Source organism: Streptomyces sp. NPDC028635, assembly GCF_040637635.1.
Classification (GTDB): domain Bacteria; phylum Actinomycetota; class Actinomycetes; order Streptomycetales; family Streptomycetaceae; genus Streptomyces.
The window spans coordinates 283,525-339,478 of record NZ_JBEZWX010000003.1; the positions used below are offsets into that span (position 1 = coordinate 283,525).

Annotated in this window: 50 protein-coding genes (2 of these 50 running past the window's edge); 19 read left to right on the forward strand and 31 right to left on the reverse strand. The window is 73.0% G+C overall.

Annotated elements, in window-relative coordinates; genetic code table 11:
* On the reverse strand, positions 1-367 hold the 5' portion of the coding sequence (locus AB0E88_RS05395) for an NADP-dependent oxidoreductase (protein WP_361624128.1). 557 nt of this gene lie to the left of the window's left edge; 367 of the gene's 924 nt are visible here — the first part of the coding sequence; its start codon is at positions 365-367; the stop codon falls past the left edge of the window.
* A 130-nt stretch (positions 368-497) separates the two neighbouring features.
* Here AB0E88_RS05395 and AB0E88_RS05400 point away from each other — a divergent pair, with 130 nt between their 5' ends.
* Positions 498-1,541 (forward strand): helix-turn-helix domain-containing protein, encoded by a 1,044-nt coding sequence (locus AB0E88_RS05400; protein ID WP_361624131.1) that lies wholly within the window; start codon positions 498-500, stop codon positions 1,539-1,541.
* A 48-nt stretch (positions 1,542-1,589) separates the two neighbouring features.
* On the opposite strand, the gene AB0E88_RS05405 is transcribed toward AB0E88_RS05400, so the two are convergent.
* Positions 1,590-2,195 carry a TetR family transcriptional regulator gene (locus tag AB0E88_RS05405; protein ID WP_361624134.1) on the reverse strand — a complete coding sequence of 202 codons (606 nt, stop codon included), beginning with the start codon at positions 2,193-2,195 and terminating at the stop codon, positions 1,590-1,592.
* 77 nt (positions 2,196-2,272) lie between these two features.
* On the opposite strand from AB0E88_RS05405, the gene AB0E88_RS05410 reads away from it, so the two are divergent.
* The 3 genes from AB0E88_RS05410 (at position 2,273) to AB0E88_RS05420 (ending at position 4,431) form a co-directional block, all read left to right on the forward strand.
* The gene (locus AB0E88_RS05410) at positions 2,273-2,965 is read left to right on the forward strand and encodes an NAD(P)H-binding protein (RefSeq protein WP_361624137.1); all 693 of its coding nucleotides are present in this window, start codon (positions 2,273-2,275) and stop codon (positions 2,963-2,965) included.
* Between the two features lie 83 nt (positions 2,966-3,048).
* Positions 3,049-3,870 (forward strand): SAM-dependent methyltransferase, encoded by an 822-nt coding sequence (locus AB0E88_RS05415; RefSeq protein ID WP_361624140.1) that lies wholly within the window; start codon positions 3,049-3,051, stop codon positions 3,868-3,870.
* 51 nt (positions 3,871-3,921) lie between these two features.
* Positions 3,922-4,431, forward strand: coding sequence for a molybdenum cofactor biosysynthesis protein (locus AB0E88_RS05420; RefSeq protein ID WP_361624143.1), 510 nt, complete (start codon positions 3,922-3,924; stop codon positions 4,429-4,431).
* 42 nt (positions 4,432-4,473) lie between these two features.
* Here AB0E88_RS05420 and AB0E88_RS05425 read toward each other — a convergent pair whose 3' ends face one another.
* Entirely contained in the window at positions 4,474-6,189 is a 1,716-nt protein-coding gene (locus tag AB0E88_RS05425; RefSeq protein WP_361624146.1) for a RecQ family ATP-dependent DNA helicase, read from the reverse strand.
* Positions 6,190-6,487: 298 nt separating this feature from the next.
* On the opposite strand from AB0E88_RS05425, the gene AB0E88_RS05430 reads away from it, so the two are divergent.
* The 4 genes from AB0E88_RS05430 to AB0E88_RS05445 all read left to right on the forward strand — a co-directional run bounded on the left by AB0E88_RS05430 (position 6,488) and on the right by AB0E88_RS05445 (position 9,711).
* The gene (locus tag AB0E88_RS05430; RefSeq protein WP_361624149.1) at positions 6,488-7,339 is read left to right on the forward strand and encodes an MBL fold metallo-hydrolase; all 852 of its coding nucleotides are present in this window, start codon (positions 6,488-6,490) and stop codon (positions 7,337-7,339) included.
* A gap of 298 nt (positions 7,340-7,637) precedes the next feature.
* The gene (locus AB0E88_RS05435; protein ID WP_361624152.1) at positions 7,638-8,204 is read left to right on the forward strand and encodes a hypothetical protein; all 567 of its coding nucleotides are present in this window, start codon (positions 7,638-7,640) and stop codon (positions 8,202-8,204) included.
* 144 nt (positions 8,205-8,348) lie between these two features.
* Positions 8,349-9,059, forward strand: a complete 711-nt coding sequence (locus tag AB0E88_RS05440) for a DUF2071 domain-containing protein (RefSeq protein ID WP_361624155.1) — start codon at positions 8,349-8,351, stop codon at positions 9,057-9,059.
* The gene (locus AB0E88_RS05445) at positions 9,025-9,711 is read left to right on the forward strand and encodes a hypothetical protein (RefSeq protein WP_361624158.1); all 687 of its coding nucleotides are present in this window, start codon (positions 9,025-9,027) and stop codon (positions 9,709-9,711) included. The genes AB0E88_RS05440 and AB0E88_RS05445 overlap by 35 nt, the downstream gene beginning before the upstream one ends.
* An 82-nt stretch (positions 9,712-9,793) precedes the next feature.
* On the opposite strand, the gene AB0E88_RS05450 is transcribed toward AB0E88_RS05445, so the two are convergent.
* A complete protein-coding gene (locus AB0E88_RS05450; protein ID WP_361624161.1) occupies positions 9,794-10,411 on the reverse strand; it encodes a TetR/AcrR family transcriptional regulator in 618 nt (205 codons plus the stop codon).
* Between the two features lie 237 nt (positions 10,412-10,648).
* On the opposite strand from AB0E88_RS05450, the gene AB0E88_RS05455 reads away from it, so the two are divergent.
* From AB0E88_RS05455 to AB0E88_RS05465, 3 genes are all read left to right on the forward strand, one after another.
* Positions 10,649-12,073: an APC family permease gene (locus tag AB0E88_RS05455; RefSeq protein ID WP_361624164.1), complete on the forward strand. Its 1,425-nt coding sequence runs from the start codon at positions 10,649-10,651 to the stop codon at positions 12,071-12,073.
* Positions 12,074-12,127: 54 nt separating this feature from the next.
* A complete protein-coding gene (locus AB0E88_RS05460; protein ID WP_361624167.1) occupies positions 12,128-13,774 on the forward strand; it encodes an amidohydrolase in 1,647 nt (548 codons plus the stop codon).
* Positions 13,775-13,857: 83 nt separating this feature from the next.
* Positions 13,858-14,631 (forward strand): SDR family oxidoreductase, encoded by a 774-nt coding sequence (locus AB0E88_RS05465; RefSeq protein WP_361624170.1) that lies wholly within the window; start codon positions 13,858-13,860, stop codon positions 14,629-14,631.
* 57 nt (positions 14,632-14,688) lie between these two features.
* Here the strand turns inward: AB0E88_RS05465 and AB0E88_RS05470 are convergent, their stop codons facing one another.
* Together AB0E88_RS05470 and AB0E88_RS05475 are read right to left on the reverse strand one after the other, a co-directional pair.
* Positions 14,689-15,525, reverse strand: coding sequence for an enoyl-CoA hydratase/isomerase family protein (locus AB0E88_RS05470; protein WP_361624173.1), 837 nt, complete (start codon positions 15,523-15,525; stop codon positions 14,689-14,691).
* A 57-nt stretch (positions 15,526-15,582) separates the two neighbouring features.
* Positions 15,583-16,887, reverse strand: coding sequence for a DUF3533 domain-containing protein (locus tag AB0E88_RS05475; RefSeq protein WP_361624176.1), 1,305 nt, complete (start codon positions 16,885-16,887; stop codon positions 15,583-15,585).
* A 207-nt stretch (positions 16,888-17,094) separates the two neighbouring features.
* On the opposite strand from AB0E88_RS05475, the gene AB0E88_RS05480 reads away from it, so the two are divergent.
* Positions 17,095-17,517, forward strand: a complete 423-nt coding sequence (locus AB0E88_RS05480; RefSeq protein ID WP_361624179.1) for a hypothetical protein — start codon at positions 17,095-17,097, stop codon at positions 17,515-17,517.
* A gap of 96 nt (positions 17,518-17,613) precedes the next feature.
* Here the strand turns inward: AB0E88_RS05480 and AB0E88_RS05485 are convergent, their stop codons facing one another.
* Positions 17,614-18,945, reverse strand: a complete 1,332-nt coding sequence (locus tag AB0E88_RS05485; protein ID WP_361624182.1) for a phosphatase PAP2 family protein — start codon at positions 18,943-18,945, stop codon at positions 17,614-17,616.
* Positions 18,946-19,125: 180 nt separating this feature from the next.
* The gene (locus tag AB0E88_RS05490) at positions 19,126-19,671 is read right to left on the reverse strand and encodes a helix-turn-helix domain-containing protein (protein ID WP_361624185.1); all 546 of its coding nucleotides are present in this window, start codon (positions 19,669-19,671) and stop codon (positions 19,126-19,128) included.
* Positions 19,672-19,789: 118 nt separating this feature from the next.
* Here AB0E88_RS05490 and AB0E88_RS05495 point away from each other — a divergent pair, with 118 nt between their 5' ends.
* Together AB0E88_RS05495 and AB0E88_RS05500 are read left to right on the forward strand one after the other, a co-directional pair.
* Entirely contained in the window at positions 19,790-21,061 is a 1,272-nt protein-coding gene (locus AB0E88_RS05495; protein ID WP_361624188.1) for a benzoate/H(+) symporter BenE family transporter, read from the forward strand.
* 25 nt (positions 21,062-21,086) lie between these two features.
* Positions 21,087-21,758: a 1,4-alpha-glucan branching protein gene (locus AB0E88_RS05500; protein ID WP_361624191.1), complete on the forward strand. Its 672-nt coding sequence runs from the start codon at positions 21,087-21,089 to the stop codon at positions 21,756-21,758.
* A 138-nt stretch (positions 21,759-21,896) separates the two neighbouring features.
* Here AB0E88_RS05500 and AB0E88_RS05505 read toward each other — a convergent pair whose 3' ends face one another.
* From AB0E88_RS05505 to AB0E88_RS05520, 4 genes are all read right to left on the reverse strand, one after another.
* Positions 21,897-23,003 (reverse strand): XdhC/CoxI family protein, encoded by a 1,107-nt coding sequence (locus AB0E88_RS05505; protein WP_361624194.1) that lies wholly within the window; start codon positions 23,001-23,003, stop codon positions 21,897-21,899.
* Positions 23,004-23,086: 83 nt separating this feature from the next.
* Positions 23,087-24,490, reverse strand: a complete 1,404-nt coding sequence (locus tag AB0E88_RS05510) for an MFS transporter (RefSeq protein WP_361624197.1) — start codon at positions 24,488-24,490, stop codon at positions 23,087-23,089.
* A gap of 93 nt (positions 24,491-24,583) precedes the next feature.
* On the reverse strand, positions 24,584-25,123 hold the full coding sequence (locus tag AB0E88_RS05515) for a hypothetical protein (RefSeq protein WP_361624200.1): 540 nt from the start codon (positions 25,121-25,123) through the stop codon (positions 24,584-24,586).
* Between the two features lie 170 nt (positions 25,124-25,293).
* Entirely contained in the window at positions 25,294-25,917 is a 624-nt protein-coding gene (locus AB0E88_RS05520; RefSeq protein WP_361624203.1) for a TetR family transcriptional regulator, read from the reverse strand.
* Between the two features lie 83 nt (positions 25,918-26,000).
* Between AB0E88_RS05520 and AB0E88_RS05525 the strand changes: the two genes are divergently transcribed.
* Positions 26,001-27,452, forward strand: a complete 1,452-nt coding sequence (locus tag AB0E88_RS05525) for an FAD-dependent oxidoreductase (RefSeq protein ID WP_361624206.1) — start codon at positions 26,001-26,003, stop codon at positions 27,450-27,452.
* Positions 27,453-27,478: 26 nt separating this feature from the next.
* On the opposite strand, the gene AB0E88_RS05530 is transcribed toward AB0E88_RS05525, so the two are convergent.
* From AB0E88_RS05530 to AB0E88_RS05540, 3 genes are all read right to left on the reverse strand, one after another.
* On the reverse strand, positions 27,479-28,216 hold the full coding sequence (locus tag AB0E88_RS05530; protein ID WP_361624376.1) for a hypothetical protein: 738 nt from the start codon (positions 28,214-28,216) through the stop codon (positions 27,479-27,481).
* Between the two features lie 89 nt (positions 28,217-28,305).
* Complete coding sequence (locus AB0E88_RS05535) at positions 28,306-28,680, reverse strand: TraR/DksA C4-type zinc finger protein (protein WP_361624209.1); 375 nt, start codon at positions 28,678-28,680, stop codon at positions 28,306-28,308.
* Positions 28,681-28,757: 77 nt separating this feature from the next.
* A complete protein-coding gene (locus AB0E88_RS05540; protein ID WP_361624212.1) occupies positions 28,758-29,072 on the reverse strand; it encodes a TraR/DksA C4-type zinc finger protein in 315 nt (104 codons plus the stop codon).
* A gap of 329 nt (positions 29,073-29,401) precedes the next feature.
* Here AB0E88_RS05540 and AB0E88_RS05545 point away from each other — a divergent pair, with 329 nt between their 5' ends.
* Together AB0E88_RS05545 and AB0E88_RS05550 are read left to right on the forward strand one after the other, a co-directional pair.
* Positions 29,402-30,391 carry a sensor histidine kinase gene (locus AB0E88_RS05545; RefSeq protein ID WP_361624215.1) on the forward strand — a complete coding sequence of 330 codons (990 nt, stop codon included), beginning with the start codon at positions 29,402-29,404 and terminating at the stop codon, positions 30,389-30,391.
* A 3-nt stretch (positions 30,392-30,394) separates the two neighbouring features.
* Entirely contained in the window at positions 30,395-31,078 is a 684-nt protein-coding gene (locus AB0E88_RS05550; protein ID WP_361624218.1) for a response regulator transcription factor, read from the forward strand.
* 147 nt (positions 31,079-31,225) lie between these two features.
* On the opposite strand, the gene AB0E88_RS05555 is transcribed toward AB0E88_RS05550, so the two are convergent.
* From AB0E88_RS05555 to AB0E88_RS05575, 5 genes are all read right to left on the reverse strand, one after another.
* On the reverse strand, positions 31,226-32,389 hold the full coding sequence (locus AB0E88_RS05555; RefSeq protein WP_361624379.1) for an enolase C-terminal domain-like protein: 1,164 nt from the start codon (positions 32,387-32,389) through the stop codon (positions 31,226-31,228).
* 127 nt (positions 32,390-32,516) lie between these two features.
* Entirely contained in the window at positions 32,517-33,425 is a 909-nt protein-coding gene (locus AB0E88_RS05560) for an alpha/beta fold hydrolase (protein ID WP_361624221.1), read from the reverse strand.
* 125 nt (positions 33,426-33,550) lie between these two features.
* A complete protein-coding gene (gene mshA, locus AB0E88_RS05565; RefSeq protein WP_361624224.1) occupies positions 33,551-34,864 on the reverse strand; it encodes a D-inositol-3-phosphate glycosyltransferase in 1,314 nt (437 codons plus the stop codon).
* Positions 34,858-36,240: an L-serine ammonia-lyase gene (locus tag AB0E88_RS05570; RefSeq protein WP_361624227.1), complete on the reverse strand. Its 1,383-nt coding sequence runs from the start codon at positions 36,238-36,240 to the stop codon at positions 34,858-34,860. The genes mshA and AB0E88_RS05570 overlap by 7 nt, the downstream gene beginning before the upstream one ends.
* 111 nt (positions 36,241-36,351) lie before the next feature.
* Entirely contained in the window at positions 36,352-37,530 is a 1,179-nt protein-coding gene (locus tag AB0E88_RS05575) for an FAD-dependent oxidoreductase (RefSeq protein ID WP_361624230.1), read from the reverse strand.
* Between the two features lie 501 nt (positions 37,531-38,031).
* Between AB0E88_RS05575 and purU the strand changes: the two genes are divergently transcribed.
* Both purU and AB0E88_RS05585 read left to right on the forward strand, forming a co-directional pair.
* The gene (purU, locus tag AB0E88_RS05580) at positions 38,032-38,904 is read left to right on the forward strand and encodes a formyltetrahydrofolate deformylase (RefSeq protein ID WP_361624233.1); all 873 of its coding nucleotides are present in this window, start codon (positions 38,032-38,034) and stop codon (positions 38,902-38,904) included.
* A 100-nt stretch (positions 38,905-39,004) separates the two neighbouring features.
* Complete coding sequence (locus AB0E88_RS05585; protein WP_361624235.1) at positions 39,005-39,802, forward strand: IclR family transcriptional regulator; 798 nt, start codon at positions 39,005-39,007, stop codon at positions 39,800-39,802.
* A 16-nt stretch (positions 39,803-39,818) separates the two neighbouring features.
* On the opposite strand, the gene AB0E88_RS05590 is transcribed toward AB0E88_RS05585, so the two are convergent.
* The 11 genes from AB0E88_RS05590 to AB0E88_RS05640 form a co-directional block, all read right to left on the reverse strand.
* Positions 39,819-41,081, reverse strand: coding sequence for a MalY/PatB family protein (locus AB0E88_RS05590; protein WP_361624238.1), 1,263 nt, complete (start codon positions 41,079-41,081; stop codon positions 39,819-39,821).
* A gap of 27 nt (positions 41,082-41,108) precedes the next feature.
* A complete protein-coding gene (gene folP, locus AB0E88_RS05595) occupies positions 41,109-41,975 on the reverse strand; it encodes a dihydropteroate synthase (RefSeq protein WP_361624382.1) in 867 nt (288 codons plus the stop codon).
* 130 nt (positions 41,976-42,105) lie between these two features.
* Entirely contained in the window at positions 42,106-42,708 is a 603-nt protein-coding gene (locus tag AB0E88_RS05600; RefSeq protein WP_361624241.1) for a sarcosine oxidase subunit gamma family protein, read from the reverse strand.
* Entirely contained in the window at positions 42,701-45,979 is a 3,279-nt protein-coding gene (locus AB0E88_RS05605; protein WP_361624244.1) for a sarcosine oxidase subunit delta family protein, read from the reverse strand. The genes AB0E88_RS05600 and AB0E88_RS05605 overlap by 8 nt, the downstream gene beginning before the upstream one ends.
* A 10-nt stretch (positions 45,980-45,989) precedes the next feature.
* The gene (locus AB0E88_RS05610; protein WP_361624247.1) at positions 45,990-47,222 is read right to left on the reverse strand and encodes a sarcosine oxidase subunit beta family protein; all 1,233 of its coding nucleotides are present in this window, start codon (positions 47,220-47,222) and stop codon (positions 45,990-45,992) included.
* Positions 47,219-48,502, reverse strand: a complete 1,284-nt coding sequence (gene glyA, locus AB0E88_RS05615; protein ID WP_361624250.1) for a serine hydroxymethyltransferase — start codon at positions 48,500-48,502, stop codon at positions 47,219-47,221. Before glyA ends, AB0E88_RS05610 begins: the two co-directional genes overlap by 4 nt.
* Positions 48,499-49,359 carry a bifunctional methylenetetrahydrofolate dehydrogenase/methenyltetrahydrofolate cyclohydrolase gene (locus AB0E88_RS05620; protein ID WP_361624253.1) on the reverse strand — a complete coding sequence of 287 codons (861 nt, stop codon included), beginning with the start codon at positions 49,357-49,359 and terminating at the stop codon, positions 48,499-48,501. The genes glyA and AB0E88_RS05620 overlap by 4 nt, the downstream gene beginning before the upstream one ends.
* 22 nt (positions 49,360-49,381) lie before the next feature.
* The gene (locus tag AB0E88_RS05625) at positions 49,382-51,820 is read right to left on the reverse strand and encodes an FAD-dependent oxidoreductase (RefSeq protein WP_361624256.1); all 2,439 of its coding nucleotides are present in this window, start codon (positions 51,818-51,820) and stop codon (positions 49,382-49,384) included.
* Positions 51,821-52,051: 231 nt separating this feature from the next.
* Complete coding sequence (locus tag AB0E88_RS05630) at positions 52,052-53,014, reverse strand: ABC transporter substrate-binding protein (RefSeq protein WP_361624259.1); 963 nt, start codon at positions 53,012-53,014, stop codon at positions 52,052-52,054.
* A gap of 13 nt (positions 53,015-53,027) precedes the next feature.
* Positions 53,028-55,004, reverse strand: coding sequence for an ABC transporter permease subunit (locus AB0E88_RS05635; RefSeq protein WP_361624262.1), 1,977 nt, complete (start codon positions 55,002-55,004; stop codon positions 53,028-53,030).
* A protein-coding gene (locus AB0E88_RS05640) for a glycine betaine/L-proline ABC transporter ATP-binding protein (protein ID WP_361624265.1) crosses the window boundary here: on the reverse strand, positions 55,004-55,954 show its 3' portion. 141 nt of this gene lie beyond the right edge of the window; only the last 951 of its 1,092 coding nucleotides appear in the window; its start codon lies off the right edge, out of view; its stop codon occupies positions 55,004-55,006. The genes AB0E88_RS05635 and AB0E88_RS05640 overlap by 1 nt, the downstream gene beginning before the upstream one ends.

Below are 55,954 nucleotides of genomic sequence, written 5' to 3' on the forward strand. Positions count from 1 at the left end.
CCGCCGCCTCCACGTGGGTGAGGCCCGCGGGCTTCGGGGCGAGGTGCCGGGCCGGCGCCACCACGTACTCGGCGTAGGCGCCCGCCTGGCGGGGGAACAGCGGCATGCCGAAGACCTCGTCACCGGGGCGGAAGATCCCCACACCGGGTCCGACGGCCTCGACGGTCCCGGACACGTCCCAGCCGACGGCCGGTACGGCGCCCCACTCGATGAGGCCCCCACTGGCCCGGGTCTTCCAGTCCACCGGGTTCACTCCGGCCGCACGCACCCGCACCAGGACCTCGTTCAGTCCGGGCTCCGGGCGCTCCAGCTCCCGCTCGACCAGGACCTCGGGACCGCCCCACTGCTCCACGACCACTGCACGCATGCTGTCCGTCTCTCTTCCGTACTCGATCAGCTCGCGCGCCGGGAGGTCCCCGGCGCGCCGCAGACAACGATGGGGCACGGGAGCCGGCCGCGGGATTGGCCGTCCGGCCACTATGTGACAGGATCTGGCCATGAGCACTTCGCAGGGGACGACGACCGAAGCCGAGCGGAACGGGGCGCGGGCGGTGCCACGGCCGCACCGCGTCGCCGTGCTCGCCCTCCCCGGGGTGCCGCCCTTCGAGCTCGGCATCCCCTCCCGTGTCTTCGGCAGCGTGCAGGACGCCGAGGGACGCCCGCTGTACGACGTCACCGTCTGCACCGCCGACGGCGCCCCGGTGCCCAGCGACGCCGGTTTCACCGTGCAGCCCGCGGCCGGACCCGAGGCCCTGGCCGCCGCGGACACCGTGATCGTCCCGCCCACCCACGCCATGCCCGAGCTGGGCCGCGGCGGCCCGCTGCCCCCCGAGGTCACCGCGGCCATCGCCGGCATCCGGCCCGGCACCCGGCTCGTGTCCATCTGCACCGGCTCCTACGTCCTCGCGGCGGCCGGTCTGCTCGACGGCCGCCCGGCGACCACCCACTGGAACCTGGCGCCGGAGTTCCGCCGGGCCTACCCCAGGGTGAAGGTGGACGAGGACGTCCTCTTCGTCGACGACGGCGACGTGCTGACGTCGGCGGGCGTGGCGGCGGGTGTCGACCTGTGTCTGCACCTGATCCGCCGGGACCACGGCGCGGCCACCGCCAACCGGGCCGCCCGTATGTGCGTCGTACCGCCGTGGCGGGACGGCGGACAGGCCCAGTACATCGACCGCCCGGTACCCGAGCCGACCCTGGCCAGCACCACGGCGACCCGCGCCTGGGCGCTGGAGCACCTCGGCGAGCCGCTCTCCCTCGACCGGCTCGCCGAGCACGCCCGGATGAGCCTGCGTTCCTTCACCCGGCGTTTTCGCGACGAGGTCGGCATGACCCCGGTGCAGTGGCTCACCGCCCAGCGCCTGGAGCTGGCCAAGCAGTTGCTGGAGACGACGGATCTGACGATCGACCTCGTCGCGCACCGGGCCGGTTTCGGCTCGGCGAACTCCCTGCGTGCGCACATGCGGGCGGCGTTCGGGGTCTCCCCCGCCGCCTACCGGCGCGCGTTCAGCCCCCAGGACGCGGCCGCGGCGCGAGGTTGAGCGGCGGGCCGGGCGGCAGGGGCCCAGGGCGGGACGCGCACGAACTCCTCATCGCGGACGCTTGCCCGGGTTGAGCGCCGCGTGCAGTGCGGGGGCGAGGACGCGGCGGATCTCGTCGGAGGTGAGGGCGGCGGCCGTGGGCAGGGGGTTGAGGTAGCGGGTGTAGATCAGCCCGCCGAGGACGGTGACGACCGCGGTGGCCCGCGCGGTGGCGGTCCGGCCCCCCAGAAATTCAACGAGGCGGGCCAGGAGCTCGGATTCCAGATAGTCGCGGACGGCTGCCGCGACCTCCTCTCCCTGACTGGTGAGCTTGCGGAAGTCGGGGTCCTCCCACAGCCCGGTCACCGTGTCGATGAGACGGTCGGGCAGGGTGGCCGGGTCGCCGGCCAGGACGCGGTCGACGGTGAGCGCGTTGGCGCAGTGGACCTGCATGACGTCGGCGAACAGGGCTTTCTTCGACCCGAAGTGGTACGCGATCGCAGCGGGGTCCACTCCGGCGGCCCGGGCGACGGCGCGCAGCGTGGTGGCGCGGTAGCCGCGCTCCACGAAGAGCGGACGGGCGGCGGAGACGATCGACGCGCGGGTGGGCGGGTTGCCTCGGGGACGGCCCCGCCCCCGGGGGCCGGCCGGCGCGAGGGGTGGCGGTTTATTCATCGGCGTTGAGCTTGCGCCGCCCGACCGGCAGGGTCAAGGGCGTTCCGCCGCCCGTACGAGGAAAAGGACCCGCCGTCATGCGCATCACCGTCTTCGGAGCCAATGGACCCACCGGCCGCCGGCTCGTCGACCAGGCTCTCGCGGCCGGTCACGAGGTCGTCGCCGTGACCCGGCGGCCCGGCTCGATCGCCGGGCGTCCGGGGCTCGCCGTGGCGGTCGCCGACGCGACCGATCCGGGCGGCGTCGACGCCGCGGTGGGCGGTACGGACGCCGTCCTGTCGGTACTGGGCACGCCGTACAGCAAGAAGGAGATCACCACCTACTCCGCGAGCGCCCGGACGATCACCGAGGCGATGGCCCGTCACGGGGTCAAACGTCTCCTCGCGGTGAGTTCGAGCATCGCGGACCCGCACTGGCGCCCCACCGGCGCACACTTCTTCAACCTGGTGCTCGACCCGCTGGTGAACCGGCGCCTCGGCCGCACCCTGCACGAGGACATGCGCCGCATGGAGGCCGTGATCCGTGAGACGGACCTCGACTGGACGCTCGTACGGCCCTCGGGGCTCTTCGAGCACCCCGTGGTGACGGACTATCACACGGCGGAGACCAGCGCGGACGGAGTGTTCACCGCTCGCTCCGACCTGGCCGCGAGCATGCTCCGCGAGGCGGCCGAGCGCCGGTACGTGCGCACGGCGATGGGGGTGATCACCACGGCGGTGAAGCCGAACATCGCCAAGCTGATCTGGAACGAGGGCGTGAAGAAGAAGTGAGTGCACCCGCCGGGGGCGCTGAAAAGACCTCGGCAAGCCAAAGTCGTGGTCAACGGGCGGGGTGGGAGGGGAAGATGGTCGCCATGACGCATGAAGGCTCCGCCATCGACTCCACCAAGCCCAGCATCGCCCGTGTGTACGACTACCTGCTCGGCGGCAAGGACAACTACGCCGTGGACCGGGAGATCGGTGACGTCTTCAAACGTGACCTTCCCGGTTCCGTGGCGATCGCCTTCGCCAACCGGGCGGCCCTCACACGCGCGGTGCGGGAGATCGCGACGACCACGGACGTACGGCAGTTCGTCGACCTCGGCAGTGGTCTGCCGACCGCGGACAACGTCCACCAGGTCGCGCAGCGGCACGCGCCGGAGTCCCGGGTCGTGTACGTCGACACCGACCCGCAGGTCCTGGTGCACGGGCGGGCGTTGCTGGAGGAGAACGACAACACCCGGGTCGTCCCGGCGGACGTGCGCGACCCCGAGGCCATCCGCAACCACCCGGACACCGTCGAGTTGATCGACTTCGACCGGCCGGTCGCCGTCATATTCAGCGCCATCCTCCACCACGTCAACGACGAGGAGGACCCCGCCGCCATCGTGCGGTACTGGCGCGAACAGGTGCCCGCCGGGAGCTACTTCTTCGTCAGCCACTTCCGCTCCGGCAACAACCCGGAGACGGAGGAGGCGGAGAAGGTGCTCCAGCAGACCTTCGGCCGGGGCCGGTGGCGCAGCGACGAAGAGATCGCCGCCCTGCTGGAGGGCCTGGAGATCCTCGAACCGGGTGTCGTCCCCGCCAGCCTGTGGCGTCCCGACGTGGTCGACAGCCGGTGGAACCGCGGCGGCGGGCAGCGGGAACTCACCGTCTGGGAGCACCTCATCTCCGCCGGGATGGCCCGGAAGGTGTAGCGGGCCGGCCGGCGGGTCCGGTCCGTTCACCTGTTCGTCTAGGGTGAGGTCATGACCGAGGTGGCGGTGCTGCAGCTGCTGGTGTCGCCGGCGCACCGGCTGTCCGGGCGGCCGGCGGACGGGCCCGCTCCAGGACCGGACGACGAGTCGGTGACACGGATCGAGGTGCGCCGCGGGCTGGGACTGGTCGGTGACCGCTACTACGGCAGGGCCGCCCACCGGGACGCCTCGGTGACACTGATGTCCGCGGAGAACCTTCCCCGGGACATCGACCCGGGCGCCGACCTGCGGCACACCCGGCGGAACGTCCTGCTCGGCGGTGTCGACATCGACGGCTTCGTCGGCGCGACGATCTCCCTGGACTGCGGCGCCGGGCCCGTCGTCCTCGCAGTGAACCGTCCCGCGCGGCCCTGCGCCTGGATGGACGTGACCATCGGTCCCGGTGCGCAGCGGGCCCTGCGGGGCAAGGGCGGCGTGCGGTGCACCCCCCTGAGCGACGGGGTGCTCACGCTGGGACCGGCGACGTTCCGGGTGCTGAGCGAGCCGGGCCCGACGCGGTGACGGACGGACCGGCTGCCGCGCCGGGCCGGTGACGGTGTCCGCTCAGCGGTCGGACGGCTCGCCGCCCGGCTCGCTCGCCGCCGTGAGCAGGTCGTCGCGGCCGGCCAGCGCTTCCAGGGAAAGCGTGCGGTAGCCGACGTCGTCGAAGAGCACGGTGATGCGGTCCCCGTCCTCGCTGAGCACGGTTCCCCTCCCCCATCGGCCGTGCCGCACGGCCGTACCGACCGGATAGGCGCCGGCGTCCGGATGCACCGCCTGACGCGCGTCGCGCGTGCCGGGGCCGCCCTCGGCCTCCCTGGCCTCACAGACGTCGCAGTTCCCGCACGGTGCCTCGTACTCCTCGCCGAAGTACCCCAGCAGGAACCGCCGCCGGCACCCGGTCGTCTCGGCGTAGGCCCGGGCCATGTCGACCCGGGAGCGGTCCATGCGCTGATGGGCCTCGGCGCTTTGCTCCGCCCGCCTGACCGCCCGGGACGGGGCGGTGTCCGGTTCCGGCCGGACGGCGCCCGAGGCGTCCGTCGCCACGGCCCCGGCCTCCTCCAGCAGGTTCACGGCGGTGGTGACCCTGGTGCGGGACAGACCGGTGTCCTGGCGCAGTTCGTCGAGCCCCGCCGGATCGTCCGCGTGCTCGTGGACGGCCCGTACGACCGCGCCGACGGTGTCCGCGCCGGGAGCACGACCGCTGAAGTACGCCTGCATGCCGGTGTCCTCGGGACGGAAGTGCAGTACGGCCACGGCCGGCCGCCCGTCCCGGCCGCAACGGCCGATCTCCTGGTAGTAGGCGTCCAGGGAGCCCGGCAGTGCGGCGTGCAGGACGAACCGCACGTCCTCCTTGTCGATGCCCATACCGAAGGCCGTGGTCGCGACCACCACGTCCGCCTCGCCCGCGAGGAACGCCTCGTGGATCCGCCGGCGTTCCGCGGCGCGCAGCCCCGCGTGGTAGGCCTCGGCGGAGAGTCCCAGCGAGGCCAGCTCCGCGGCGTAGTGCTCGGTGTCCTTGCGGGTCGCGGCGTAGACGATGCCGGGTTTGGGCTCGGCCGCCGCCTGCTCCACGACCAGGCGCCGGCGTTCGCCGTCCTGAAGGTGGCGGTGGACCTCGAGCCGGATCTCGGGGCGGTCGAACCCGGTGACCAGGTGCCGGGGCCGGTCCATGCCGAGCCGCTCGACGATGTCCTGCCGGACGGGCGGCGCGGCGGTCGCGGTCAGCGCGAGGACGGGGGGCCGGCCCAGGCGCCGTACGGCCTGGGCGAGGCGGAGGTAGTCGGGCCGGAAGTCATGCCCCCAGGACGACACGCACTGGGCCTCGTCCACCACGAACAGGGAGGGGCGGGCGTCGGCCAGCCGCTGCACCACCTCGTCCTTGGCCAGTTGCTCCGGGGACAGGTACACGTAGGTGATCGCGCCACTGCCCACCGCCTCCCAGGCCGCCTGCGTCTCGGCCGCGGAGAGGTCGGAGTTCACGGCGACGGCCCCCGGTCCGCCCCGGCCGCCGGGCAGGCCGGCGATCTGGTCCCGCTGCAGCGCGAGCAGCGGCGAGACGACCACCACGGGGCCGGGCAGCAGCAGGGCGGGGACCTGGTACACGGCGGACTTGCCGGCTCCGGTCGGCATGACGACGAGGGTGTCCCGTCCCTGAAGGACCCACTCCATCGCCGTGAGCTGCTCGGGTCGCAGCTCGTCCCAGCCGAACACCTCGGCGGCGGTCTCCCGCAGACGCCGGGTCCGCCGTGCGCCGGTACGGGGTCTGTCGCCGGTCATGGACACTCCTTTTCGCTCCGCCTGCGGGAAGCGGCGTGGTAACCAGCCCCGCACGGCTGTGCTGGGTACCCCCGGCTGCGGCCGTCACGCGCCGGGCCGGTCACGTGTCGAGTGCGGCCGCCACACACCGGGCCGGTGAGCCGTCGCCTGCGGCCGGCCGTTTTCGGGCGGCCGCGCCGGGGAACCCGCGGCGGATCGAACCGAGACGACCCCGACCGAGACGACCCCGACAGAGACGACCCGACGCGGTGGCGGCGTGTGGCAGGCGCCCCGCGACCCCGGCGAAGGGCGGGCGACCATGTCCCCGATCACGGACGACGCCCCCGACGACGCGCTCGACGTCCATTTCATCGGCAACGCGACCGTCCTGCTGCGCTACGGACCGCTCACCCTCCTGACCGATCCGAACTTCCTGCACCGGGGGCAGTACGCCTACCTCGGGTACGGGCTGCTGAGCCGGCGGCTGACCGAACCGGCCCTCGACGTGGACGAACTGCCCCGCCTCGACGGGATCGTGCTCTCCCATCTGCACGGGGACCACTGGGACCGGCGGGCGCGCCGGGGTCTGGACCGTACCGTTCCGGTGCTGACCACCCCGCACGCCGCGCGCCGGCTGAGGGTCGTGCACGGCTTTCCCCGTACGGCGGGACTGCGCAGCTGGCGGCACTTCACCCTCCGGCGCGGCGAGGCGCAGGTCAGGGTCACGGCTCTGCCGGGGCGGCACGCCGGTCACCCGGTGGTCCGCGGGCTGCTGCCGCCGGTGATGGGCAGCATGCTGGAGTTCGGCCCGCCGGGGCGGCCCGCGCGACTGCGGCTGTACGTCTCCGGCGACACCCTGCCGTACGACGGGCTGGCCGAGATCGCCACCCGCTTCCCGGCCGCCGATCTGGCCGTCCTGCACCTGGGCGGCACCCGCCTTCCCGGCGGGTTCGTGGTCACCATGGACGGTGCGCAGGGCGCGGAACTCGCCCGGCTTCTCGCTCCCCGGCGCATCCTGCCGGTCCACTACGGCGACTACACGGTGATGCGCTCGCCGCTGTCCGCGTTCCTCGCCGAGGCCGACCGGGCCGGTCTCGGCGACCGGGTCGTGGTCTGCGGCCACGGCGGACGGATGCGGCTCGCCCCCGGCGCGGCCCCGGCCCTGCTGTGAGCGAGCCCACCGCACGCGGCCCTGCCGGGAGCGGACCTTCCGGGGGCGGACCTCCCGTCGGCGGGCCTCCCATCGGCGGACCAACCGTGGGCGGTCCTCCTGTGGGCGGACTCCCTGCGGGCGGACCCGCCGTGAGCGGACCCGTCGTACGCGGCCCGGCTGCGAGCCGCCGTGATGGGAGCGGCCCTGCCGCGAGCGGCCCGCACTCCGGGCCCCTCGAGAGGCCCGTACCGCGCCCGGCGAGTGTGACACTGGGAGACAGGAGCCGCCTGTCGACGACATGCGGGAGGAGTTCGAAATGAGCCAGGTCGGAAGTCGTCCGTCGGGTCTTCTCCAGCCGCTCGGGGCCGTCGCCTCGGGGCTCCGGCGCCTGCCGGGGGCCGAGCAGGTGGGCAGGTTCGCCGACGATGCGCTGGACCGGATCGGAGCGATCTCCCCACGCGGCCGCCGGTTGGCCGTCTACACCGGGGCCGGCGTGCTGGGCGTCGCCGGGGTGGTGGAGTGGCCCGTGGCGCTCGCGGGCGCCGCCGTCGCCTGGCTCACCCAGCCGCGCCCCGAACGCGGTGCCCGGGAGGGCGCGGACACCGAGAGTTTCCGGGGCGCATCGGGCGAGGGCGACGGGGCGGGGACCGCTGCGGGCGGGGCCGAGGGGCCCGGGCCGGTGCCCGTGCACGCCGACGGCACCGCCGCGGAGGAGCAGGGCGCGGGCGACCGGCTGGCACCGTCCCGCTTCCACCGCGGCGGCCCGGAGGAGCATGTGCACGAGGAGCCCGCCAAGGTCGGCGACCCGGCTACGGCGTCGGCGCTCAAGCAGGTCGCGGAGGCCACGGCGCACCACCACGGACCGGATCAGCGGAACCACTGACCGGGCCGCGTCCGGCGGACGGCCGGCCCGGCGACCGCGCCCGGGCCCAGCGCCCGCCGCCCGCGCCGGCCACCGTGCCCGAGGGCGCCGGCCGCCCGGCGCGGCACGGCGTTTTGCCGGTGGGCGGTGGGGAACGCAGGGTTGGTGGTCGCGTATGGAGCGGAGCAGCGGGTACGCATCCCCGCGCTCAGGACCGGCTGGCTGCGGCAGACGTTCGTGCACTGGCCGTTTCCGCCGCGGGCCGTGCAGGCCCTGCTGCCGCCGGAACTCGTCGTCGACGAGTACGACGGCGCGGCCTGGGTGAGTCTGACGCCCTTCGTCATGGCCGATGTCCGCCCGCCCGGTGTGCCTGCCGCGCTGCCGGGCCTGCCGACGTTCGCGGAGACCAACCTGCGCACCTATGCCCGGCACCGGGACTCCGGGCGGGACGGGCTGTGGTTCCTGACCATCGAGGTCACCTTTCCCCTGATGCTGGCGGCGCGGGCCGTGGGCGTGCCGTACCACCGGGGCGCCCTGCGGGTCTCCATGGACGGGGACGTCGTGACGTACTCGGGCTCCCGGCGGGGCGGCGCCATCGCCTACCGGCTCGTCGTCCGCCCCGGTGATCCGATCAGGCCGACGGAGCGGGACGTGTGGCTGACGTCGCGGTGGCGGGCGTACACCCGCCGGTACGGCCTGCTGTGGCAGACGCCGGTCGAGCACGAGCCCTGGCCGCTGCGGGCCGCCTCCCTCGAGGTGGTCGAGGAGACCCTGACCCGCGGGGCCGGTCTCCCGGCTCCCGCCGGCGAGCCCGTGGTGCACTTCTCGGAAGGGGTCAGGCATGTCCGGCTCGGGCCTTCCCGTCCGTGCCGCTGAGGGCGCCGGGGCGCCCGACGCGAGCCTTGTGTCCCCCGGGGGCAGGAGAGCGCGTCTGCGCTTCGACGGCTGGATCGCGGGGCTGGGCACCACGTCGGGCACGCGGATCGTGGTGGGCCACTGGCCGCGGTCACCGTTCGGGCCGTTCAGCGATGTGATGATCGAGCGCGCGGACGGGGAGCGGCTGCTGCTGGCGCCCACGCGGCGCGTCGCCGATTTCGTCAGCGGCACCTATCTCTTCGACGCGGTGCGCGTCGTGCCCGTCGACGTGACGGCGGCGGGCAGCAGGTGTGCGGTGCGCGCGGGGCCGCTGGAGCTGCGCTTCGGCGTCGGCCGGCCAGGGCCGCTGGGTCTGCTGCTCGCGGCCGTGCCCGGCCCGCTCGCCCGGGGTGCGGCCTGGACGGTGGTGACGGATCCGGTGGCCCGGCTGCTGCTGCGCGGTGTGCGGACCCGCGGCAGCGCCGTGCCCGGACGCCGGGAGTGGTACGGCGCCCGCGGGCTGTGGCCGGTCACCGGGGTGTCGGCGGCCTTCGAGGGCGTCGATCTCGGCGCCCTGGCGCCCGTGGACCCGCCCGTGCGTTTCGGGTTCGGTTCCGCGCCCCGCCGGCCGGCCCTGACCCGCGTCACCACGACCGTCGCACCGAACGGGTGACCCGGCGCCTCCCGGGGACCCGGGTCAGGCGCGGGGGCGCACGGCGTTGCGAGCAGCACCGGACCCTCGCGGGGGACCCGGGTCAGGCGCGGGGGCGCACGGCGTTGCGGGCAGCGCCGCGCGCGGTGCGCACGGCTCCCTCGCGGGTGGCTCCGCGCAGGCCCAGCACCACCCGGGTGCTGAGCCCGTCGAGGAGGGCGAGGAGTGTGTCGGCGGCCTCCGGGACCTCCTCCTCGGCCAGAGCGAAGCGCCCCTGACGCACGCCCTTCCGCAGCAGGTGTTCCAGGTCCTCCTGCCAGGCCCGGTCGAACTCCTCCTGTGCACCGGTCAGTTCACTGTTCCCGGCGGCGCGCGCCCACAGTTCGATCCACAGCATCCAGCGGGAGTCGCGCGGCCCTTGGGGCAGATAGAGCTCGACGAAGGCGTCCAGGCGGCGGGCGACGGTGGTGCGCCGCGACAGCAGGGCCCGCCGTTCCCCGGTGAGCCGGTCCTCGCTCCACCGCAGTGCTTCGAGGAGCAGCCGGTCCTTGGTGCCGAAGTAGTACAGGATGTGCCCGCCGGAGGTGCCGAGGCGTTCGGCGAGTCCGGACATCGTCAGCTCGGCCAGACCGTGCTCCGCGATGGCCCGCATCGCCTCTTCGAGCATGCGCTCACGGGCGATCGCCCCGCCGCGCCTGCGTCGTGTCACTGGTGCCGTCACGCCGGACAGTCTAGCGGCGCGTCCGCCGCAGCTTGAATGGCGTTCAAATTCTGGGACTCCTCCGCCGGCCTATTGACAGAGCCGTATCCCGGTCCACATCTTGTATGACGTTCAAACTCCCTTGAACCGCATTCAAGGAAGTGTGCCTCTTCCGCCCGCTTCCTCCGCCCGCTTCCTCCGCCCGCTTCCTCCGCCCCTCCCGCCCGCGGCCAGCCGCCCGAACCCGGGGACACCTCCATGACGCATACATCCGCCGACACCCCGCCCGGCGACGCGCCGAGAACGCAGACGTCGCCGCCGACGTCCCCGCCCGCGCCCGCCGCACTGGCCCGGGTCCTCGGACCGGTGGGCGCCGTGCTGCTCACGCTGTCCTGCATCACGCCCGCCTCGTCGCTGTTCATCCTGGTCCCCGAACTGTTCGCCGGTCAGGGCACGGGCGCACCCCTGACCATCGCGGTGGGCATCGTCATCTCGATCGCGGTGGGCGCCTGCTACGCCGAACTGGGCACGCTCACCCCGAGTTCCGGCGGCGAGTACGCCATGGTCGACGCACTGCTCGGGCGGTTCCTCGGCTGGGTGACCTTCGCGATGACCATCGCCATGCTCGTGGTCATCCCGCCGGTGATCGCTCTGGGCACGGCCGACTACCTCGCCGACCTGGTCCGGGTGGACCCGCAGATCGCCGGCTGTGCCGTCATGCTCGTGGCGATCGCGACGGCCGTCCTCGACGTGAAGTCCAACGCCCTGGTGACCGGGGCCTTCCTGGCGCTGGAGGTGGTGGCCGCCGGGGTGGTGGCCGTCCTGGGCCTCGCCCACACCCGCCGCTCCCCGTCGGTACTCGTCCACCCGGAGGTGTCCCAGGCGACCTCCGGGCACCCGACGTTCACCCTGGGGCTCCTCGTCTCCGGGCTCGCCGCGGCGATGTTCGTGGTCAACGGGTTCGGCACCGCCTCCTATCTCGCCGAGGAGATCCACCGGCCCCGCCGCAACGTGGCGCGTGCCGTGTTCTGGTCGCTGTTCATCGGCGCCGCCGTCATCCTGGTGCCCGCCGTCGCGGCGGTGCTGGGCACCGCGTCGACCGACACGCTCTCCACGGCCACCTTCTCGGACCTGGTGCGCGGCTGGGCGGGCGACACCACGGCCACCGTCATCGACCTGTGCGTCGCGCTGGCCATCCTCAACGCGGTCCTCGTCATGGTGCTGCAGAACGCCCGGGTGGTCTACGCGTCGGGCCGGGACCGGGCCTGGCCCGCGCCCGTCAACCGCGCGCTGACCCGGCTGCACCCCCGCTTCGGCTCCCCGTGGGTCGCCACCCTCGTCATCAGCCTGCCCGGAGCGGCACTGGCCTGCTTCGCCGACCTGTCGACGCTGTACGAGGCCACCGGCGCGATCCTGGCCGTCGTCTACGTCCTGCTCGCCCTGGCCGCGCTCGCCGCCCGCCGCGCACCGCTGCGCGACCGGCCGGCCTGGCGGATGCCGCTGTGGCCGCTCGCCCCCGTCGTCGTGCTCGCCTCGGTCGGTTACGTGCTCTACCAGCAAGCCGGACGCGATCTCGCCATCACCGGCGGGGTCGTCGCGGCGGCGGCTCTCTACTACGTCCTCTACCTGCGCCGCCGTCCGCACGACCGCTGGCAGGTCGCCGCTCCCGACGCCGACGACTGACACCTCCCCGTACCGCCCTCGCCCAACCACCGCACCCACCCTGGAGAACAGACCGTGACGCTCCCCTCCCCCGCCCAGCTGGTCCTGCGCAACGCCCGTATCCACACCGTCGACCCGGGCCTGCCCTCGGCCGAGGCGCTCGCCGTACGGGACGGCCGGATCGTGTGGGTGGGCTCCGACGCGGACGCCGACGCGTGGACCGGCCCCGGCACCGACGTCGTCGACGCGGGAGGGCGGCGGGTCCTGCCGGGCTTCGTGGACGCGCACAACCACGTCCGGCTCGGCTCCGACGAGGAGTGCGTGCAACTGGCCGGGGCCCGCTCGCTCACCGAGGTCGCCGCCCGGATCGGCGCCTGGCGCGCACAGCACCCCGCCGCCGCGTGGATCGAGGCGGAGGGCTTCGACTACTCGGTCCTGCCCGACGGCCGGATGCCACGCGCCCGGGACCTCGACGAACTGACCGGCGACACCCCCGCCTTCGTGCTCAGCTACGACGTGCACACCATGTGGCTCAACAGCGCCGCGATGGCCCGGCTCGGTGTGACACGCGGCTGCGGCGAACTGCCCTTCGGCGTCCCCGAGACCGACCCCGCCACCGGCGAACCCACCGGTTTCGTACGGGACTTCGCCGTGCGGGGCCTGTCCCGCGAAGGGCATCGAGCGCTGCGCGAACTGGGTGTGCCCTGGGCCTCCCCGGAGCGCCAGTACGGGCGGCTGCTGCGCAGCCTGGACGACGCCGTGCGCTTCGGCATCACCACCGTCGTGGAGCCCCAGAACTCCCTGGACGATCTGGAGCTGTTCGTCCGCGCGCGCAAGGAGGGCCGGCTGCGCTCGCGGCTGGTGGCCGCGCTGTTCCATCCGCGCGGCACCACCGAGGCCGACCTGGACGAGTTCGCTGAGGCGGCGCGGCGGTTCGACGACGAGTGGATGCGGGTGGGGCCGCTCAAGCTCTACATCGACGACGTGGTCGAGCCGCGCACGGCCGCCCTGCTGGAGCCGTACACGGGCTGCCGGCACCGCGGTGACACCTTCTACCCGCCCGAGGAGTTCACCGAGCTGCTGACCCGGCTCGACGCGCGCGGCTTCCAGTGCTTCGTGCACGCCACCGGGGACCGCGGCATCCGCACCGTGCTGGACGCGGTCGCCCGTGCCCGCGCGGAGAACGGCCCGCGCGACGCCCGCCACCAGGTCGTCCACGTGGAATGCTGCGACCCCGCGGACGTGCCGCGCTTCGCCGGCCTCGGGGTGGTGGCCTGTATGCAGCCGCGCCACTGCGCTCCCGAGATCGCCGGGCCCGGCCAGGACTGGGCGCGCAACGTCGGCCCGGAGCGCTGGCACAAGGCGTGGCCCATGCGCAGCCTGCACCGGGCCGGGGCCACGCTGGCGTTCTCCAGTGACTGGAACGTCGCCGAGATGGATCCCATGGTGGGCCTGTACACGGCGGTGACGCGCCGGCCGCTCGGCGGAGGCGAGGCGTGGATGCCCGAGGAGACGGTGGACATCGAGACCGCGGTGCACGGTTACACGATGGGGTCGGCGTACGCCAACTTCCTCGAGCACGAGCGCGGTTCGCTGTCGGTCGGCAAGGTCGCCGACCTGGTCGTCCTCTCCCGTGACGTCCTCACCGTCGAGCCCGAGGCCATCCCGGGGACCGTGTGCGAGCTGGTCATGGTCGGAGGGGAGATCGTCCACCGCGGCTGAGCGAGCGGGCGTCTCCTATGCTGGCGCCGTCCGCGTACCTCGGTGAAAGGGCCCCGCATCGTGACGACCGTGCAGGATCTCTCATGGGCGTGAGCGCCTCCGCGTCCGGGCGGCGTGTGCTGGTCAGCGGTGCGTCGCGGGGGCTCGGACGGGCCGTGGCGCAGGCGTTCGCCGACGGCGGTGACCGGGTCGCCGTGCACTTCGGGTCGCGTGAGGACGACGCCCGGGTGACGCTCGACTCCCTCGCCGGTTCCGGGCACACCCTGGTCGGGGGCGATCTCGCCGATCCGGCGGGTGCGGCGGCCGTCGTGGACGCGGCGGCCGACGCGCTCGGCGGTGTCGACGTGCTGGTGAACAACGCGGCGGTGAACATCCGCCATCCTCTGCCGGAGACGCCGTACGAGGAGTGGGTGGCGCTCTGGCAGCGGCATGTCTGCGTGAACCTGCTCGCCACGGCGAACCTCAGTCATCTCGCGGCGCGGCGCATGATCGACCAGGGCACGGGCGGACGCATCGTCAACATCGGTTCGCGCGGCGCCTTTCGTGGCGAACCGGACCATCCGGCGTACGGGGCGACGAAGGCGGCGGTGCACGCCCTGGGCCAGTCGCTCGCGGTGTCGCTGGCGCCGTACGGCATCGCCGTGGCCTCGGTCGCGCCCGGCTTCTTCGACACGGAGCGGGTCGCCCCGCGGCTGGAGGGCGCGGAAGGTGCCGCCATCCGCGCGCAGAGCCCGTTCGGGCGCGTCGCCTCCGCGCAGGAGATCGCGGCGGCCGTCGTATGGCTCGCCTCGCCGGCCGCGGAATGGGCCTCCGGCACGATCCTGGACCTCAACGGGGCGTCGCATCTGCGCACGTGACCGCTGGGGGCGGCCGATACCGTCGCCCGGTGCGGCCTGTCTCCGGTGCCCGGCGGGTCAACCGGGGAAGTCCGCCACAGCCGTGCCGAGGTCGCGTTCCGTCTCCCCCACACGGCTCAGACCCCGCTCGGTCAGACGGGCCAGGCGCTCGCGGGTTTCGGGCAGGCTGATCAGACTCTGAAACATCGCGGCGTCGGAACGGACGTGTGCGGGCTCGGCCAGCGTGAGGTCGTTGACGGCGCGCTTGGCGGCCTGCACCCCCTGGGGCGGGAAGCCGGCGATGCGCTTGGCCAAGCGCTCGACGAAGCCGTCCAGTTCGGCGTCGGGCAGGGCGCGGTTGATCCAGCCGTAGTGTTCGGCGAGGTCGGCGTCGAAGTCGTCCGCGCCGGCGATGGCTTCGATGGCGCGGGTACGGCCGAGTCGCCGGGCCAGGTGCTGGATGCCGCCCGCGCCGGGCAGGGCACCGGTCCCGGACTCGAACTGGCCGAAGACCGCGTTCTCCCGCGAGGCGAAGATCATGTCGCAGGCCAGGGCGAGTTCGTTGCCACCGCCGCGGGCCCGGCCGCGCACCTTGGCGATGGTGATCACCGGCACGCGCGCCAGCCGGTGCAGGAACATGCCGAGCGAGGCGTCACCGGGGCCGCCGGCCTTCGCGGCCTCCGCGGTGTACTGCGGGACCTCGGTGAGATCCACGTGCGCGCAGAAGTAGTCCGGCGAGGCGCTGTCGAGGATGACGACGCGCACGTCACCGGGGTCGTTGTGCAGTGTGTCGACGAGGGAGACCAGGTCACGGACCAGTGCGGCACCAAGGAGGTTGAGGGGGCCGGCGTCGAGGGTGGCGGACAGGACGCCGGCTTCGAGCCGGGTCCGGATCGAGGAGCGGGCGAAGGTCACGGCGACTCCGGTGAGGGGGGACGCGGGGGGCCCGCGGACTTCGCCCGCACGGCTCGGTCACGATGCCTCGGCGGGTGGTGCGGGAGCCCGGGCGATCAGGCGGTGCAGCCCCTTGCGGTCGTAGTACAGGGTCATGAGGAAACCGAAGAGCAGGGCGAGGGCGACGCCGACGGCGATCATGACCCAGCCACGGGTCAGTCCGGCGTCGGCCCGGGCGTCGAAGTAGAGGATGGCCCGGACGCCGTCGCTCAGTTGCCGCATCGGTTCGAACAGCGCCAGGAAACGGTAGAACCCGGGAACGGCGTGGAGGGGAATCGTCGCCCCCGAGGACGGCAGGGCCAGGGCGATGAAGACGAACATGGACACCACCTGGCCGATCCCGCCGAAGGCCGCGTTGATGGCCTGCACGCCCAGGCCCACGGCCAGGCTCGCGCAGTAGGAGAAGACCCACAGCAGCGGCAGGTGCGTCGCGTCCATGCCCAGGATCCCGATGGCGGCGATCATCAGCAGGCTGGTGGTGAGCACGGTGATGGCCGCGCTCATGAGCATCTTCAGCAGCAGTGTCTGGGTGCGGCTGATCGGCACCGTCGGCCGCCGGGTGTGCCAGGGCCCGATCTCGTTGTCGGTGTAGCCGAGGCCCGCGTCCACGCCGCTGTGGATGATGTTCGCGCCGATGAAGCCGGTGAGCACCAGGAGCAGTGTGAAGTAGAAGGCGCTCAGGCCGAGGCCGCTGTGCTTGCCGATGGGATGGCCCACCCGCGTGGTGACGGTGACCGGGTCGCCCAGGAGCGTACGTGTGGTGGCGTCGGCCCTCTGGGCGGTCGCCTGTCTCGTCAGCTGCCGGCCGATCGTCAGGGATGCCTGGTGCGCCGCGCGCTGGGTGATCTGGGCGGCCAGGGAGGATCCGAGGCTGCCCAGCCCGGGATTGGTCAGGACGGTGAGAGCGGGCCGTGCGGTGCCCCGGGGCGTCGCCAGCGCCGCCACCGACCGGGTGAAGTCGGCCGGCACGACCAACGCGCCGTAGACCTTGCCCGACGCGAGCTGGTCCTGCAACTGAGCCTGGCTGAGCCGGCGCCACTGCACGGTGCCCGCCGGGGTCGCCGCGATGACCGACCGGCTCACCTGAGCGCCCAGTGTCTGCTGCTGTCCCGGCAGCGGCGGTCCCTGGTCGGAGTCGACCAGGGCGATCGGCAGACGGTGCAGGTTCCCTTGCGGGTCGAGGATGCCGCCCATGTAGAGCAGCGTCAGCAGGAGTGCCACCAGCGCGTACAGGACCGTCGGCACCAGCCAGAGTCTGCCATGACGCGCCACAGCGAAGGAGCGCACGAGCGCCTGCTGCTCTCCGGAACCCGGCGAGGTCATGGGGACTCCAAGGGGGGACACGGCCTGCCTGTCTGATGCCCGCGGGATCACCGGTGCGTGAACGTCACGCGTGCACCTTCCAGGGACGATAACCATCGGTCATCGGCGAGTGACACAAGGACACGTCTCAATGCGGAGTGCCGGCCCGAGGCGCACTCTGGAAGGTGGACCGTCCAGGTCCGTGGAGCCCGACCAGGGGAGCAGGTCATGCCATCCCTACACTTCCACGTGAACTCCTCGATGAGCCCGGCCGAGGTGATGGGCGTGCTGACGAATTTCAGCCCTTCCCGGGTCGAGGAATGGCCCTCCATCGATGCCGAGCACTTCCAGGTCCACGAGCGGGGCGACACCTGGGCGGAGGTGACCGAGGGGAACGGCAAGTCGTGGGAGCGCGCACGCTACGAATGGGACCCCTCGGCGAACAGGGTCACCGTCACCACCCGCGACTCGGTGCCCTTCGGCTCCGGGGGCTGGCAGTTCCGGATGACTCCTACGGGCAGCGGCACCCGCGTCGACGTCAGACTCGAACGGCATCCCACCTCGTTCAGGGCGAAGATGATGTCCTCGATCATCCCCTTCGCCGGGCCGGTATTCCGCAAGTCGTTCAAGGAACCGCTGCACACCACGTAGTCCGGGCCGCCACGACGTGTCGCCGGCCTCGTCGAGGCGCAGATATACGTGAGCGGCGCCCCGGGTCTCACCCGTGGCGCCGCTCGGACCGTCTGCTCAGACCAGTTCCGGCTGGGGCCGGGGCTGGTGCGCCGGCAGCACCTTCACCTCCCACAGACCCATGGTGCGCGCATATCCGTACACCACGGAGGCCATGGCCAGAAGGAGAAGCGGACCGCTCACCCACGGATGCCGGGCCATCTCCATCGGCAGGTAGCGGTACGACACGAGGAGCGCCGTGAAGACCACGGCGCCGTGAACGACCAGCTGGATTCCCGCGCGGTCCCAGCCACGGTCGAACGAGCGCAGGGCCGCCTCGATGGTGAAGGCGAACACCACACCGGCGACCAGATCCACGCCGTAGTGATAACCGAATCCCAGCGTCGCGGTGAGCGTGGCGATCAGCCAGAACGTGCCCGCGTATTGCAGGGCTTTCGGGCCCTTGCGGGAATGCAGGAAAATCGCCGTGGCCCACGCCGTGTGCAGGCTGGGCATGCAGTTGCGCGGGGTGATCTCGTCGTAGGTCATCCAGTGCGGGGCGCTGAGCGCCGGCACGGTGTGGGGCCACAGGTCGGCCACCGCCCAGTGCAGACCACCGGTGCCGAACGCGCCGGTGCCGTAGGCGAAGATGGGGCCGACAGTCGGGAAGATCATGTAGATGCCCGGCCCGACCAGACCGATCACCAGGAAGGTGCGCACCAGGTGGTGCGCCGGGAACCGGCGGTCACGGGCGACGTGGCGCAGCTGGTACAGCGCGACGACGACCGCTGCCACCGCGAGCTGGACGTAGACGTAGTCGAGGATGTGGGCGCCGATCGGGCCGGTGGCCTCGACCATGCGTCCCACCAGCCAGGAGGGGCTGCCGAGCGCGCGGTCGGCCACGGCGACGTACTGGTCGAGCACCGCGGGGCGGGTCTTGGACGTGATCAGCAGCCAGGCGTCGCCCGTCTTGCGGCCGGCCACCAGCAGCAGGCCCAGCCCGACACCCTTCAGCAGCAGCGTCCGCTCCGGGCCGGTGCGGCGGGTGACGGCGATGACCCCGCAGCCCAGCACGACCCACAACGCGCCGGTGCCGAAGGGGTGGCCGCCGGTCGCCTGGGCGCCGGCCACCCAACGCACCAGCCAGAGGACGGCGTCGACACCGACTGCCACGCCCGCCGCCATCCACCGTTCCCGCCAGGTGAGCACCACCATCGTCAGCGCCATGCCGGCGTAGAGCAACGGACCCGATTTCGGCGCGGATATCAGCTCGCGCGCCTGATCGGTGATCGGTCCCGGCTCCCCGTAGTGACGTGCGGCGATCTCCAGGGTGATGAGGAAAGCGAGGGTCACCACGCCCATCGCGGTCCACAGCGCCGCTCGTGACGGACGCCACGCGCCGGACTTCATTGTGTTGTCTGCTCGCGAAGGCACCCGCGATGGTCTGGATATCAATTTTTCAGCCGATTTGTCAGATATAAGTGTGCGATCGTTTTTTAGTTCGATCATGTTAGCGGAGTGTTTGCCTGGTGTGGCCCTCGCGGCCATGAAAAGCAACCCGGCCTTTTCGCGGGGGTGTTCCTCGGCATGTCACAGGGCGGCGGCCGAATAGCGCACGAAGAGGATGCCGTGCACGTCGCCGCCCGGAGCGCTGTAGAGGTGCGGGATGTCGGCCGGCCAGGACACCGACGTACCCGGCCCGGCCGTGGCCGGGGCTCCGAGGACGCCGACGACGGCCGTGCCACTGAGGATCACCAGCGTCTCGCTCGTGCCCGGGACGTGCGCGGCCGACTCCTGCGTGGCACCGGCGGCGATGGTGATGCGGAAGATGTCGGTGACCGCGTCGGCGTCCTCGTGCCGCTCGATCAGGGCCGCGGTGACCGCGCTGCCGGAGACGGCGCCCTCGTGCTCCTCGGCGCGTGACGGCGGGGCGTCGCCGAGGACCGCGCTGAGCGGCCGGTTCAGTGCCGTGGTCAGCGCGTAGAGGGTCTCCAGGGTGGGGTTGCGGGTACCGCTCTCGAGCTCGGACAGGGTGCCCTTGCCCACGCCGGAGCGCCGCGCCAACTCCGACAGCGACAGGCCCCGTTGCGTGCGCAGCTCCCGGAGCCTGCGCCCCACCTCGTCGTTCAGCCCCATCGCCGGATCCTGCTTCCGCCCTCGTCGGCCGCGGTTGACGGTCCCGGCCCTTCTCCCTAGTGTTCCACATACAGAACGTTCTGTTTACAGAACGCCCCTCCTCCTCGAGAAGTCGCCCATGTCCTCCTTCACCACCCGCGTCCGCGCGGGCGCACCGCCGTCCGCCGTGGCCGCCGGGCTGATCGCCGTCACCGTGGGCGTCACCAGTTCCGCCGCGCTCGTGTTCACCGCGGCGAGGGCCGCGGGCGCGGGCCCCCAGGAGATCGGCTCCTGGATGCTCGCGCTCGGCGTCGGGCTCGCCGTCACCTGCGTCGGTCTCTCGCTGCGGTATCGCGCGCCCGTCGTCACCGCCTGGTCGACACCGGGCGCGGCCCTGCTGTCGACCGGCCTCGCCGGGGTGCCGATGCGGCAGGCGGTCGGCGCGTTCGTGTTCTCGGCGCTGCTCGTCCTCGTCACCGGCGTGACCGGCTGGTTCGCCCGCGCCATGGACCGCGTCCCGGTGCCCCTCGCCGCGGCCCTGCTCGCGGGGGTGCTGCTGCGCTTCGGCACCGGTCTCTTCAGCACGATGCACGGCCATTTCGCCATCGCGTTCCCGGTGTTCGCGCTCTACCTCCTGGCGCGCCGCTTCGCGCCCCGCTACGCGGTGCTCGTCGCGCTCGGCGGCGGCGTGCTCGCCTCGGTCGTCACCGGCGGCTGGCACACGGACACCCTGCGGGTCTCACTCGCCACGCCGGTCCTCGTCACGCCGGCCTTCGACTGGAAGGTCCTCATCAGTGTCGGCGTCCCGCTGTTCGTCGTCACGATGGCCTCGCAGAATCTGCCCGGCGTCGCCGTCCTGCGCGGCTCGGGCTACGACGTACCCGTGTCGCCGCTGATGTCCTGGACCGGAGCGGTCAACGTCCTGCTGGCCCCGTTCGGCGCGTTCGGGCTGAACCTCGCCGCCATCACGGCCGCCATCTGCACCGGCCCGGAAGCGCATCCCGACCGCGCCAAGCGGTACGTCGCCGGCGTCTGGGCCGGGGTGTTCTACCTCTGTGTCGGCGTCTTCGGCGCCACGGTCGCCTCGCTGCTCACCGCCATGCCGCAGGCGCTGGTGCTCGCCACGGCGGGCGTCGGACTGCTGGCCACGATCGAGAACTCGCTGGCCACGGCCCTGTCCGACAAGGAGTCACGGGAGGCCGCGATCGTCACCTTCCTCGCCACCGCCTCCGGAATCACCCTCCTCGGCATCGGCTCCGCCTTCTGGGGCCTGCTCGCCGGCGCACTCACCGCCGTCATCGCCCGCACGGGACGCCGGTCCCCACGCACACCGGCGCACCCCTCTCCGCCGGCCCAGGACGGCGCATCGGACACCCCGGCACCGCGCCGGTGCGAGGATGTCGAGGCCTGATCATCCGACGGAAGGGAACCTCGGCATGGCCGTCATCCACCGGACTTTCCTGAAGCCCGGCAAACTGGAACTGCTCACCTCCTGGCTTCCCACCCGCCCGTGGTACCGCGGTGGCGCGGCCGGGCCGGAGCTGGCCAAGGCCGGGGGCTTCCGGCTGGACGACCCCGACGGCGCGGTGGGGATCGAGTTCATGGTGGTCACCGACGTCTCAGGCGCCGAGCCGGTCACCTACCTGGTGCCGCTCACCTACCGCGACGCCCCGCTCGACGGGGCCGAGCACGCCCTCGTCGGCACCGCCGAGCACGGCGTCCTCGGCCGGCGCTGGGTCTACGACGGCTGCCACGACCCGGTGCTGGTCACGGAGTTGCTGGCCCTGGTCGAGGGCACGGCGCAGGCCCAGGACCAGAACGTAAGCGACACCCCCGCCCCGGACGTCTCCCGCTCCCGCAGCGGCGAGGCCCCGCTCGCCCCGGACCTCGGCCGGGTCCCCGCCGACGACCGGGACGGCACCGACCTGCCCCTGTCGCAGGGCACCACGCTGCGAGTGCGCCGGCTCCTGCGGCCCGCGCCGGACGGCGCGCCCGTCCTCCCGCCCGGAGCGATCGGCCACGTCGCCGCGCCCTGGAACCTGCCGGACGGCACCCGCACGAAGGGGCTGATCGCCGTTCTGCACAGCGGTCGCGGCACCGAGGAGTGACAGCCCCGGCGGCGGCCGGATGTGCGTGACCACCCACGGCCGTTGCGTCTGGAGGACGCCCACGCTGTGACCCTTGCCGGCCGGGCGGCCCCTCAGGATCTCGCCCGGCCGGCATCCGCCTGCCGCGCCGGCTCGCGCTCAACCGGCCGGCGGCGGGTGGATGGCCCCGCTGGTCACGGTGAGCGGTGTCCCGGTGCCGCTCCAGCGCAGGGCGACGATCTCGGCGGCGACGGACACCGCGACCTCCTCGGGGGTGCGGGCCCCGAGGTCGAGGCCGAGCGGTGAGCGAAGCCGGGCCAGCTCCTGCGCCGTCACCCCGGCATCCGTCAGCCTCGCCGCCCGGTCGTCGTGGGTACGGCGACTGCCCATCGCCCCGATGTAGGCGGCCGGCCGGCGCAGTGCCTCCTCGAGGAGCGGCACGTCGAACTTGGGGTCGTGGGTGAGGACGCAGATCACCGTGCGCTCGTCGGTGACGGTCCCGGCGAGATACCGGTGCGGCCAGTCCACGACGACCTCGACTCCCGCCGGGAACCGCTGAGGCGTGGCGAAGACCGGGCGCGCGTCGCACACGGTGACCCGGTAGCCCAGGAAGCCGCCGATCCGGGCCACCGCGGCCGCGTAGTCGATGGCCCCGAAGACCAGCATGCGCGGCGGTGGCGCGAAGGACTGCAGGAAGACGGTCACGTCGTCCTCGCGGCGCTCCCCGCGCGGCCCGTAGTGCCGCTGGACCGTGGCGCCGAGGGCGAGTTCGCCGCGTGCGTCCGCGGTGACGGCCGCGTCCAGCCCGGAGGTGCCGAGCGTGCCGGCCTCGCGGTCCGGCCACACCGCGAGGCCGGCCCCGCGCGGCGCGGGCCCGTCGACGACCGTGGCCAGGGTCACTGGTTCCCGCGCGGCGACGGACGCGGCGAGCGCCCCGAACACCGGGTCCGTCGCCGGCGTCACGGGCCGCACCAGCAGGGTGATCTCGCCTCCGCAGGTCAGGCCCACGGCGAAGGCGTCCTCGTCGCTGTATCCGAAGGTCGCCAGGCGGGCCTCGCCGCTCGCGACGACCTCCTGCGCGAGTGCGAACGCCGCGCCTTCCACGCAGCCCCCGGACACACTGCCGACGACCTCGTCGTCCGGTCCCACGGCCATCGCGGCGCCGGGCTCGCGGGGCGCGCTGCGGCTGACCGCGACGACCGTGGCCAGCCCGAACGGGACACCGGCGGCGTGCCAGCGTTCCAGCGCCGGCAGGATGTCACGCACGCTGCACTCCTCGGGACGCAGATCGACCGGTCCGGACGTACGTCACTGTAGATCCGTCTTCCGCACGGCAGCGAGCGATCGCCCTACGCCTTGGTGGCCGGGCCCGCCGGGACGCACCGCCACGCGAGCAGCGCGGCGGTCAGATACGCGAGCGCTCCGATGGCCATGCTCTGCCGCAGTCCGGCGGTGTAGCCGGCGGTGGCGAGCAGGCTGCCGCCGAGTGCGACACCGGTGGCGCTGCCGATCTGCCGGGTGGTGTTGAACAGGGCGGAGGCCGCCCCGGCGTGGTCGGGCGGTGCGGCGGCCATCACGGTGGTGGTCGAGCCGGTGAGGGCGAAGGACGTACCGAATCCGGCGGCCATCATGGGGGCGACGAGCAGCGCGTAGGCGGGATCGTCGCCCGCGGCGGTCCAGCCGGCCAGCCCCAGGGCGGCCAGGAGCATGCCGCAGACCACCAGCGGCCGGTCGCCGGTACGACGGGTCAGCCGCCCGGACAGGACGGAGGCGAACATGGTCATGGCCACCGCCGGGAAGAGCGCCAGCCCGGTGCCGAGCGCGCTGTAGCCGCGCTGGTGCTGGAACTCCACACTGGCGGTGAACACCATGCCGTAGAAGCCGAAGTTGAACAGCAGGCCGATGACGCAGGCGCCGCCCATGGGGCGGGAACGCAGCAGGCTCAGCGGCAGGGCGGGTGAGCGGGCCAGCCGCTCACGCACCACGAACGCCGCGGCGGCCGCGGCGGCCAGGAGGAGCCCGGCGACGACGGCCGGGTCGGACCAGCCGCGCCGGCCGGCCTCGTTCAGGGCCGCGGTCAGCAGGGCCACCGTCGCCACCACCGCGCACTGCGCCGGCCAGTCCAGGGACCGGGTGACGCGCCGGGGCGAGGGCGCGACGCAGCGCAGGGTCAGCAGCAGGCAGGCCGCTCCGACGGGCAGGTTGATCAGGAACACCCAGCGCCAGCCGGCGGTGGAGACCAGCAGACCGCCCAGCAGGGGTCCGGCGGACGCCGCGATCCCCGCCATCGAACCCCACAGCCCGAAGGCGCGCGAACGTGCGGCCGGCCGGGGGTAGGCCTGCTGGAGCAGGGCCAGGGAACCGGGCACGATCAGCGCGGCGCCGAGGCCCTCCACCAGCCGGGCGGCCACCAGGAACGGGGCGTCCGGCGCCAGCGCGCACGCGGCCGAGGACACGGTGAACACCGCCACGCCCGCGCAGAAGACGCGGCGGTTGCCGAGCCGGTCGCCGAGCGCACCGGCGGTGAGCAGGAAGGCGGCGAGGACCAGCGTGTAGCCGTCAGTGATCCACTGGATGCCGGTGAGGGACGCCGACAGCTCGCGGCCGATCACCGGCACGGCGACGTTGATGACCGTGACGTCGAGGATGACCATGAAGTACCCGGCGCACACCGCGAGCAGCGGGGCCCAGGAACGCCGCCCGCTCTCGCGGGCCGGTGCGGGCCCGCTGCCGCCGGCCTGCGCGAACGTCATGGTCGTGCCCCCCTTTCCGTTCACGGACGTACGGGATGAAACGTCACCGTAAGGGACACCCGCCGCACGTGCCGGGCATCGGCGCCGCGTGCCTCATCCCTGCCGCGGCTCACCGGCTCCGCGTTCGTCGAGGGCGTCGCGCAGCAGCCGTAGGCGGTCGGCGGGCCGCCCCAGGCCGTTGAGCTCCAGCCGTGCCGCCTCGGTGCGGGCGTCGGGGTGGATGCTGAACGCCAGGTTCAGGGCCTGGTGCACCATCCACTGGTGGTAGGCCAGCAGCCGTCCCGCGTCGTCCCGGGCGTCCACCAGGTCGGGCTCGCTGATCGGCAGCTCCTCCAGGCGGGCGCGCAGCCGGTGGAAGCCGCGGGCGGCCTGACCGCAGCCCTGAGCGGCCTGCCACGTCGCCCCGTCCGGCGCGCCGCACGCGGCCACCGCGAGGTCGGCGGACGACAGCGCCGCCACGGCGTCGTCCAGCACGGCGACCAGCATGCGGAGCTGGGACGCGCGCGGCACCCGGCCGGGCGGCACCGGCCTGCGGGGCCTGAGGCGGCGCAGGGTGCGACGCCAGGCACCCGCGGCGGGAGCGGACCCGGACGGGGCGGGGCCGGGGGGTGCGGGCGAGCCGGGATCGGGCATGGCACCTCCGCGGTCGTCCCGGGCCACCGCCTCCCGCGCGACCGGCACACCTCTGCGACATCTGCGGGCGGATGTACTCCAGTGTGCAGCGCCGGGCGCGTCGAGGACGGCGGCCGGATCCGGGCCGAGGTGATTACGCGGGCGGGCGGGCGGGGGCGACGGGACACCCCTCACAGGTGCCCGGCCAGGCCCTCCGCCAGGAGCGTGAAGGCGTGTTCGGCGTCGGCCACCGCCTGGGGGTAGCGCTCGTCGGCGGACTGACCGCCGTCCAGCGCCCGGAAGTTGTCCATCGACAGCAGCCAGTGCGTGCCGACCACATGGGTGGCCGTCAGACGCGCGGTCAGGGCCGGGACTCCCGCGGTCTCCCGGAGCGCCTCGGTCAGTGCCCGCTCGGACGCCTCCTGGAAGCCGACGGCTCTGGTCCGCAGCGCCGGTGTCTCACGCACCATGCGGGTGAACGCGAGGATCTGCGGGAGGTCGTTGAGGCCGGTGACCGGGTCGCGTTCGGCCAGCGCCCGAAGGAAGTGGTCGCGCAGGGCGGCCAGCGGTCCGACGCCGGCCGGGCGGGTGCGCACCACGCGGGCGGCCTCGTCCTCGTGGTCGGCGAAGCGGTGGACGACGAGGTCCTCCTTGGCCGGGAAGTAGGCGAACACGGTCCGCTTCGAGACCTCGGCGGCCTCCGCCACCTGCGCCACCGACACCTGGTCGAAGCCGTGCTCCAGGAAAAGCGCGATGGCCGCCTCGGAGATGGCGGCGTGCGTGCGTGCCCTCTTGCGTTCCCGTAGCCCTGTCATGCCGCCATCGTAGCCGAAAACTGCACTTGGAGACTTTCTGCACTCAGTGTACTTTTACCCCCAGTGAAGCGACTGGAGGAACGATGACCGACGTGAGCGTGGTGGGCGCCGGGCCCACCGGACTGACGCTGGCCTGCGAACTGGCCCTCGCCGGAGTGGACACCGTGGTGGTGGAACGCCTGGCGCACCGCATCCGGCAGACCAAGGGGGGCGCGATCCAGCCCCGCACCCAGGAGCTGCTGGAACTGCGCGGTCTGCTGGAGCCGATGCAGGCCAGGGCCATGTCACGCGAGCCGGTGGGCGGGCACTTCGCGCTGCTGCCCGTACCCCTGGACTGCACGGCGTGGGACACGGCGCACCCCTATGTGCTCCCGATCCCGCAGTGGGAGATCGAGGAGGTGCTGGAGGAGCGCGCCACGGCCCTGGGCGTGAAGGTGCTGCGCGACACCCCGGTGACGGCGGTGGAGCAGTCGGACGACGGCGTGACGGTGACGGCCGCCGGCCAGCGGCTCGAAGCGCGCTACCTCGTGGCCTGCGACGGCGCGCACAGCACGGTCAGGAAGCTGCTCGGCGTGCCGTTCCCCGGCAGGCCGGGCACGTTCACGGCGGTCCTGGCCGATGTGCGGCTGGCGTCGGTGTCCGACCTCGTCCCCCGGACGCACGGGCACATCAGCACCCTCACGCGCGAGGCGGAGGGCGGCTGGGGCATGCTGGTGCCGCTGGGGGGCGACCGCTACCGGTTCACCGGCGCAGTGGCGGACGGGGCGGAGCCGGCCAAGGACACGCCGGTGACGCTCGAGGAGATCGCCGGACTGCTGCGCCGCGTGTACGGCGAGCAGACCGTGCCGGCCGAGCTGGAGAACGCCTCGCGGTTCAGCGACGCCACCCGGCAGATCGACGGCTACCGCACGGGCCGGGTGTTCTTCGCCGGCGACGCCGCGCACATCCACCCGCCGTTCGGCGGACAGGGCCTCAACCTCGGCGTGCAGGACGCCTTCAACCTCGGCTGGAAGCTGGCGGCCGTGCTGCGGGAGGGCGTGTCGGCGGACCTGCTGGACAGCTACCACACCGAGCGCCATCCGGCCGGAGCCTGGGTCCTGCACATCACCCAGGCACAGCGCGTCTTCGCCGCACCGGGGGCCGGAGCGGACGTCGTCGCCCTGCGCGAGGTCTTCACGGACCTGATGCGCCTGCCCGAGACCAACCGGCACCTGGCCGGGCTCATGTCGGGCCTGTCGCACGCCTACGACGTGCCGGGCGGCCACCCGCTGACCGGTCACCGGGTCCCGGGCGTCGACCCGGCGCTGTTCCGGTCGGGCCGGCCCGTCCTGCTGGACCTGGCCGGCATCCTCCCGCCGGCCCTCGGCGCCGTCCGCGCGGAGCCGGTGGCCGGGCTGCCCGGCGCCGTGCTGGTGCGCCCCGACGGCTACGCGGCCTGGGCGGCGGACACGGACCCCGACCTGGACGCCCTCACCGCCCAGCCGTGCTGGTCCCTCCTGCCCGTGGGCCGACAGGCGTCGACCGGGCCGGCGTGACCGGGCGCACCCCCTGGCCGCGCACCTCAAAGGAGCGTGGCCGGCCCGGCCGTGGGCGGGAGGGTGGACGGGTGGCCGAGGGCGGCGTGCAGGAGGCGGGCGGCGCCGCGGACGGCCGCGGTGTGCGGGGCCGGAACCACCCGCAGCGGTGCGGCGAGCCGGGCCGTGAGGTGATGGGTGACCTCGGGACGCAGGGCGCCGCCGCCGGCCAGGAGGGTGCCGCGGCGCAGGGCGTCGAGGGTGAGGGAGGTGCGGTCCTGGCGCAGCATCGCGGTGAGCATCCGCGCCGCCGCCTCGGCGAGTTGCTCGGCCGTGGTCTCCTCGTCCAGGTCGCCGGTGCCGAGGGCGGTGCGGCGGGCGTCGGTGACGGCGCCGTCGCACAGCAGCACCGCCTCGGTGAGATGGGCGCCGATGTCCAGCACCAGCAGCGGGCCGGACAGATCCGTGCCCGCGGCCAGGGCGATGCCCCGTGCCGCGGGCACGCTGAGCACGGTGTGCGGACGCAGTGCCTCGACGGCGGTGCGGGCCTCGGCGCGGTAGGCGATGCCGTCGAGGACGGGGGTGGTGACGAGGACCGTCGGGCGGACGGAGCGGGGCAGGTGGTCGCCCAGCAGGCGCCGCAGCATCCGCGCACAGCCCGGCGTGTCGATGATGGCGCCGCGCTGGACGGGGTGGACGGCTCCGGTGCCGGGGTGGGTGACCGTCGGCACGTCGACGACCACACCGCGGCCGGTGATCCAGGCGCGGGTGCGGGCGCTGCCCATGTCGAGAGCGATGCCGTGGCGGCGGCGCCGCGACGGCCAGGCCGGCTGACGGACCGCGCCCGCCTGCGCGGCCGGGAGGTGGGCGCCGGTCACCGCGCCGCCTCCTTCACCTGCTGGCAGCGGGCGCAGTAGCGGGCCTGGGGCACGATCGTCAGCCGTTCCCGGTCCACGGGGCGCCGGCACAGATGGCAGGTGCCGTAGGTGCCCGCGTCCATGCGCTCCAGGGCCGCTTCGACGTCGGCGAGGACCATACGGGCGGAGGCGGCGAGCTTGGCCCGGACCTCGAGCCGCGCGGCGGTCTGCTCCCGCAGCCGGTCCTCGGCACCGGAGCCGGCCGGAGCGGCCGGCCGGCGCAGCTGTTCCCGGCGGAACTGGCGCTGCTCGAGCAGGTTCTCGCGCAGCGCGGCGAGGTCCGCGACCGACAGGTGCGTCACACTGACGCCGATGGTCCGGTGGTTCACCATGTCACCTCTTTCCGAGGGCTGGGCGCGCCTTTCGGAGGGCCGGGCGCGTCTTTTCCGGGGCCGGGCGCGGGCGGTGGTCAGGCGGTCCGGCGCCGGCAGGCGACACAGTGGCGGGTGTAGGGCAGGATCTCCAGCCGCTCGGCGGGGATGGGCTCGGCGCACTCCAGACACGTGCCGTAGCTGCCGTCCTGAAGGCGGGTGAAGGCTTCCTCGATCTCCTTCAGGACGCCCTCCATCGCCGTGCGCTGCGCGGACAGCAGGTGGTCGTCCCGGCTGCTGCGCCCGGTCTCGTCGAGCGCGTGCAGCTGGGCCAGGCGGGAGGTGCGGGCGCGTTCCAGGCGCCGGCGGGCCTCGTGCAGGTGGGGTTCGGCCCGGGTGGCGTCGAGCGTCATGGTCCATCCCTTCTCGGCGGCGTACGGCGCGCGCTCCCTGAGGAGCCCGCGTGTCCTCACACCCTCGCCCGCCCGCCGGCGAGCGCCTATCGGGCGCGGACCCCATTTCGGCCGGGGCGCGAGGTGTATCCGGCGGCACCGTGAGGACGGCGTACCCCGGGAAATGGGGGTCGGGCCCCATCGACCGGTGACCGGGTGCGAGGGCAGGCTGGCGTCGGGCTCCTGCGAGCACCCGCCGGCCGCCGGCGTCCGACACGCGACGGCCGCCGCCCACCCATGGCGAGACGCCATGGGCACCCCTTCACGTCACAGAGGAGAGGCGCGGTCCCGTGTCCTTGTTCTGGCGGATCTTCACCCTCAACGCCGTGGTGCTGGGTACGGCCACCGCCCTGCTGCTGTGGGCTCCGGTGACCGTGTCGGTGCCGGTGGTGCTCACCGAGGCGGTCATCCTGGTCGGCGGTCTGGGCGTCATGCTGGTCGCCAACGCCGCGCTGCTGCGGCTGGGCCTGGCGCCGCTGGAACGGCTCACGAAGCTGATGACGACCGTGGATCTGCTGCGCCCCGGTCAGCGTCTGCCCGCCCGCGGCGGTGGCGAGGTGGCCGAGCTGATCCGCACGTTCAACGCCATGCTGGAGCGGCTGGAACAGGAGCGGGCCGCCAGCAGTGCCCGGGTGCTGCTGGCGCAGGAGGCCGAACGCCGCCGTATCGCGCAGGAGTTGCACGACGAGGTCGGCCAGAGCATGACGGCGGTCCTGCTGGGGCTCAAGCGCGCCACGGACGACGCGCCGCCACCGCTGCGTGATCTCCTGCGCGAGGTGCAGGAGATCACCCGGGACAGCCTGGACGAGGTCCGCCGCCTGGTACGGCGGTTGCGGCCCGGCGTGCTGGACGACCTCGGGCTGGTCAGCGCGCTGACCTCCCTCACGGAGGAGATCGCCACCCACACCGGGCTGAAGATCACCCGCCGTTTCGACGCCGGCCTGCCCGCGCTGGGGCCGGAGACGGAGCTGGTCCTGTACCGCGTCGTGCAGGAGTCGCTGACCAACGCCGCCCGCCACGCGGACGCGGAACGGGTCACGGTGGCCCTGCGGCACACCGACGGCCGGATCGAGCTGGCGGTCACCGACGACGGACGAGGCATCGACGTGCCCTGCGAGGGCGCGGGCATCCGCGGCATGCGCGAGCGGGCCCTGCTCGTCGACGGCAGCCTCACGATCTCCTCGGTGGACGGCGAGGGCCCCGGCGCCGCGACCGAGAGCGGACCGAGGACCGGCACCCGGGTCCGGCTCACCGCGCCCCTGGCCGAAAGGCAGGCGTGAGCCATGACCGACACGAACACCTCCCCCACCGCGCGGTCGCGCACGATCCGCGTCCTGCTCGCCGACGACCACGCGCTGGTGCGCCGCGGTGTGCGCCTCATCCTCGACCAGGAGCCGGACCTCGACGTGGTCGCCGAGGCCGGGGACGGCGCCGAGGCCATCGAGCTGGCCCGCACCCACGACATCGACCTGGCCGTGCTCGACATCGCCATGCCCCGGCTGACCGGACTGCAGGCCGCGCGGGAACTGACCGCCCTCCGGCCGGGCCTGCGGATCCTGATGCTCACCATGCACGACAACGAGCAGTACTTTTTCCAGGCCCTCAAGGCAGGGGCCGGCGGCTATGTGCTGAAGTCGGTCGCCGACCAGGACCTGGTCGCCGCCTGCCGGGCCGCGATGCGCAACGAGCCGTTCCTGTACCCGGGCGCGGTCACCGCGCTGATCCGCACCTACCTCGAGCGGGTCGGACACGGCGAGGTGTCCCCCGAACAGATCCTGACACCGCGTGAGGAAGAGGTCCTGAAGCTGGTCGCGGAGGGACACTCCTCCCGACAGATCGCCGACCTGCTGTTCATCAGCGTCAAGACCGTGCAGCGGCACCGCGCCAACCTGCTGCACAAGCTGGGCCTGCGCGACCGGCTGGAACTCACCCGGTACGCCATCCGCGCCGGTCTGATCGAGCCCTGAGCGCCGCACGGTGTCCCAGCTGCCCGCGCGCCTGACGGCCGGATCAGTGGCTTCACCCTCAAGGCTCCCGCGGCGTCGTCGGCCAACGCGGCGCGGGTTCCCGTGGCCGCGGTCCCCGGGCTCGTGCGGACGCGGGCGGCTCCGGGCTCACTCGCTCCGGGACCCGTACACGCGGTAGCGCTCGGCGTCGGCCCACTTGACGTCCAGGCCGAGGCCGGGGCGGGAGGGGTCGGGGCGCAGGGCGCCGCCCTCGGGTGACAGCGTGCCGTCGAACAGCAGGCGTTCGACGCGGACATGGTCGTGGAAGTACTCCAGGTGCCGCAGCCGGCGTACGGCGCAGAACGCGTGCGCCGACAGCGCCGGCGCGCAGTGGGCCGACAGGTCCAGGTGGTGGGCGGCCGCCAGGCCGGCCGTCTCGAGGATCCCGGTGATGCCGCCGCAGCGGGTGACGTCGGCCTGGAGGCAGTCCACGGCGGGGCCCTCGACGAGGTTGGCGAAGTCCTGGGTGGTGTAGGCGTACTCGCCCGCCGCGATCTCCAGCCGTCCGGGGCCCTGCTCGCGCAGCATGCGCAGGCCCTCCAGGTCGGCCGAGGAGACGGGCTCCTCGAACCAGCGCACGTCCCACTCCTCGTGGAACCGGCGGGACCAGTACAGCGCCTCCTTGCGGCTGAGCGCCCCGTTGGCGTCGGTGAAGATCTCGGACGCGTCACCCACCGCCTCGCGGACGGCCGTCAGCCGCTGCGGGTCGCGCTCCGGCTCCCGCGAGGTCTTGAGCTTGACCCGGGGGATGCCCTGGTCGGTCCACGCGCCGAGCTGCTCGGCGAGCCGGTCGAGCGGGTAGTTGGTGAAGCCGCCGCTGCCGTACACCGGGACCCGGTCGTGGACGGCGGGCAGCACGTGCACGAGCGGCAGTCCCAGCAGCCGTGCCTTGAGGTCCCACAGGGCGACGTCCACGGCGGAGACGGCCATGGCACCGACGCCGGGGCGGCCGGCGTTGCGGATCTGCTGCTGCATGTCGTGCCACAGCGCCGGTGGCGAGGTGACCTTCCGCTCTTTCAGGACAGGCACGAGCTTGGAATCGGTGAACGCGGCGACCGACACGTCCCCGTAGGTGTAGCCGACGCCGAACATGCCGCCGGCGTGCACCCGCACCAGCACCATCGTCGTGGAGTCCCATTCCAGGGTGCCGTCCTGCTCCCGGCCGTCGGGGCCGTCGGTCGGCACCTCGAAGGCGTGTACGTCGACGGCGTCGACGCGGCATGCGTCCAGCCCTGCCGGATCCACCCCTGTGCCGGTGCTGCCCACGCCCACCACGACGGACTCCCTCCACGCGCCTGTGTCCTCAAGGGGTGACCCGCGGGGGCGGCGGGTAAACAGCCGCTGCGCCGCATCGCCCCGCCCGGCCGCCGGCCATGGGGCCGGTCCTCGGCGGGACCGGTCACGCGGAGAGCCGCAGGCACTCCTCCGCGAACGCGAGGGCCCTCAGGTGGTACGTCCGCGCGGCCCAGCCGAGGCTGATGTTGTGCCCGGCACCGGGCATCCGGTCCACGCGCACGTGGGACGCGGCGGTCAGCCGGGCGACCATGTCGGCCACGTCCGCGTCGTCGTGCCGCCACCAGGCCTCGTGTTCGGCGAAGGTCAGCCGGACCGGCACCCGGACGCGGGGCAGCACCTCGGCGGACAGGCGCTCCCAGTCACCGGCCGACTCCGCCTCGCGGGCCGGCATCGGGGCGACGACCGTCGCGGCGGCCCGGAAGGTGGCGGGCGGATACAGGCCGAGCGGCCCCCAGTTGAGCCGTCGTACGTTGCGGTCGTTTCGCACCTGGTCGTACGGCACGGCGAGTCTCGTGCCGCAGCCCGAGACGTCCAGTCCCAGCAGGCGGTCCGGGGCGTGCTCGGCGGCGAGCAGGAAGGCGACCTTGCCGGCGAAGGAGTGGGCCAGCAGGAACACCCCGCCGCCCACGGAGCCGTCGCGGGCCAGCCGGCGTACCGCGGCCGCGATGTCGGCCGCCTGCTCGACGAGCGTGCGCCCGCCGGGCAGTTCGCCGGCGGAGGCGCCGTAGCCGGGGCGGTCCAGCGCGACCACCCGGTGACCGAGGCGGGCGCCGAGGGTCAGCAGGGACAGGTCGGGGTGCGCCTGCCCGTCGAAGTACCCCGCGCTGGTGCCACCGCCGTGGAGGGCGACGATCAGTGCACGGGGCCGCTGGGGCGGTTCGCAGCACAGACCGGAGAGGGTGACGGGGCCGGCCTGCACCGTGATGCGGCGCACCCCCGGCGAGACGGGAGCCGCCGGTGCCGCGCCGACGGTGGTGGTGGAGGACGCGGTGGCCTGTGTGAGGTCTGCCATGGGGTCCGTCCTTGCTGTCGCGGATGCGGCGCCCGCCCGACGCGGGATGTCCAGAATCGGCTGGGAGGGGTGGCCGTTCAAGCACCGCGGGCGCCGCGTCAGCGCCGACGACCCGATGGCCGGCGTCAGTCGCGCAGCCGGCGCTCCCGCAGCACCTGTCCGTACACCCGCGCCGTCGCCGCCGCGGTCCTGTCCCAGCCGAAGGAGCGGGCGTGGCGTGCCGCGGCCGCGCCCATGCGCGGGGTCAGGGACGCGTCGTCGGCGAAGCGGCTCAACGCGCGGGCGTAGTCCCGGGGATCGTGCCCCGCCACGAGGACCCCGCTCACGCCGTCGCGCACGGCCACCGGCAGGCCGCCGACGCGGGCGGCGATCACCGGAGTGCCGCAGGCCTGGGCTTCGAGGGCCACCAGGCCGAAGGACTCGCTGCGCGACGGCATGACCAGCACGGACGCCGCCCGGTACCAGTCGGCGAGGCGGTCCTGGCCGACCGGTGGCCGGAACAGGACGACGTCGGAGATGCCGAGCGAGGCCGCCAGTTTGTGCAGGCCCTCCGGCCGGGCCAGGCCGCTGCCGCTCGGTCCGCCCACGACCGGGACGACGAGCCGGTCGCGCAGCCACGGCCGCTCCGTCAGGAGCCGGGCCACCGCGCGCAGCAGGACGTCCGGTGCCTTGAGCGGCTGGATGCGTCCCGCGAACAGCGGGATCAGCGCGTCCTGCGGCAGGCCCAGGCGTGCCCGGGCCGCTGCCCGGCCCGTGGCCGCGTCGGGCCGGCCGGGGCGGAAGCGGTCCAGGTCGACGCCGGGGTGGACGACGGCGACCTGGCGGGTGTCGGCGTCGTAGTGGCGCAGCAGGTCGACCGCTTCCCGCTCGGTGTTCGCTATCAGCCGGTCGGCCGCCCGTACGACCTGGCTCTCGCCGGTCACCCGGATCGCGGGCTCGGGGAGGTCGCCGTCGGCGAGGCCGGCGTTCTTGACCTTGGCCATGGTGTGCATGGAGTGCACGAGCGGCACGCCCCAGCGCGCGGCGGCGAGGCGGCCGACGTGACCGGAGAGCCAGTAGTGGGAGTGGAGCAGGTCGTAGCGGCCCGGGCGGTGGCCGGCCCAGGCCCGCGTCACCGCGTGGGCGAAGGCGCACAGCTGGGCGGGCAGGTCCTCCTTGGCCAGGCCCTCGTACGGTCCGGCGGTCACGTGCCGCATCAGCACACCCGGCGCGAGGGTCACGGCGGGCGGCAGGCCGGCGGAGGTGGCCCGGGTGAAGATCTCCACCTCGATACCGCGGGCGGCGAGGCGTGCGGCGAGTTCGACGAGGTAGACGTTCATGCCGCCCGCGTCCCCGGTGCCGGGCTGGTGCAGCGGCGAGGTGTGCACACTGAGCATCGCGACGCGCCGGGGGCGGCGTCCGGCAGAACCTCTCACGCGCGTGCCCCGGTTGCTCAGCACTCGATGACGTTGACGGCGAGGCCGCCGCGGGCGGTCTCCTTGTACTTGACCTTCATGTCGGCGCCGGTCTCCTTCATCGTCTTGATGACCTTGTCGAGGGAGACGTGGTGCCGGCCGTCGCCGCGCAGGGCCATGCGGGCGGCGGTGACCGCCTTGACCGCGGCCATGCCGTTGCGTTCGATGCACGGGATCTGCACCAGGCCGCCGACCGGATCGCAGGTCAGGCCGAGGTTGTGCTCCATGCCGATCTCGGCGGCGTTCTCCACCTGCGCGGGTGTGCTGCCCAGCACCTCGGCGAGGCCGCCGGCGGCCATGGAGCAGGCGGAGCCGACCTCGCCCTGGCAGCCGACCTCGGCGCCGGAGATCGAGGCGTTCTCCTTGAAGAGCAGACCGATGGCGCCGGCCGCGAGCAGGAAGCGGACGATGCCGTCCTCGTCGGCGCCGGGCACGAAGGCCAGGTAGTAGTGGAGCACCGCGGGGATGATGCCGGCCGCGCCGTTGGTCGGGGCGGTGACGACGCGGCCGCCGGCGGCGTTCTCCTCGTTCACCGCCATCGCGTACAGCGTCACCCACTCCATCGCGCGGGCCGCCGCGTCGCCCTCGCTGCGCAGCGCCCGGGCGGCCGCCGCGGCCCGCCGGCGCACCTTCAGCCCGCCGGGGAGGATGCCCTCGTGGGACAGGCCGCGGGTCACGCAGCCCTGCATCACCCGCCAGATCTCCAGCAGTCCGGCGCGGATCTCCGCCTCGGTACGCCACGCCTTCTCGTTCTCCAGCATCAGCGCGGAGATCGACAGCCCGGTCTCCCTGGTCAGTTCCAGCAGTTCGTCGCCGGTGTGGAAGGGGTGGGCGAGCCGGGTGGCGTCGGGGGCGATCCGGTCCGCGCCCACGGCGTCCTCGTCGACGACGAAGCCGCCACCGACGGAGTAGTACGTCTTCTCCAGCAGCGGCACACCGTCGTCGTCGTACGCGAAGAGGGTCATGCCGTTGGCGTGGTGGGGTAGGGAGCGGCGGCGGTGCAGGACGAGCTGGGTGGAGGCGTCGAAGCCGATCTCGTGGGCGGGGCCGATCTCCGCACCGAGGAGGCGGATGCGCCCGGTGGTGCGGATGCGCTCGACGTCCAGGTCGGCCTGGACGACGTCGACGGTGTGCGGTCGGTTGCCCTCGAGACCGAGCAGGACGGCCTTGGGCGTGCCGTGGCCGTGGCCGGTGGCACCGAGGGAGCCGAACAACTCCGCCCGTACGGCGGCGGTCTGGGCGAGCAGGCCGTCGGTCTTCAGCCGGCCGGCGAACATCGCGGCCGCGCGCATCGGTCCGACGGTGTGCGAGCTGGACGGGCCGATGCCGATGGAGAACAGGTCGAAGACGCTGATTGCCACGCCATACTCCGGGGGACGGGCGGGGCGTGCCACGGGGCACACCCTGCGGGGAGGGGGGTCGCTCGCGGGCCCGCCCGGGCGCACCCTGGTGGCGGGCCCGGCGGGCCGGGCTCAGACGGCGGCGGGCGCGGCGGCCGGGACGAGGGTGCGGCGCAGGCGGTTGAACAGCTTGGTCTGGTTCAGGGAGAGCACCGCGACCGGGGTGTCCTCGCGCCGGTAGACGGCCGTGAAGCAGCGGCTGTCGACGTCGCCGTCGACGACCTCGGGCACGGCGCCGGGCGCGACGTGGCCGGCGAGCTGGATGCGCACCTGGTACTGGTCGGACCAGAAGGAGGGCGCGGTGCGCGGCGCGGGGGCCGGCACTCCGGTCAGCAGGGTCCGGGCGGCGGTCGCCGCCTGTTCGGTGGCGTTGCTCCAGTGCTCGATGCGGGCGTACCGGCCGGTGAAGGGGTGCGGGCAGCGGGCCACGTCACCGACGGCGACCACGCCGGGGACGCTCGTGGCGCAGCCGGCGTCGCACACCACACCGTCGTCGACCTGGACGCCGGAGCCGGCGAGCCAGTCGGTGGCGGGCCGCACGCCCACGCCGACCACGACGACGTCGGCGGGCAGTTCGCGCCCGTCGGTCAGGCGCACGCCGGTGACCCGGCGTTCGCCGGTGAGTCCCGCCACGCCGGTCCCGGTGAGCAGCCGGGTCCCGTGGTCGGTGTGCAGCAAGGAGCACACCCGGCCCATGGCGCGGCCCAGTTGGCGTTCCAGCGGCACGTCGAGCGCCTCGACCACGGTGACGTCGAGGCCGAGCCCGCGGGCGGTGGAGGCCACCTCGGCGCCGATGAAACCGGCGCCGATCACCACGACGCGGGGCCGGCCGTCGAGCAGTTCGTCGCGCAGGGCCCGGGCGTCGTCCAGGGTGCGCAGGGTGTGGACGCCGGCCAGACCCTCGGTGCCGGGCAGGGTGCGCGGGCTCGCGCCGGTCGCGACGACGACGCCGTCGGTGGACAGCCGGCGCCCCGAGGCGAGGGTCACCGAGCGGTCCGCGGGATCGAGGCGCACCGCGCGCTCGCCGAGCAGCCACCGCACGTCCAGGTCGTCGTACTCGGCCCCGTCGCCGAGCGCGAGCGCGTCGGCCTCGAGGGTGCCCTTGAGGAAGTCCTTGGACAACGGCGGCCGGTCGTAGGGGAGGTGGCGCTCCTCCCCCACGACGACGATCCCGCCGTCGTACCCCTGCGCGCGCAGGGCGCGGACCGTGCTCAGTCCGGCCAGCGACGCGCCGACGACGGTGATGCTCATGGGGACCTCCGGGGGGCCGGACAGGGCAGTGTTTCAGATAGCACAACTACGCTCGTTATGCGCAACATGCTTTCGGCGCGTGGAGGGCTTGTCAAGAGACCCAACGGGATCGGTTCCGGATGACGCAAGCTGTTGCGCACCACGGTACGCGCCGGACTCAGACGTGCGGCGCCAGTTCGGGGCCGCTGAACGCCCGCCGCCGTGATCGCGGCACCGGTTGACCACGCGATCACGGGCCGGCGCCCCACCCGGTCCACCAGCCGCAGCGCCGGGACACAGCCCAGCGCGAAGACGACACCGATCAGCGCCGAGCCGAGGTTGCCGCTGTTACGTCAAGACGCAGAGCGGAAGCTCTTGTCACGTCCACGGCGCCTGATTCTGTTGCGTATGACGCACCTCATCGCACTTCGCAGAACGCACCCCTTGACCGCCCCCCGTCACCACGGGACGATGTTGCGTATCACTCTCATCGTTGCGTACTGCGCACCCACGGAGGATGCCATGTCTCCTCGCCCGCAGCCCGGCCGCGAGTTCGTCCTCACCCTCTCGTGCCCCGACCGGGCCGGTCTGGTCCACGCCGTCACCAGCTACCTGGTGCGGCACTCCGGCAACATCCTGGAGAGCCAGCAGTTCGACGACCGTCTCCAGGACCGTTTCTTCATGCGGGTGCACTTCGACCTCTCGCATCCCGGCGTCTCCCTGGACCAGTTGCGCACCGGCTTCGGCCCGGTCGCCGAGGCGTACCGGATCACCTGGCAGCTGCATGACGCCGCGACCCCGACCCGGACGCTGATCATGGTGTCGAAGTTCGGCCACTGCCTGAACGACCTGCTCTTCCGCCAGTCCACGGGCGCGCTCAACATCGAGATCCCGGCGATCGTCTCCAACCACCGCGATTTCGAGCCCCTGGCGCGGAACTACGGCATCCCCTTCCATCACATCCCCGTCACCAAGGACACCAAGGCCGAGGCGGAGGCCAGGCTGCTGCACCTGGTCGACGAACTCGGCGTCGACCTGGTGGTGCTCGCCCGCTACATGCAGATCCTCTCCGACGACCTGTGCAAGCAGCTCGACGGACGGGCCATCAACATCCACCACTCGTTCCTGCCGAGCTTCAAGGGCGCCCGGCCCTACGTCCAGGCGCACGAACGCGGCGTGAAGCTGGTGGGTGCCACGGCGCACTACGTCACGCCGGACCTCGACGAGGGCCCGATCATCGAACAGGACGTGGTCCGCGTCGACCACTCCCAGGCGCCGGACGACCTGGTCACCATGGGCCGCGACGTCGAGGCCCGGGTCCTCGCCCGAGCCGTGCAGTGGCACAGCGAGAGCCGTGTCCTGGTGAACGGCCGGTGCACGGTCGTCTTCGGCTGACGCCGGCTTGCGCGGACGGCCCCCACGGGCCCGGGGGGCCGTCGTATTCTCCCTGTGCGAGGCCGGTTCCACGGGGCCCCGCCGTGCGTATAGTTGCGCCATGAGCAACTACACCGCAGATGGCGAGACAGCGGCTCCGGCGGTGAACGGCGTGCAGTCCGTCGACCGTGCCGTCAGCGTCCTGGAGATCCTCGCCCAGCGCGGGGAAGCCGGCGTCAGCGAGGTGGCCGCCGAGATCGACGTCCACAAGTCGACCGCCTTCCGCCTGCTCGGCGCCCTGGAGGCACGCGGCCTCGTGGAGCAGTCGGGCGAGCGCGGCAAGTACCGGCTCGGCTTCGGCATCGTGCGTCTGGCCGGCGCGGTCACGGGCCGCCTCGACATCACCCAGCAGGGCCGGGAGGTCTGCGAGCGGCTCAGCGAGGAGATCGGTGAGACGGTCAACATCGCCGTCCTCCAGGAGCACTACGCCGTCAACCTCCACCAGGTGCGCGGACCGGGCGCCGTCGGCACCCACAACTGGGTCGGGCAGCTCACGCCCGTGCACGCCACGTCCAGCGGCAAGATCCTGCTCGCACACCTGCCGGCCGGGCGGCGCGGCGAGGTGCTCGAGGCGTCCGGGCTGCCGCAGCTCACGCCGCGCACGCTGACCGTCCGCGGCGAGCTGGAGAGGGATCTCGCCGAGGCACGGGAGCGCGGATACGCGGTGACGCTCGAGGAGCTGGAGCTCGGGCTGCACGCCATGGCCGCGCCGGTACGCGCCCACCACGGCGAGGTCGTCGCCGCGCTCAGCGCCTCCGGGCCCGCCTACCGCTTCACCGAGGAACGCATGCACGAACTGGCATCGCTGCTGATCAAGGGCGCGCAGGAGATCAGCCACCGCATGGGGTACGTCGGCTGAGGCGTCGCGCGCGGGATCATCCGGGCGCGCCGGCCGGGTCGGTGACCGCCGTGAGCAGGCGCCGGACGGCCTCGTCGACCGTGGCGCGGGGGCAGCCGAGGTTCACCCGCATGTAGCCGTGGCCCTCGACGCCGAACTTCTGCCCCTTGTCCAGCCACAGCCGCGCCCGGGTGAGCATGAACCGGTCCAGCGACGCGGCGTCCATACCGAGCCCCCGGCAGTCCATCCAGGCCAGGTAGAGGGAGTCGGCCTGCAGGACCCTCAGCTTCGACGTGCCGGTGTTGACCGCTCGCGCGAAGTGGGCGTGGTTGCCGCGCAGATAGGCCAGCAGCTGCTCCAGCCACGGCTCACCACGGGTGTACGCCGCTTCCGCGGCCACCATGCCGAGGACGTTGACCAGCGGGAACAGGTTGCGTTCGTACTGGCGGGCCAGTTCCTCGCGCAGTCGCGCGTCGGGCACGAAGACATTGGCGCACTGCAGCCCCGGCAGGTTGAACGTCTTGCTCGGGGAGGTGCACGTGATGCTGTTGCGGGCGAAGCGCGGGCCGAGCGAGGCGAAGGGGACGTGCTTCTTGGCCGGGTTGAGGACAAGGTCCTGGTGGACCTCGTCGGAGACGACGAGGACGCCGTGGCGGGCGCAGATCTCGCCCATCGCCGTCAGCTCGTCCTCGGTCCAGACGTTGCCGGTCGGGTTGTGGGGGTGGCTCAGCACGAACAGCTTCGTGTCGGGTCGGATCGCGGCCTCGAAGGTCCGGGGCTCGAACCGGTAGCCGTCGGCGGTCCGCTCCAGCGGGGCGTAGGCGAGGTGCCGGCCGCCCAGCCGTACGTCGTCGTGGAAGTGCGCGTACACCGGCGGCTGGATCAGGACCGAGTCACCGGGCGCGGAGAACGCCTGGACGGCCGTCTTGAGCGTGGTGATGACGCCGGCGGTCGGGAGCACCCACTCGTGCGGCACCTCCCAGCCGAACCGCTCGGCCTGCCAGCCGGTCACGGCGTCGAGGTAGCTGTCGGTGGCACCGCCCGGGTACCCGAAGACGCCGTGGTCCACGGCCTCGTGGAGCGCGTCGAGCACCGGCTGCGGAGCGCGGAAGTCCATGTCGGCGACCCACATCGGCAGCGGATCCGCCGCGGCCTCGTCGGGCTCGAGGAACGCGCCGGCGCGGGCCCACTTCATGGAGTTGGAGCTCCTGCGGTCCACCACGGTGTCGAAGACAGACCCCGTCGCGGCCGCGGCGGGATCCGGTCGGTCCGGGACGGAGGGGCTGTTTTCCGTTGCCATGACAGGATGCTAGAAGCAGACCGCTGCTCAGCGCGTGCGCCCTGCCCGCACCGGCCGTGCGGAGGGGTCGGTGGGCAGGCCCCACGGCGCGGGCCGGGTGCCGGCGCCCCAGCGGGCCGTCACCCGAACCGCGTCGAGGGTGGCGGCCACGTCGTGCACGCGCAGGCACCACACGCCCTGTGCGGCGGCGAGCACGGAGACCGCGGCCGTGGCCGCGTCCCGCAAGGGCGCCGGCCGCGGCCGGCCCGTCGCCGGGTCGGCCAGGGCCTGGCCCAGGAAGGACTTGCGGGACGCGCCGACGAGCACCGGCAGGCCCAGCGCCCGGATCTCCTCGAGACGGCCCAGCAGCTCCCAGTTGTGCTCGGCCGTCTTGGCGAAGCCCAGCCCGGGGTCGACGACCAGACGGTCGGGCCGGATCCCGGCGTCCAGCGCGGCGCCGACCCGCAGGCGCAGTTCACCGGCCACGTCGGCCACGACGTCGTCGTACACGGCGCTCGCCTGCATGCCCGCGGAGTGGCCGCGCCAGTGCATGACGACGTACGGCACCTCCGCGCGGGCCATCAGCGCCGGCAGCGCCGGGTCGGCGAGTCCGCCGGAGACGTCGTTGACCAGCCGTGCGCCCGCGTCCAGGGCGCGGGCGGCGACCTCGGCCCGCATGGTGTCGACGCTGACGACCGCCCCGGCCGCGGCCGGCTCCCGCACGACCGGCAGGACCCGCCGCAGCTCCTCCTTCACCGGCGGGCGGGCCGCCCCGGGACGCGTCGACTCCCCGCCCACGTCGACGAGGTCGGCGCCCTGCTCCAGCAGTGCGAGGCCGTGCGCGACGGCCGCGTCCGGGGCGTGGGAGAGTCCGCCGTCCGAGAACGAGTCGGGGGTGACGTTGACGACGCCCATCACCAGCGTCCGCCCGGGCCGGGGCAGCCCGGACGGGTACAGCTCCGGCAGGCCCGGGCGGGACGCGGTGACGGCGGGGGCCGTGGCGGTCACGGGGACCCGGCCCGGGTCGTCACGGCCACCTCGTCCTTCACCGGTACTCCACGGCCGCGTCCAGCAGCCAGTCCGTCAGATAGCCGGCGAAGGAGGACCGCACCAGGACCCAGAAACCGGCCCGGGACTCGTCCCGGGCCACCAGGACGACCTGGGTGCGGGCCAGCGTCGTCTGGGCGCAGCGCCCGGGTCCGAAGGCACGCGGGTGCAGGTCCAGCGAGCAGCCGTGGGCGAGCAGGTCGCGGGCGCGCGGTCCGCCGACCAGGAGCGTGGTGCGCTGCGCGGAGACGTCGGTGACGGAGACGTGCTCGTCCCCGGCCGCCGCGCGGATCCGGCTCTCCAGCTCCCGCTGGGTGCCGCGCCGCCCCACCACCAGCCATTCGTCGGGGCCGAGCCACACCACGGTGATCTCCCCGGCGTGGACGACGGTGTTGGGTTCCAGGGGCAGTTGGAGGCCCAGGGCGAGGCCGACGGCGTCCGCGGCCGGGCCCTTGGCGTCCAGCCGCACGTCCACCTGGGCCAGCAGGGGCAGTTCGGCGAGGCGGATCGCGCCCCGGGAGGCGCGGGTCGCGGCGGCCAGGCGGGCGGCGGCGTGCGCCAGGGGGCTGCGCTGCCGTGCGGTCAGGGCGGTGTCAGCCATCGCGGCGGGCTCCCTCGGGGTCGAAGAGGACGGGACTGGCGACGGTCACCGGGACCAGGCGGTCGCCGACGGGTGCGTAGAGGCGTTCGCCGATGCGCTCGCGGCCACCCTTGACCAGGGCGAGCGCGAAGGTCCGGCCGAGCGCGGCGCTGCGGTAGCTGGAGGTGACGTGCCCGAGCATCGGCACGGGTGGCGCGGGCAGCTCGCTGTCGGCGACCAGGTGGGTGCCCTCGGGCAGGAAGTCGGCCGGGTTCTCGGGCAGCAGGCCGACGAGGTGCTTGCGGTCGGGGCGGACGGTGTCGGCGCGGGCGTAGGAGCGCTTGCCGATGAAGTCGGGCTTCTTCTTCGACACCGCCCAGCTCATGCCGAGGTCCTGCGGGGTGACCGTGCCGTCGGTGTCCTGCCCGATGATCGGGTAGCCCTTCTCGGCGCGCAGGACGTGCATGGTCTCGGTGCCGTACGGGGTGATGCCGTAGGGGGCGCCGGCCTCGTGCAGCGCCTCCCACAGGGCGAGGGCGTCCCACGGCGAGACGTTGATCTCGTAGGCGAGTTCACCGGAGAAGGAGATACGGCAGACCCGGGCCTCGATGTCCGCGACGGTCGTCTCCCGCCACGCCATGAACGGGAAGTCGTCGTTGGCGACGGCCAGTCGGGGCGCGAGGGAACCGAGGACCTCGCGGGACTTCGGACCGACCAGGGCGACGGTGGCCCACTGTTCGGTGACGGAGGTGCAGTGCACCTTCAGCTCGGGCCACTCCGTCTGCAGCCACTCCTCCATCCAGTCCAGTACGGCGGCCGCGTTCCCGGTCGTGGTGGTGACCAGGAAGCGGTCCCGGGCGAGCCGGATGACCGTGCCGTCGTCGAAGACCATGCCGTCCGGGCGGCACATCACGCCGTAGCGGATCATGCCGACCTTCAGGGTGCTCATCATGTTGGTGTAGAGCAGATCGAGGAACGCGCCGGCGTCCGGTCCCTGTACGTCGATCTTGCCGAGCGTGGAGGCGTCCATGAAAGCCACGCCCTCGCGGGCGGCGCGGCACTCGCGCAGGACCGCTGCCTGCATGTCCTCGCCGGGCCGCGGGTAGTACCAGGGCCGCTTCCACTGGCCGACGTTCTCGAACAGCGCGCCGTGCTCGACGTGCCACGGGTGCAGTGCGGTGGTGCGGACCGGGTCGCTCAGCACCCCGCGGTCGCGGCCGGCGAGGGCGGCGAAGGACACCGGCGTGTACGGCGGCCGGAAGGTCGGCAGGCCGAGCGCCGAGATGTCCACACCGAGGAGTTCGGCGACGACCCCGCTGGCCAGGACACCGGCCGTGCGGCCCTGGTCGCCGCCGGTGCCGGCGGTGGTGTAGCGCTTGGTGTGCTCCACCGAGCGCAGTCCCGCCCCGGTGGCCCGCGCCAGGTCCTCGACGGTGACGTCGCGCTGCAGGTCGACGAACCGTGGGGCGCCGGTGGGGGCCGGGATCGTGAAGACCTGCGACGGCGGGGTGTACGGCTGCGCGGTCACGGCCGGCAGCGCGGGCGTGGTGGCGGTCCAGCCCTCGGCCTCGATGGCACGGGCGCCGGCTGCCGCGCCCTCGGCGAGGGCCGTGGCGAGGTCGAAGGCGCCGTTGGCGCTGCCCGCGGCCTCGACCGCCTGACGGCAGCTGTCGGGCACGAACGTGCCGAGTGCGTCGTCGTGGCGGAGTTTGCCGCCGGACTGGCTGAACAGGTGCGCGACCGGGTTCCAGCCGCCGGAGACCAGCAGCAGGTCGACGGCGAACTCCCGCTGTGCGGCGCTTTGTCCGAACGGCGCGACGGTCACGGCGGTGAGCCGGTCTCCGCCCTCGGTACCGGTGACCGCGTGCCCGGCGAGCACCTCGATCCCGGCGGTGCTCGCCCGCCGCGCCCACTCCCCCGGTTCGGGCCGGGGGTCGACGATCGCCGCGATGTGCACACCGGCCGCCGCCAGGTCGAGCGCTGCGGCGTAGGCGCTGTCGTTGGTGGTGAACACGACCGCGTGCCGTCCGGGGACGACGCCGTAGCGGTGCAGATACGTCCGCGCCGAGGCCGCCAGCATCACGCCGGGGCGGTCGTTGTCGCCGAACGCCAGCGAACGCTCGTGGGCGCCGGTCGCGAGGACCACGCGGCGGGCGCGGATGCGCCAGACCCGCTCGCGCGAGACGTTGACCGGCGCGTCGGCACCCAGGTGGTTGGTGCGGCGTTCGACGGCGAGGAGGTGGTTGTCGTCGTAGTAGCCGAAGACGGTGGTACGGCGCAGGACACGCACCTCGGGAGCGAGGTCGAGCCGGGCCCGGGTCGCGGCCACCCAGTCGAGGTGCTCGCCGGTGCCGAGCAGGCTGCCGCCGAGTTCGGGCTGGTCGTCGGCGAGGATGACACGGGCGCCGCTGTCCGCTGCCGCAGCGGCGGCCGCGAGGCCGGCCGGGCCGGCGCCGACGACGAGCAGGTCGCAGTGGGCGTGCAGGGCGTCGTAGCGGGCGGGGTCGGGTTCGGTGGCGAGGCGGCCCTGGCCGGGGAGGCTGCTCGCGACCAGGCCGTCGTACAGTTCGACGGCGGGGGCGGGGAGCATGGGCTCGGGGAAGGGCGCCTCGATCTGGACGACCGCGTTGGGTTCCTCGACGCCGGCGGAGAAGATGCCGCGGGGGCGGCCGAGTTTGATGCTGGTGCCGGCCTGGATGACGCCGTTGGCCAGGAGGGCCGAGGCGAGGGTGTCGCCCCGGTAGCCCTGGTACTGCGTGCCGTCGAAGGTGAAGGTGAGGGGTTCTTCGCGGTCGATGCGGCCGCCGGTGGGGGTGCGGAAGGGCTGGGATGCGCCCCCGCTGCCCCTACCCGTCCCGTCCTGAAGGGGCTCCGCCCCTTCGACCCCGCTGGGGGCTGCGCCCCCAGGCCCCCCTTCGGCCTGAACGGCCTCGTCCTCAAGCGCCGGACGGGCTGACTTTTCCGGCCTCGGCTCAGAAGTGGTCGCGCTCGGCTGCGGTGTGGCCGGGCGTTCCGTCAGTCTCTCCGGGCGGGGTTCGTCCGGCTTGTAGATCGCCAGGATCTCGTTCGTCGCCGTGTTGCGGACGGCGTTGAACCACTTGCGGCAGCCCGCCGCGTGGCTCCAGCGTTCGGCGAAGGGTCCCTTGGGGTTGTCGCGGAAGAACAGGTAGCGGGCCCACTCCTCGTCGGTGAGGGCGGCGGGGTCCTCCGGGTAGGGCACGTGGGCCTGGCCGCCGTAGTGGAACTCGGCCTCGTCGCGGGGCCCGCACCACGGGCAGGAGATCAGCAGCATGGGTCGGCTCCTAGTGGGCCACCGCGGCAGCGCCGTGCTCGTCGACGAGCGCGCCGGTGGTGAAACGGTCGAGCGAGAAGGGGGCGTTCAGGGCGTGCGGGGTGTCATGGGCGATGGTGTGGGCGTAGACCCAGCCGACGCCCGGGGTCGCCTTGAAACCGCCGGTGCCCCAGCCGCAGTTGAGGTAGAGGTTGTCGACCGGGGAGAGGCCGACGATGGGTGAGGCGTCGGGGCTGACGTCCACGATGCCGCCCCAGGTGCGCAGCACGTGGGCGCGGGCGAACACCGGGAAGAGTTCGAGGGCGGCCGCCATCTGCTCCTCGATGATGTGGAACGCGCCGCGCTGGGTGTAGGAGTTGTACGCGTCGATGCCGGCGCCCATCACCAGTTCGCCCTTGTGCGCCTGGCTGACGTACACGTGGACGGCGTTGGACATGACGACCGTGGGGTGCACCGGTTCCAGGAGTTCGGAGACCAGGGCCTGCAACGGGTGGCTCTGCACCGGGAGTTCGATGCCGGCCATGGCGGCGAGGACGGAGGTGTGCCCGGCCGAGCACAGTGCGACCTTGCCGGCGGCGATCGGGCCGCGGGTGGTCCGGACGCCGACGACCCGTCCGCCGATCACGTCGAGGCCGGTGACCTCGCAGTTCTGGATGATGTCGATGCCGGCGGCGTCCGCCGAGCGGGCGAAGCCCCAGGCCACGTAGTCGTGCTTGGCGATGCCGGCGCGCGGCTGGTAGGTGCCGCCGAGGACGGGATAGCGCACGTCGGGTGAGGTGTTGACGATCGGGCAGACGTCCTTGACCCCGTCCGCGTCCAGCCACTCGGCGTCGACGCCGTTGAGCCGGTTGGCCTCGACACGGCGGACGCTGTCGCGGACGTCCTGAAGGCTGTGCGCGAGGTTCAGCACACCGCGCTGGGAGAAGAGGATCGGGTAGTCCAGCTCCTCCTCCAGCCCCTCCCAGAGCTTCAGGGCGTGCTCGTAGATGCCGGCGCTCTCGTCCCACAGGTAGTTGGAGCGGATGATCGTGGTGTTGCGGGCCATGTTGCCGCCCGCGAGCCAGCCCTTCTCCAGCACGGCGACGTTGGTGATGCCGTGGTTCTTCGCCAGGTAGTGGGCGGTGGCCAGGCCGTGTCCGCCGCCGCCGACGACGATCACGTCGTAGGACGGCTTCGGGTCGGGGTTGCGCCACAGGAAGTCGGGGTGGTCGGGGAGGTCGGCGCCGGGGGTGCGGGGGCTCATCGGGCGTCTCCGTCGTGCGAGAGGTGCGGGTAGAGCGGGTGCTTGGCGGCGAGCGCCTCCGTACGGGCGCGCAGCGCGGACACGTCCGGCTCGGGCTGGAGGGCGAGCGCGATGACGTCGGCGACCTCGGCGAAGTCCGCCTCGCCGAAGCCGCGGGTGGCCAGGGCCGGGGTGCCGATGCGCAGGCCGGAGGTGACCATGGGCGGGCGCGGGTCGAAGGGGACGGCGTTGCGGTTGACGGTGATGCCGATGTGGTGCAGGAGGTCCTCGGCCTGCTTGCCGTCCAGGGGCGAGTCCCGCAGGTCGACGAGGACGAGGTGGACGTCCGTTCCGCCGGTGAGGACCTTCACCCCGGCCGCGGCCGCGTCGGGCCTGCCGAGCCGTTCGGCGAGCAGGTGCGCGCCGGCCAGGGTGCGGGCCTGGCGTTCCGCGAACGCGGGGGTGGCCGCGACCTTGAACGCGACCGCCTTGGCGGCGATGACGTGCTCGAGCGGGCCGCCCTGCATGCCCGGGAACACCGCCGAGTTGATCTTCTTGGCGAGGTCGGCGTCGCCCGTGAGGATGACGCCGCCGCGTGGGCCGCCGAGCGTCTTGTGCGTCGTCGTGGTGACCACGTGCGCGTGCGGCACCGGGCTCGGGTGCAGTCCGGCGGCGACCAGGCCCGCGAAGTGCGCCATGTCGACCATGAGGAGGGCACCGACCTCGTCGGCGATCCTGCGGAAGGCCGCGAAGTCCAGCTGCCTCGGGTACGCCGACCAGCCCGCGATGATCATCTTGGGGCGGTGTTCCTTGGCGAGCCGCTCCACCTCGTCCATGTCGACCAGGTGGTCGGACTCGGCGACGTGGTAGGGCACGACGTTGAGCATCTTGCCGCTGTAGTTGATGCGCATGCCGTGGGTGAGGTGGCCGCCGTGCGTGAGGTCGAGGCCGAGGACGGTGTCGCCGGGCTTCAGCAGCGCGAAGAAGACGGCGGTGTTGGCCTGGGCGCCCGAGTGCGGCTGGACGTTGGCGTAGCCGGCCCCGAAGAGGGACTTGACGCGTTCGATGGCGAGCCGCTCGGTGACGTCGACGTGTTCGCAGCCGCCGTAGTAGCGCCGGCCGGGGTAGCCCTCGGCGTACTTGTTGGTCGCGACCGAGCCCTGGGCCTCCATCACCGCGGTGGGCGCGAAGTTCTCGGAGGCGATCATCTCCAGGGTGGACTGCTGGCGGTGCAGTTCGGCGCGGAGGGCTTCGTGGACCTCGGGGTCCAGCTCCGCCAGGGGCGTGTTCAGCGCGTTCATACGGTGTTCGCGTTCCTCTCGGCGGCCTCGACGACATTGGCGAGCAGCATGGCCCGGGTCATGGGGCCCACTCCCCCGGGCATCGGGGCGAGCCATCCGGCGACCTCGGCGGCGTCCGAGTGGATGTCGCCGACGAGTCCCTGCCCGGTGCGGGTGATTCCGACGTCCAGGACGGCCGCGCCGGGGCGCAGCATGTCCTTGGTGATCAGTCCGGGTGAGCCGGCCGCCGCGACGACGATGTCCGCCTCGCGGGTGTGCCGGGCCAGGCCCCTGGTTCCGGTGTGGCAGAGGGTGACGGTGGCGTTCTCGGAGCGGCGGGTGAGCAGCAGTCCGATGGGCCGGCCGACGGTGATGCCCCGGCCGACGACGCACACACGCGCTCCGGCGAGCGGGACGTCGTGGCGGCGCAGGAGTTCGACGATGCCGCGCGGGGTGCAGGGCAGCGGGGCGTCGGTGCCGAGGACGAGCCGGCCGAGGTTGACGGGGTGCAGTCCGTCGGCGTCCTTGGCCGGGTCCATGCGGGCGAGGACGGCGTTCGTGTCCAGGTGGCGCGGGAGCGGGAGCTGGACGATGTAGCCGGTGCAGGCGGGGTCGGCGTTGAGTTCGTCGATGACGTCCTCGACCTGCTGCTGGGTGGCGTCGGCGGGCAGCTCGCGGCGCAGCGAGGCGATGCCGGCCTGGGCGCAGTCGCGGTGCTTTCCGCCGACGTAGGCGTGGCTGCCGGGGTCGTCGCCGACGAGGACGGTCCCGAGGCCCGGCGGGCGGCCGGTGAGGGCCGTCACCTTGGCCACGCGTTCGGCGAGTTCGCGGCGGATGGCGGCGGCGGTCGCCCTGCCGTCCAGGAGTTGTGCGGTCACCGGTGGTGCTCCTTCCGGAGGGTCAGCCACGCAGACGGGACATGGTCGGGTCGAACAGCGGCTCCTCGGCGACGACCGCCTCGATGCGCTGGCCGAAGTAGCCGATGTGCACGGTGGTGCCGGGGGTGGTGAGTTCGGCGGGGAGCCAGGCGTAGGCGATGCCCTTGCCGATGGTGTAGCCGTAGGCGGCGCTGGTGACGTAGCCGACGGCGCTGTCGCCGGCGTGGACCGGTTCCTTGCCGAGGACGACGGCCTGCGGGTCGGCGATCGTGAGGCAGGTCAGTTTGCGGCGCACGTCGGCCTTGCGCAGTGCGAGCGCGGCCTTGCCGATGAAGTCGTCCTTGTCGAGCTTGACGGCGAAGCCGACGCCGGCCTCGTAGGGGTCGTGCTCGTAGGTCATGTCGGTGCCGAAGGAGCGGTAACCCTTCTCCAGGCGGAGGCTGTTGAAGGCGCCTCGGCCGGCGATGACGCCGCCGAGCGGCTCGGCCGCCGCCCACAGGGTGTCCCACAGCTTCAGGCCCTGGTCGGCGGTGGTGTACAGCTCCCAGCCGAGTTCACCGACGTAGCTCAGGCGCATGGCGGTGACGGGCACCGAGCCGATGTAGGCCTGCTTGGCGCGGAAGTACTTCAGGCCCTCGGCCGAGAAGTCCTCGTCGGTCAGCGGCTGCAGGACTGTGCGGGCGAGCGGTCCCCACAGGCCGATGCAGCAGGTTCCGGCGGTGATGTCACGGACCTGGACGGTGCCGTCGGCCGGGAGATGCCGGCTGAACCAGTCGAGGTCGAGGTTGCCGTTGGCGCCGACCTGGAAGCGGTCGCGGGCCAGGCGGGCGACGGTGACGTCGCTGCGGATGCCGCCGTCGTGGTCGAGGAGCAGGGTGTACGTCACCGAGCCGACCGACTTGTCGATCTTGCCGGTGCACAGCCGCTCCAGGAAGGCCGCCGCACCGGGGCCGGTGACCTCCAGGCGTTTGAGGGCCGTCATGTCGTACATCGCGACGGTCTCGCGGGTGAGCTGGGCCTCGGCGCCGACGATCGGGGACCAGTAGCGCGCGGCCCACTCGTTGGGGGTGGGGATGTCACGGCCCTCGGTGTGGGGGGCGTTGGCCTCGTACCACTGGGGCCGCTCCCAGCCGTTGGCCTCCAGGAAGAACGCGCCGTGGCCCTGCTGGCGGGCATAGAAGGGGCTGGTGCGGATCGGGCGCGGGTCGCCGGACGGCTGGAGCGGGTGGAGGATGTCGTAGACCTCCTCGAAGTTGCGGCAGTCGCGGGCCAGGACGTACTCCGGGGACAGCTGGTGCGGTTCAAAGCGGTTGACGTCGCACTCGTGCAGGTCGAAGGAGGAGCAGTAGCCGTCGACCAGCCATTCGGCGACGGCCCGGCCGACGCCCGCGGAGTGGGTGACCCACACGGCCTCGGCGACCCAGAAGCCCTTGACCTCGGGAGACTCGCCGAGCAGCGGGTAGCCGTCGGTGGTGAAGGAGAACAGGCCGTTGATGCCCTCCTCGACCTTCGCCTCCTGCGTCGCCGGGAGCAGGGACCGGGTCTCGGTCCAGGCCGGCTCGAAGTCCTCCTCGGTGAACTTCAGCACCGAGGGCATCTCCTCGGCCTCGTCCACGGAGAGGATGTCGTCCGCGGAGACCGGCATGGGGCGGTGGCCGTAGTAGCCGATGCCGATGCCGTCGTAGCGGTCGCGGTAGTACAGGTCGGCGTCCTGGTGGCGCAGGATCGGGCGGACGGCTTCCTCGGTCTGGCCGGCGAGGGCCGGGACGGGGCCGGTCCAGGCGAGCTGGTGGCCCAGCGGGGTCAGCGGCAGGTTCATGCCGACCATGCGGGCGATCTTCGGACCCCAGATGCCGGCGCAGCACACCACGATGTCGGCGTCGAGCTCGCCGTGGTCGGTGACGACGCCGGTGACGCGGCCCTCGCTGTGCTTGACGTCGAGGACCTCGTGGCGGGCGAGGAAGCGCACGCCGCGCTCGGTGGCCCGGCGGATCTGCGCCTCGACGGCGAGCACGGCCTTGGCCAGGCCGTCGGTGGGGATGAGCAGGCCGCCGAGGATCCGGTCGCGGTCGAGCAGGGGGTGCTGCCGCACGCACTCGTCGGGGGTGAGCAGGCTTCCCTCGATGCCCCAGGAGGTGATCCAGCCGTGCCGGCGCCGCAGCTCGGCGAGGCGCTCGGGGCTCGTCGCCACCTCGAGGCCGCCGACCTGGAGGAAGCAGGGCTTGCCGTCCACGTCGAGGGAGCTGAACTTCTCCACGGTGTAGCGGGCCAGCTCCGTCATGGTCTTGGAGGCGTTCGTCTGGAAGACCAGGCCCGGGGCGTGCGAGGAGGAACCCCCGGTGGCCGGGAGCGGGCCCTGGTCGACCACGGTCACTTCGGTCCAGCCGCGTGCGGAGATCTCATCCGCGAGGGCCGCTCCCACGACACCCGCTCCGATGATGACCACTCGGGGTCCCGCCATCGCCCAACCTCCGAACTCGAAACCGCTCAGTTGCCTTCTGCGCAACTCGATTCAGGTTGCGCAACTCAATCTGCCTGTCGCCGTGATGGGTGTCAAGGGGTGCGGTGACGTCGGAAAACAGCCCGGAGAACGGCCCGGAGAACGGCCCGGACACGGCGATGCCCGGCGGGCGGCACGCAGGTGTGCGCGCCGCCCGCCGGGCATCCTCGACAGCCGTGCCGTACGGCCTCGTTACTTCAGCCAGGCCTCCACCTTGTCGCGGTTCGCCTCCACCCACTTCTTGGCCGCCGCGTCGTCGGACATCTTGTCCACGGCGATGTACTTGGCGACGACGTTCTGGTCCTCGTTGGTCCAGTGGAAGTTCTTCACCAGCTTGTACGCCGGGCTGCCCGACTTGGCGAACTGCGCACTGACGATCTTGTCGAGTCCGTAGACGGGATAGTCACAGGCGATCTTGGCCGCGTCCGCGTCACAGCCGGTCCTGTACGCCGGCAGGGTCACCTTCACCAGCGGCACCTCCGTCATGAACCACTGCGGCTCGTAGAAGTAGCCGATCAGCCACTGCTTGTTCTTCTCGGCGTTGCGGAACGCCTGGATGAGCGCGGTCTCGCTGCCCGCGTACACCACCTTGAAGTTGAGTTTCAGGTTCGTGACCAGCGCCGCGTCGTTGGTGACGTAGGACGGGTCGCCGTCGAGGAGCTGGCCCTTGCCGCCGGACTCGGAGGTCCTGAAGTTCGCGGCGTACTTGTCGAGGTTGCGCCAGTCGGTGATGTCGGGGTGCGCCTTGGCCAGCCACGGCGGCACCCACCAGCCGATGACGCCCTTGTTGCCGGTCTGCCCGGCCGCGACGGCGGTCCTCTGGCCGGTGATGTACTTCTTCTTCAGGTCGTCGTGGCCCCAGTTCTCCAGGACCGCGTCGACCTCACCGGTCCCGAAGCCCTGCCAGGCGATCTCCTCCTTCAGGTCCTTCTTGGTGACCTTGCAGCCGAGATCGTGCTGCGCCACGTACGCGACGACCGCCGCGTCCGCCTGGTAGCCGACCCACGGGTTGACGGCCAGGTTGAAGGTGCCGCAGGAGCCGTCCGCGTTCTTCGCGGCGGAGGTGTTCTCGCCGACCTTCGCTCCGACGCACCCGGTGAGCGTCAGGCCCAGAACGGTCAGGCCGGCCGCGCCGGTTCTCCAGTGTCGTGCCATGGTGTGGTGCTCCTTACGCCCGGGTGCGTCGCGCCGCGGCCTGAGTGATCCGGTCGAACATGACTCCCAGCAGGACGATGGCGAGCCCCGCCGCCAGGCCCTTGCCGTACAGCTGTCCCTGCGAGAACCCGGCCACGACGTCGTAGCCGAGGGCGCCGGCGCCCACCAGGCCGCCGACCACGACCATCGACAGGACGTAGATCAGGCCCTGGTTGGTGGCGAGCGTCAGGGCACTGCGGGCAACGGGAAGCTGGACCTTGGTGATGATCTGCCAGGTGGTGCAGCCGGCCGAGGTGGCCGCCTCCACGGTGGCCTCGGGCACGGTCCGCACCCCGTCCGCGATGATCTTGATCGCCACCGGTGCCGCGTAGACGACGGCCGCGACGATCGCGGTGAACCGGGTCGCCCCGAACAGCGCCAGGAACGGCACCAGATAGACGAACGGCGGCATGACCTGCGCCGCGTCGAGGGTGGGCCGCACCAGCCGGTCCACGAGGGCGCTGCGCCCCATCCATACGCCGAAGACGGCGCCGAGCAGCATCACCAGCACCGTCGCCACCGCCGTGGAGGCCAGCGTGGTCATGCCGTCCGACCACAGTCCCGTCCCGACGAGCAGCCCGACGCACACGGCGGCCGTGGCCGCGGCGCGCAGGCCGCCGAGCACCGCGCCGAGGGCGACCAGGGTGAGGCCGACGAGCCACCACGGGGAGTCGGTGAGCAGCGTCTGGAAAGGGTTGAGCAGGACCGTGGTGATGACGTCGCGCAGGGCGTTGGTCAGGCCCGACAGGTGGTCCTGCAGCCAGGTGGTCGTGGTGTCGGCGGCACGGGCGATGTGCGTGCCGACGGTGCCGTCCCCGGGGAACTCGGCCGCGTAGACGTAGGTGTGGGAGACGTAGAGCAGGAAGGCGGTGCCGACGCCGCCCGCGGCGAGCAGCGGCCGGCGCCACTTCGCCGGCCGTCCGCTCGCGCGGCGGGCCGTCCCGGCGCGGCCCGCGGCGGCCGTGGTGACGCGGTCCAGCACGATGGCCATCACGACGATGGCGAGACCGGCGTTGAACGCGGTGCCCACGTCGAGCGACTGCAGGGCCTGGACGACGGTCTTGCCGAGGCCGGGCGCGTCGATCAGGGCGGCGATGGTCACCATGGCGAGGGCCGCCATGATGGTCTGGTTGACGCCCATGACCACCGTGCGCTTCGACATCGGCAGCAGCACCTTCACCAGTTGCTGTGCGCGGGTGGTGCCGAGCGAGTCGGCGGCCTCGACGGTGGTCTCGGGCACGGAGCGGATGGCGTGCGCGGTGATGCGGATGGCGGGCGGCGCCGCGTAGATCACCGTGGTGATCACGGCGGAGGCGCCGCCGATGAGGAACACGAGGGTCAGCGGGGCCAGGTAGACGAAGGTCGGCATCGTCTGCATGAAGTCCAGGAACGGCGTCATGACCTTGTTGAACCGGTCCGAGAGGCCGGCCCACACGCCGAGCGGGATGCCGATGAGCAGCGCCACGAGGACGGCCGACAGGGTCAGCGCCAGCGTGTCCATGCTCTCCTGCCACAGGCCCTGGAGCCCGAAGAAGGTGAAGCCGGCCACGGCCAGCAGGGCGACCCGCCAGTTGCCCACGGCCCAGGAGAGGTAGCCGGCCAGGCCGACGACCCCGAGCCAGCCGATCTGCGGGACGGGGCGTCCGGCGGTGGGCTGGGAGATCAGCGACTGGACGAAGGTGACCAGGTTGTCGATGCCCAGCCGGATCTCGTTGAAGAAGTACAGGAAGAGCGGGTTGGAGTTGCGGTTGGCTCCGATGGTGTCGTTGACGTCGTTGAGCCGGCGGTGCAGTCCGGTGAGGTCGGCCGCGGCGAGGGTGAGGGTCTGCCGGCCGCGCAGCACGGCGAACAGCACCAGCCAGGCCACGAGGATCGCCCCCACGAGCATGGGGCGGCTGATCCTCTCGCGCAGGGGCGCGACGGGTGCGGTCGTGTCGGCGACGGCGGCCATCAGGCACCGCCCTCCTGCCCGGCGACGACGGCGAGGATCTCCTCGTCGCCGACGATGCCGAGCAGCTTGCCGTTCTCGACGACCTTGACCGGCTTCTCCGCGGCCAGCACCGCGCGGGTGGCCTCGCGCACCACGACGTCCGGGCCCAGCTCGGGGCCGTCGAGGGCGTCGTCGGGCTGCGCGGGGCGCATGATCCAGCGCAGGGTGAGGACGTCGCCGCGCGGCACGTCCTGGACGAAGTCGCGTACGTAGTCGTCGGCGGGGGCGCCGACCAGTTCGTCACCGGTGCCGCACTGGACCATCTTGCCGTCGCGCATGATGAGGATGCGGTCGCCCAGCTTGAGGGCCTCGGAGAGGTCGTGGGTGATGAACACCATGGTCTTGCCGACCTCGTGGTGCAGGCGGATGACCTCGTTCTGCATGTCGCGGCGGATCAGCGGGTCGAGCGCGGAGAACGGCTCGTCGAAGAAGAGCACCTCGGGGTCGCCGGCCAGGGCGCGGGCGAGGCCGACGCGCTGCTGCATGCCGCCCGAGAGCTGGTCGGGGTAGGAGTTCTCGTATCCGGCCAGGCCGACGAGCTCGACGACCTCGCGGGCCCGGCGCATGCGCTCGGAGCGGCCCGTGCCCCGGATCTCCAGGCCGAAGGCCACGTTCTCCACGACCTTGCGGTGCGGCAGCAGGCCGAAGTGCTGGAAGACCATGGAGAACTTGCGGCGCCGCAGTTCGCGCAGCCGCCTGGCGTCGGCGTCGCGGATGTCCTCGCCCTCGAAGACCACCTCGCCGGAGGTGGGTTCGATCAGCCGGGTCAGACATCGCACCAGGGTGGACTTGCCGGAGCCGGACAGGCCCATGACGACGAAGACCTCACCGGGCGAGACGTCGAAGCTGACGTCGCGCACGGCGGCGGTGCATCCGGTGCGGTCCATGAGTTCGCGGCGGGTGAGCCCGCA

Bases quoted from the DNA above. Each gene is read 5' to 3' on its own strand.
- AB0E88_RS05635 (WP_361624262.1), bottom strand. From the start codon at position 55,004: ATGGCCGCCGTCGCCGACACGACCGCACCCGTCGCGCCCCTGCGCGAG.
- AB0E88_RS05600 (WP_361624241.1), bottom strand. From the start codon at position 42,708: ATGGCTGACACCGCCCTGACCGCACGGCAGCGCAGCCCCCTGGCGCAC.
- AB0E88_RS05530 (WP_361624376.1), bottom strand. From the start codon at position 28,216: ATGGGCAGCGCCCGCACCCGCGCCTGGATCACCGGCCGCGGTGTGGTC.
- AB0E88_RS05515 (WP_361624200.1), bottom strand. From the start codon at position 25,123: ATGCCCGATCCCGGCTCGCCCGCACCCCCCGGCCCCGCCCCGTCCGGG.
- AB0E88_RS05510 (WP_361624197.1), bottom strand. From the start codon at position 24,490: ATGACGTTCGCGCAGGCCGGCGGCAGCGGGCCCGCACCGGCCCGCGAG.
- AB0E88_RS05400 (WP_361624131.1), top strand. From the start codon at position 498: ATGAGCACTTCGCAGGGGACGACGACCGAAGCCGAGCGGAACGGGGCG.
- AB0E88_RS05405 (WP_361624134.1), bottom strand. From the start codon at position 2,195: ATGAATAAACCGCCACCCCTCGCGCCGGCCGGCCCCCGGGGGCGGGGC.
- AB0E88_RS05550 (WP_361624218.1), top strand. From the start codon at position 30,395: ATGACCGACACGAACACCTCCCCCACCGCGCGGTCGCGCACGATCCGC.
- AB0E88_RS05500 (WP_361624191.1), top strand. From the start codon at position 21,087: ATGGCCGTCATCCACCGGACTTTCCTGAAGCCCGGCAAACTGGAACTG.
- AB0E88_RS05485 (WP_361624182.1), bottom strand. From the start codon at position 18,945: ATGAAGTCCGGCGCGTGGCGTCCGTCACGAGCGGCGCTGTGGACCGCG.
- AB0E88_RS05585 (WP_361624235.1), top strand. From the start codon at position 39,005: ATGAGCAACTACACCGCAGATGGCGAGACAGCGGCTCCGGCGGTGAAC.
- AB0E88_RS05475 (WP_361624176.1), bottom strand. From the start codon at position 16,887: ATGACCTCGCCGGGTTCCGGAGAGCAGCAGGCGCTCGTGCGCTCCTTC.
- AB0E88_RS05525 (WP_361624206.1), top strand. From the start codon at position 26,001: ATGACCGACGTGAGCGTGGTGGGCGCCGGGCCCACCGGACTGACGCTG.
- AB0E88_RS05625 (WP_361624256.1), bottom strand. From the start codon at position 51,820: ATGGCGGGACCCCGAGTGGTCATCATCGGAGCGGGTGTCGTGGGAGCG.
- AB0E88_RS05560 (WP_361624221.1), bottom strand. From the start codon at position 33,425: ATGGCAGACCTCACACAGGCCACCGCGTCCTCCACCACCACCGTCGGC.
- glyA (WP_361624250.1), bottom strand. From the start codon at position 48,502: ATGAACGCGCTGAACACGCCCCTGGCGGAGCTGGACCCCGAGGTCCAC.
- AB0E88_RS05465 (WP_361624170.1), top strand. From the start codon at position 13,858: ATGGGCGTGAGCGCCTCCGCGTCCGGGCGGCGTGTGCTGGTCAGCGGT.
- AB0E88_RS05520 (WP_361624203.1), bottom strand. From the start codon at position 25,917: ATGACAGGGCTACGGGAACGCAAGAGGGCACGCACGCACGCCGCCATC.
- AB0E88_RS05445 (WP_361624158.1), top strand. From the start codon at position 9,025: ATGTCCGGCTCGGGCCTTCCCGTCCGTGCCGCTGAGGGCGCCGGGGCG.
- AB0E88_RS05590 (WP_361624238.1), bottom strand. From the start codon at position 41,081: ATGGCAACGGAAAACAGCCCCTCCGTCCCGGACCGACCGGATCCCGCC.
- AB0E88_RS05480 (WP_361624179.1), top strand. From the start codon at position 17,095: ATGCCATCCCTACACTTCCACGTGAACTCCTCGATGAGCCCGGCCGAG.
- purU (WP_361624233.1), top strand. From the start codon at position 38,032: ATGTCTCCTCGCCCGCAGCCCGGCCGCGAGTTCGTCCTCACCCTCTCG.
- AB0E88_RS05495 (WP_361624188.1), top strand. From the start codon at position 19,790: ATGTCCTCCTTCACCACCCGCGTCCGCGCGGGCGCACCGCCGTCCGCC.
- AB0E88_RS05630 (WP_361624259.1), bottom strand. From the start codon at position 53,014: ATGGCACGACACTGGAGAACCGGCGCGGCCGGCCTGACCGTTCTGGGC.
- AB0E88_RS05420 (WP_361624143.1), top strand. From the start codon at position 3,922: ATGACCGAGGTGGCGGTGCTGCAGCTGCTGGTGTCGCCGGCGCACCGG.
- AB0E88_RS05415 (WP_361624140.1), top strand. From the start codon at position 3,049: ATGACGCATGAAGGCTCCGCCATCGACTCCACCAAGCCCAGCATCGCC.
- folP (WP_361624382.1), bottom strand. From the start codon at position 41,975: ATGGGCGTCGTCAACGTCACCCCCGACTCGTTCTCGGACGGCGGACTC.
- AB0E88_RS05540 (WP_361624212.1), bottom strand. From the start codon at position 29,072: ATGACGCTCGACGCCACCCGGGCCGAACCCCACCTGCACGAGGCCCGC.
- AB0E88_RS05575 (WP_361624230.1), bottom strand. From the start codon at position 37,530: ATGAGCATCACCGTCGTCGGCGCGTCGCTGGCCGGACTGAGCACGGTC.
- AB0E88_RS05430 (WP_361624149.1), top strand. From the start codon at position 6,488: ATGTCCCCGATCACGGACGACGCCCCCGACGACGCGCTCGACGTCCAT.
- AB0E88_RS05605 (WP_361624244.1), bottom strand. From the start codon at position 45,979: ATGCTGCTGATCTCCTGCCCGTGGTGCGGGCCCCGCGACGAGGCCGAG.
- AB0E88_RS05435 (WP_361624152.1), top strand. From the start codon at position 7,638: ATGAGCCAGGTCGGAAGTCGTCCGTCGGGTCTTCTCCAGCCGCTCGGG.
- AB0E88_RS05535 (WP_361624209.1), bottom strand. From the start codon at position 28,680: ATGGTGAACCACCGGACCATCGGCGTCAGTGTGACGCACCTGTCGGTC.
- AB0E88_RS05490 (WP_361624185.1), bottom strand. From the start codon at position 19,671: ATGGGGCTGAACGACGAGGTGGGGCGCAGGCTCCGGGAGCTGCGCACG.
- AB0E88_RS05425 (WP_361624146.1), bottom strand. From the start codon at position 6,189: ATGACCGGCGACAGACCCCGTACCGGCGCACGGCGGACCCGGCGTCTG.
- AB0E88_RS05410 (WP_361624137.1), top strand. From the start codon at position 2,273: ATGCGCATCACCGTCTTCGGAGCCAATGGACCCACCGGCCGCCGGCTC.
- AB0E88_RS05455 (WP_361624164.1), top strand. From the start codon at position 10,649: ATGACGCATACATCCGCCGACACCCCGCCCGGCGACGCGCCGAGAACG.
- AB0E88_RS05610 (WP_361624247.1), bottom strand. From the start codon at position 47,222: ATGAGCCCCCGCACCCCCGGCGCCGACCTCCCCGACCACCCCGACTTC.